Origin of the sequence: Bradyrhizobium genosp. SA-3 (assembly GCF_004212635.1) — a bacterium.
In the GTDB taxonomy this organism is placed as follows: Bacteria; Pseudomonadota; Alphaproteobacteria; order Rhizobiales; family Xanthobacteraceae; genus Bradyrhizobium.
In genome coordinates, this window is sequence record NZ_PSRT01000021.1 from 1 (window position 1) to 57,538 (window position 57,538).

At 64.6% G+C, this 57,538-nt stretch carries 47 protein-coding genes and 2 pseudogenes (1 of these 49 cut by a window edge); 22 read left to right on the forward strand and 27 right to left on the reverse strand.

Going from position 1 to position 57,538, the window contains the following annotated elements; translation table 11 throughout:
- Positions 1 to 115 precede the first annotated feature (115 nt).
- From CWO91_RS09365 to CWO91_RS09380, 3 genes are all read right to left on the reverse strand, one after another.
- On the reverse strand, positions 116 to 1,339 hold the full coding sequence (locus CWO91_RS09365; protein ID WP_130213212.1) for an ABC transporter substrate-binding protein: 1,224 nt from the start codon (positions 1,337 to 1,339) through the stop codon (positions 116 to 118).
- Between the two features lie 403 nt (positions 1,340 to 1,742).
- Positions 1,743 to 2,672: an alpha/beta hydrolase gene (locus CWO91_RS09375; protein WP_130213268.1), complete on the reverse strand. Its 930-nt coding sequence runs from the start codon at positions 2,670 to 2,672 to the stop codon at positions 1,743 to 1,745.
- 313 nt (positions 2,673 to 2,985) lie between these two features.
- Positions 2,986 to 3,555, reverse strand: a complete 570-nt coding sequence (locus tag CWO91_RS09380; RefSeq protein ID WP_130213213.1) for an alpha-ketoglutarate-dependent dioxygenase AlkB — start codon at positions 3,553 to 3,555, stop codon at positions 2,986 to 2,988.
- An 80-nt stretch (positions 3,556 to 3,635) separates the two neighbouring features.
- Between CWO91_RS09380 and CWO91_RS42820 the strand changes: the two genes are divergently transcribed.
- A complete protein-coding gene (locus CWO91_RS42820) occupies positions 3,636 to 3,776 on the forward strand; it encodes a hypothetical protein (protein WP_164934688.1) in 141 nt (46 codons plus the stop codon).
- Here the strand turns inward: CWO91_RS42820 and CWO91_RS09385 are convergent.
- From CWO91_RS09385 to CWO91_RS09395, 3 genes are read right to left on the reverse strand one after another with little or no spacing between them, the layout of a single operon-like run.
- Positions 3,773 to 5,359: an ATP-binding protein gene (locus CWO91_RS09385; RefSeq protein ID WP_130213214.1), complete on the reverse strand. Its 1,587-nt coding sequence runs from the start codon at positions 5,357 to 5,359 to the stop codon at positions 3,773 to 3,775. The genes CWO91_RS42820 and CWO91_RS09385 overlap by 4 nt on opposite strands.
- Positions 5,356 to 6,060, reverse strand: a complete 705-nt coding sequence (locus CWO91_RS09390) for a response regulator (protein WP_130213215.1) — start codon at positions 6,058 to 6,060, stop codon at positions 5,356 to 5,358. Before CWO91_RS09390 ends, CWO91_RS09385 begins: the two co-directional genes overlap by 4 nt.
- Before the next feature lie 12 nt (positions 6,061 to 6,072).
- A complete protein-coding gene (locus CWO91_RS09395; RefSeq protein ID WP_165405331.1) occupies positions 6,073 to 7,578 on the reverse strand; it encodes a DUF4153 domain-containing protein in 1,506 nt (501 codons plus the stop codon).
- Between the two features lie 188 nt (positions 7,579 to 7,766).
- On the opposite strand from CWO91_RS09395, the gene CWO91_RS09400 reads away from it, so the two are divergent.
- A complete protein-coding gene (locus CWO91_RS09400) occupies positions 7,767 to 9,137 on the forward strand; it encodes a glycoside hydrolase family 3 N-terminal domain-containing protein (RefSeq protein WP_130213217.1) in 1,371 nt (456 codons plus the stop codon).
- A gap of 46 nt (positions 9,138 to 9,183) precedes the next feature.
- Here the strand turns inward: CWO91_RS09400 and hydA are convergent, their stop codons facing one another.
- Together hydA and CWO91_RS09410 are read right to left on the reverse strand one after the other, a co-directional pair.
- Positions 9,184 to 10,638, reverse strand: a complete 1,455-nt coding sequence (hydA, locus tag CWO91_RS09405; RefSeq protein ID WP_130213218.1) for a dihydropyrimidinase — start codon at positions 10,636 to 10,638, stop codon at positions 9,184 to 9,186.
- 114 nt (positions 10,639 to 10,752) lie between these two features.
- On the reverse strand, positions 10,753 to 11,361 hold the full coding sequence (locus tag CWO91_RS09410; RefSeq protein WP_130213219.1) for a TetR/AcrR family transcriptional regulator: 609 nt from the start codon (positions 11,359 to 11,361) through the stop codon (positions 10,753 to 10,755).
- A 101-nt stretch (positions 11,362 to 11,462) separates the two neighbouring features.
- On the opposite strand from CWO91_RS09410, the gene CWO91_RS09415 reads away from it, so the two are divergent.
- The 3 genes from CWO91_RS09415 to CWO91_RS09425 all read left to right on the forward strand — a co-directional run bounded on the left by CWO91_RS09415 (position 11,463) and on the right by CWO91_RS09425 (position 12,970).
- Complete coding sequence (locus CWO91_RS09415) at positions 11,463 to 12,158, forward strand: PspA/IM30 family protein (RefSeq protein WP_130213220.1); 696 nt, start codon at positions 11,463 to 11,465, stop codon at positions 12,156 to 12,158.
- Between the two features lie 54 nt (positions 12,159 to 12,212).
- Complete coding sequence (locus tag CWO91_RS09420) at positions 12,213 to 12,488, forward strand: YiaA/YiaB family inner membrane protein (protein WP_061846546.1); 276 nt, start codon at positions 12,213 to 12,215, stop codon at positions 12,486 to 12,488.
- A 275-nt stretch (positions 12,489 to 12,763) separates the two neighbouring features.
- A complete protein-coding gene (locus CWO91_RS09425) occupies positions 12,764 to 12,970 on the forward strand; it encodes a hypothetical protein (protein WP_025033895.1) in 207 nt (68 codons plus the stop codon).
- 161 nt (positions 12,971 to 13,131) lie between these two features.
- Here CWO91_RS09425 and CWO91_RS09430 read toward each other — a convergent pair whose 3' ends face one another.
- Positions 13,132 to 13,977, reverse strand: coding sequence for an SDR family NAD(P)-dependent oxidoreductase (locus CWO91_RS09430; RefSeq protein WP_130213221.1), 846 nt, complete (start codon positions 13,975 to 13,977; stop codon positions 13,132 to 13,134).
- A 190-nt stretch (positions 13,978 to 14,167) separates the two neighbouring features.
- On the opposite strand from CWO91_RS09430, the gene CWO91_RS09435 reads away from it, so the two are divergent.
- The 4 genes from CWO91_RS09435 to CWO91_RS09450 all read left to right on the forward strand — a co-directional run bounded on the left by CWO91_RS09435 (position 14,168) and on the right by CWO91_RS09450 (position 19,523).
- A complete protein-coding gene (locus tag CWO91_RS09435) occupies positions 14,168 to 15,664 on the forward strand; it encodes an aldehyde dehydrogenase family protein (RefSeq protein ID WP_130213222.1) in 1,497 nt (498 codons plus the stop codon).
- Between the two features lie 117 nt (positions 15,665 to 15,781).
- The gene (locus tag CWO91_RS09440) at positions 15,782 to 16,909 is read left to right on the forward strand and encodes an alkene reductase (RefSeq protein WP_130213223.1); all 1,128 of its coding nucleotides are present in this window, start codon (positions 15,782 to 15,784) and stop codon (positions 16,907 to 16,909) included.
- 185 nt (positions 16,910 to 17,094) lie between these two features.
- On the forward strand, positions 17,095 to 17,598 hold the full coding sequence (locus tag CWO91_RS09445; RefSeq protein ID WP_130213224.1) for a GFA family protein: 504 nt from the start codon (positions 17,095 to 17,097) through the stop codon (positions 17,596 to 17,598).
- A 263-nt stretch (positions 17,599 to 17,861) separates the two neighbouring features.
- Complete coding sequence (locus tag CWO91_RS09450) at positions 17,862 to 19,523, forward strand: thiamine pyrophosphate-binding protein (RefSeq protein WP_130213225.1); 1,662 nt, start codon at positions 17,862 to 17,864, stop codon at positions 19,521 to 19,523.
- A gap of 184 nt (positions 19,524 to 19,707) precedes the next feature.
- Here CWO91_RS09450 and CWO91_RS09455 read toward each other — a convergent pair whose 3' ends face one another.
- The gene (locus CWO91_RS09455; RefSeq protein WP_130213226.1) at positions 19,708 to 21,087 is read right to left on the reverse strand and encodes an LLM class flavin-dependent oxidoreductase; all 1,380 of its coding nucleotides are present in this window, start codon (positions 21,085 to 21,087) and stop codon (positions 19,708 to 19,710) included.
- Between the two features lie 264 nt (positions 21,088 to 21,351).
- Here CWO91_RS09455 and CWO91_RS09460 point away from each other — a divergent pair, with 264 nt between their 5' ends.
- From CWO91_RS09460 to CWO91_RS09485, 6 genes are all read left to right on the forward strand, one after another.
- Positions 21,352 to 22,737: a M20 family metallopeptidase gene (locus CWO91_RS09460; RefSeq protein WP_130213227.1), complete on the forward strand. Its 1,386-nt coding sequence runs from the start codon at positions 21,352 to 21,354 to the stop codon at positions 22,735 to 22,737.
- A gap of 86 nt (positions 22,738 to 22,823) precedes the next feature.
- Positions 22,824 to 23,735: an amino acid ABC transporter substrate-binding protein gene (locus tag CWO91_RS09465; protein WP_130213228.1), complete on the forward strand. Its 912-nt coding sequence runs from the start codon at positions 22,824 to 22,826 to the stop codon at positions 23,733 to 23,735.
- Positions 23,736 to 23,863: 128 nt separating this feature from the next.
- Positions 23,864 to 24,595, forward strand: coding sequence for an amino acid ABC transporter permease (locus tag CWO91_RS09470; RefSeq protein ID WP_130213229.1), 732 nt, complete (start codon positions 23,864 to 23,866; stop codon positions 24,593 to 24,595).
- 3 nt (positions 24,596 to 24,598) lie between these two features.
- On the forward strand, positions 24,599 to 25,291 hold the full coding sequence (locus tag CWO91_RS09475) for an amino acid ABC transporter permease (RefSeq protein ID WP_130213230.1): 693 nt from the start codon (positions 24,599 to 24,601) through the stop codon (positions 25,289 to 25,291).
- Positions 25,292 to 25,303: 12 nt separating this feature from the next.
- Complete coding sequence (locus CWO91_RS09480; RefSeq protein WP_130213231.1) at positions 25,304 to 26,035, forward strand: amino acid ABC transporter ATP-binding protein; 732 nt, start codon at positions 25,304 to 25,306, stop codon at positions 26,033 to 26,035.
- A 208-nt stretch (positions 26,036 to 26,243) separates the two neighbouring features.
- A complete protein-coding gene (locus CWO91_RS09485) occupies positions 26,244 to 27,104 on the forward strand; it encodes a D-amino-acid transaminase (RefSeq protein ID WP_130213232.1) in 861 nt (286 codons plus the stop codon).
- A 132-nt stretch (positions 27,105 to 27,236) separates the two neighbouring features.
- Here the strand turns inward: CWO91_RS09485 and CWO91_RS09490 are convergent, their stop codons facing one another.
- The 3 genes from CWO91_RS09490 to CWO91_RS09500 are packed head-to-tail and all read right to left on the reverse strand — an operon-like array spanning position 27,237 to position 30,530.
- The gene (locus CWO91_RS09490) at positions 27,237 to 27,698 is read right to left on the reverse strand and encodes a carboxymuconolactone decarboxylase family protein (RefSeq protein WP_130213233.1); all 462 of its coding nucleotides are present in this window, start codon (positions 27,696 to 27,698) and stop codon (positions 27,237 to 27,239) included.
- 26 nt (positions 27,699 to 27,724) lie between these two features.
- A complete protein-coding gene (locus tag CWO91_RS09495) occupies positions 27,725 to 29,335 on the reverse strand; it encodes a DHA2 family efflux MFS transporter permease subunit (protein WP_130213234.1) in 1,611 nt (536 codons plus the stop codon).
- Positions 29,336 to 29,351: 16 nt separating this feature from the next.
- On the reverse strand, positions 29,352 to 30,530 hold the full coding sequence (locus CWO91_RS09500) for an HlyD family secretion protein (protein WP_130213235.1): 1,179 nt from the start codon (positions 30,528 to 30,530) through the stop codon (positions 29,352 to 29,354).
- A 299-nt stretch (positions 30,531 to 30,829) separates the two neighbouring features.
- On the opposite strand from CWO91_RS09500, the gene CWO91_RS09505 reads away from it, so the two are divergent.
- Positions 30,830 to 31,741: a LysR family transcriptional regulator gene (locus CWO91_RS09505; RefSeq protein WP_091887033.1), complete on the forward strand. Its 912-nt coding sequence runs from the start codon at positions 30,830 to 30,832 to the stop codon at positions 31,739 to 31,741.
- 12 nt (positions 31,742 to 31,753) lie between these two features.
- Here CWO91_RS09505 and CWO91_RS09510 read toward each other — a convergent pair.
- Positions 31,754 to 35,183: pseudogene (locus tag CWO91_RS09510) on the reverse strand (indolepyruvate ferredoxin oxidoreductase family protein).
- 155 nt (positions 35,184 to 35,338) lie between these two features.
- On the opposite strand from CWO91_RS09510, the gene CWO91_RS09515 reads away from it, so the two are divergent.
- The gene (locus tag CWO91_RS09515; RefSeq protein WP_091887029.1) at positions 35,339 to 35,794 is read left to right on the forward strand and encodes an Lrp/AsnC family transcriptional regulator; all 456 of its coding nucleotides are present in this window, start codon (positions 35,339 to 35,341) and stop codon (positions 35,792 to 35,794) included.
- Between the two features lie 25 nt (positions 35,795 to 35,819).
- Here CWO91_RS09515 and CWO91_RS44135 read toward each other — a convergent pair whose 3' ends face one another.
- The 4 genes from CWO91_RS44135 to CWO91_RS09530 all read right to left on the reverse strand — a co-directional run bounded on the left by CWO91_RS44135 (position 35,820) and on the right by CWO91_RS09530 (position 37,742).
- Complete coding sequence (locus CWO91_RS44135; protein ID WP_245471184.1) at positions 35,820 to 36,113, reverse strand: hypothetical protein; 294 nt, start codon at positions 36,111 to 36,113, stop codon at positions 35,820 to 35,822.
- A complete protein-coding gene (locus CWO91_RS09520; RefSeq protein WP_245471185.1) occupies positions 36,107 to 36,652 on the reverse strand; it encodes a hypothetical protein in 546 nt (181 codons plus the stop codon). The genes CWO91_RS44135 and CWO91_RS09520 overlap by 7 nt, the downstream gene beginning before the upstream one ends.
- A complete protein-coding gene (locus tag CWO91_RS09525; protein ID WP_245471186.1) occupies positions 36,649 to 37,242 on the reverse strand; it encodes a hypothetical protein in 594 nt (197 codons plus the stop codon). Before CWO91_RS09525 ends, CWO91_RS09520 begins: the two co-directional genes overlap by 4 nt.
- 74 nt (positions 37,243 to 37,316) lie before the next feature.
- Complete coding sequence (locus CWO91_RS09530) at positions 37,317 to 37,742, reverse strand: hypothetical protein (protein ID WP_130213236.1); 426 nt, start codon at positions 37,740 to 37,742, stop codon at positions 37,317 to 37,319.
- Between the two features lie 107 nt (positions 37,743 to 37,849).
- Here CWO91_RS09530 and CWO91_RS09535 point away from each other — a divergent pair, with 107 nt between their 5' ends.
- Positions 37,850 to 38,770, forward strand: coding sequence for a LysR substrate-binding domain-containing protein (locus CWO91_RS09535; protein ID WP_130213237.1), 921 nt, complete (start codon positions 37,850 to 37,852; stop codon positions 38,768 to 38,770).
- 1 nt (position 38,771) lies between these two features.
- Here the strand turns inward: CWO91_RS09535 and CWO91_RS09540 are convergent, their stop codons facing one another.
- From CWO91_RS09540 to CWO91_RS45220, 3 genes and pseudogenes are all read right to left on the reverse strand, one after another.
- Positions 38,772 to 39,557: a fumarylacetoacetate hydrolase family protein gene (locus CWO91_RS09540; protein WP_130213238.1), complete on the reverse strand. Its 786-nt coding sequence runs from the start codon at positions 39,555 to 39,557 to the stop codon at positions 38,772 to 38,774.
- 15 nt (positions 39,558 to 39,572) lie between these two features.
- Complete coding sequence (locus CWO91_RS09545; RefSeq protein WP_130213239.1) at positions 39,573 to 40,940, reverse strand: LLM class flavin-dependent oxidoreductase; 1,368 nt, start codon at positions 40,938 to 40,940, stop codon at positions 39,573 to 39,575.
- 21 nt (positions 40,941 to 40,961) lie between these two features.
- Positions 40,962 to 42,006 (reverse strand): annotated as a pseudogene (locus CWO91_RS45220) (Ldh family oxidoreductase).
- Between the two features lie 296 nt (positions 42,007 to 42,302).
- Here CWO91_RS45220 and CWO91_RS09555 point away from each other — a divergent pair.
- The gene (locus tag CWO91_RS09555; protein WP_130213240.1) at positions 42,303 to 46,418 is read left to right on the forward strand and encodes a bifunctional diguanylate cyclase/phosphodiesterase; all 4,116 of its coding nucleotides are present in this window, start codon (positions 42,303 to 42,305) and stop codon (positions 46,416 to 46,418) included.
- Here CWO91_RS09555 and CWO91_RS09560 read toward each other — a convergent pair.
- From CWO91_RS09560 to CWO91_RS09580, 5 genes are all read right to left on the reverse strand, one after another.
- Positions 46,392 to 46,733: a hypothetical protein gene (locus CWO91_RS09560; RefSeq protein WP_130213241.1), complete on the reverse strand. Its 342-nt coding sequence runs from the start codon at positions 46,731 to 46,733 to the stop codon at positions 46,392 to 46,394. The two genes, CWO91_RS09555 and CWO91_RS09560, sit on opposite strands and share 27 nt — an antisense overlap.
- A 227-nt stretch (positions 46,734 to 46,960) precedes the next feature.
- Positions 46,961 to 47,953 carry a UDP-glucose 4-epimerase GalE gene (gene galE / locus CWO91_RS09565; protein ID WP_130213242.1) on the reverse strand — a complete coding sequence of 331 codons (993 nt, stop codon included), beginning with the start codon at positions 47,951 to 47,953 and terminating at the stop codon, positions 46,961 to 46,963.
- A gap of 19 nt (positions 47,954 to 47,972) precedes the next feature.
- The gene (locus tag CWO91_RS09570) at positions 47,973 to 48,776 is read right to left on the reverse strand and encodes a WecB/TagA/CpsF family glycosyltransferase (RefSeq protein ID WP_130213243.1); all 804 of its coding nucleotides are present in this window, start codon (positions 48,774 to 48,776) and stop codon (positions 47,973 to 47,975) included.
- Positions 48,769 to 51,144, reverse strand: coding sequence for an exopolysaccharide transport family protein (locus tag CWO91_RS09575; protein ID WP_130213244.1), 2,376 nt, complete (start codon positions 51,142 to 51,144; stop codon positions 48,769 to 48,771). Before CWO91_RS09575 ends, CWO91_RS09570 begins: the two co-directional genes overlap by 8 nt.
- A gap of 279 nt (positions 51,145 to 51,423) precedes the next feature.
- Complete coding sequence (locus CWO91_RS09580; protein ID WP_130213245.1) at positions 51,424 to 52,224, reverse strand: class I SAM-dependent methyltransferase; 801 nt, start codon at positions 52,222 to 52,224, stop codon at positions 51,424 to 51,426.
- A 396-nt stretch (positions 52,225 to 52,620) separates the two neighbouring features.
- Here CWO91_RS09580 and CWO91_RS09585 point away from each other — a divergent pair, with 396 nt between their 5' ends.
- On the forward strand, positions 52,621 to 53,649 hold the full coding sequence (locus tag CWO91_RS09585) for a glycosyltransferase family 2 protein (RefSeq protein ID WP_130213246.1): 1,029 nt from the start codon (positions 52,621 to 52,623) through the stop codon (positions 53,647 to 53,649).
- Between the two features lie 15 nt (positions 53,650 to 53,664).
- Here CWO91_RS09585 and CWO91_RS09590 read toward each other — a convergent pair whose 3' ends face one another.
- Positions 53,665 to 54,651: a glycosyltransferase gene (locus CWO91_RS09590; protein WP_165405328.1), complete on the reverse strand. Its 987-nt coding sequence runs from the start codon at positions 54,649 to 54,651 to the stop codon at positions 53,665 to 53,667.
- 344 nt (positions 54,652 to 54,995) lie between these two features.
- On the opposite strand from CWO91_RS09590, the gene CWO91_RS09595 reads away from it, so the two are divergent.
- Positions 54,996 to 56,348: an O-antigen ligase family protein gene (locus CWO91_RS09595; RefSeq protein WP_130213247.1), complete on the forward strand. Its 1,353-nt coding sequence runs from the start codon at positions 54,996 to 54,998 to the stop codon at positions 56,346 to 56,348.
- Positions 56,349 to 56,465: 117 nt separating this feature from the next.
- Positions 56,466 to 57,538, forward strand: partial view of a GNAT family N-acetyltransferase gene (locus tag CWO91_RS42825; RefSeq protein WP_165405329.1) — the 5' portion only. Its footprint extends 61 nt past the window's final position; 1,073 of the gene's 1,134 nt are visible here — the first part of the coding sequence; the start codon lies at positions 56,466 to 56,468; its stop codon lies off the right edge, out of view.

Below are 57,538 nucleotides of genomic sequence, written 5' to 3' on the forward strand. Positions count from 1 at the left end.
GTGTCTCCTCAACGGGACGATCCCCAAGCGGAAAGAGCCCTCACCCGGCGCTTCGCGCCGACCTCTCCCGCAAGCGGGAGAGGTGACCCCGCGGCTCACACCCGCCCGAGGCAGCTCACCGCGCCGCGCCTTCGGTGAATGCCGTCTCAATCACCTCACCGAAAGGTTGCCAGGAACGGCCGTCGAACTGGACGAGCCGCATCTGCTTGATCGGCAGATAGTTGCTCGGCGAGGTATTCATCCTGATGTTGGGCAGCGCGACGGTGGGGTGATGGTCCCTGAGCGATGCCGCCTGCCGCATGATGTTGTCGCGCGAGAAGTCGTCGCCGCATTGCTTCAGCACCTGCGTCAGCGCTTCGGCCGCAGCGTAGCCGTAGAGCGCGGCGCTGCTGTTGGTGCTTTCGACCTGATGGTATTTGTCCATGAAGGCGAACCAGTCCTTCATGGCGGAATCGTCCTTCCATGCGGGATCGCTCGGATCCTTCAGAAACGCCGCCGAGATCACGCCGGCGGAGTTCTCGAGGCCCGCGGGCGCCATCGCATTGGCGATCGAGGCCGAGGCGTCGTTCACGATGAAGACCGGATGCCAATTGAGGGACGCCGCCAGCTTGATCACCTTGGATGCCGTCGACGGCACGCCGAGAAAGACGAAGATGTCGGCGCCCGCGCGCTTGAGGATCGAGACGTGCCCGTCGAGATGTTCGTCGGCAATGTCGAAGGCGATATCGACGAGGACATGACGGTTGAGGTCGCCAAGGCCTTCCTGGATGCCCTTGTAGAGCATGCGGCCGAACTGGTCGTTCTGCCAGAGCACCACTATCTTCTTTCGGGGATAATAGGCCTGGATGTAGTTGGCGTAGATGCGCCCCTCCGACCGGAACGACGGCTGCCAGCCCATGGTCCAGGGAAACGCGCTTGGCTGGCTCAGCTCCTCGTCGCCGGAGGCGACGAACAGCTGCGGGATCCTCTTCTCGTTCAGATACCAGCGCGTGGCGAGATTGCCGGGCGTGCCGAACGATCCGAACATCAGGTGCACGTCATCGGTCTCGACCAGATTGCGCGTCAGCTCCAGCGCAGTCGCCGGATCGGAATTGTCGTCGCGCGTGATGAAGCGGATCTTGCGGCCGTTGATGCCGCCACGCGCGTTGATCATGGCGAAATAGGCGGCCTCTGCCTGGCCGATGGCGCCGAACTCCGAGAGCGGTCCCGAATACGGCATGACATTGCCGATGCGGATTTCCTTGTCGGTCGCGGGTTGCTCCGCGTGTTGCAGGGACATCGCCCCAAGCGAAGCCAAAGCAACGATCAAAACGAACAGCAGCCTGCCGGTGACGCGCATGCTCGACACCTTGATGTTGGCCCCCGAAAGGTCGGCTCGATCCCCACCAAGGCTGGTTGATATAGGTCAGGCGTTTGGCGATCGTATGGCTTGATGGCCGGTTTTGATGTTGCAGAGCATTGAGCCAAAACGGCAGGTGTGTTGACGCGCCGCGAGTCCTTTTCGCTGCTGGAAAGCGCGCTGGCATCGCTCAAGCCGGCGTGAGGCCGATCAGGCTTGCCGGATTGAGCCCCCGTTGTGACCGCGAGGAAGGTCTGCCCCCTCTCCTTGCGGGAGAGGGCTGGGGAGAGGGTGTCTTCCACAGAGAGACTCCCAACGAGGAGGAAGCCCTCACCCGCGCCTTCGGCGCGACCTCTCCCGCAAGCCAAGCGGGAGAGGTGAGGAGACCCCGGCTCTATAGCCGCTACGGCAGCCCCCGCGCCTCGAGCTGATGCACCAGCAGCAGCGTCGGCTCGGCGAGGCTGTCGCCGGAGCCGTCGAGGCCGAAGGCGCTCGCGATGCCGTCGCGGCTGCGCAGCAGCGTGCTGCGCGGACAATGGCCGGCGCCGCAGAGCGTCTTCTTCAGGGTCTCGCCTTGCGCGACGACGCCGACGGAATCGTCCGCGGCCCAAGCCAGCAGGATCGGCACGTCGACATTGAGGATGCCGGGGAAGACCGAGCGCGTGTTGTACTGGCTGACGTCGCTGCCGAGATAGGCCTTCTCGCTATCGCTGGCGTCCTTGCCCGCGCGGTAGATGCCGGACACCAGCACCACGGCGGCGACATCGGCGCGGTCGGTCTGCAGCTCGGGATGCGCCAGCAGGGACGCGACATGGAAGGCGCCGGCGCCGTAGCCGACCGCGACGATCTCGCGGGCATCGCCGTTGAACAGGTCGATATTGCCGTGGACCCAGGACAGCGCCGCCGCCACGTCGCTCGCGCCGGCGGGCCAGGGCGCCGAAGGTGCCAGGCGATAGTTCACGCGCACCCCGATCATGTCGTTGCGCGCGGCAAAGCACATCGCCTGGTCCTGGATCTGCCGGGCCAGCTCCGGCGCCGCGCGGTCGCCGGTGAAGGTGTCGCCGGCCACGAACAGCAGCACCGGCCGCGGCGTATCCGCCTTGGTCGCGCTGGTCGCGACGTCGAGCACATTGGCTTCGCTCTCGCCATAGCGCAGGCCGCGCGAGAAGGTGACCTGCTCGCACAGCCGCGCGGTGCCGCCGGCGGTCGTGTCGGAATCGGTGAGGCCCACTTGCACGAGATTGAACGGCGGCGTCAGCCGGGCCGGCAAAGGTCCGTGCGCGGAGGCCGTGGTCATGGTCAAAGTTAAGAAAAATGCCAGATAGTTCTTCATGGTGATGCCGGCCTTGCGGGCCTCATATTGGCTCGCCGGTTTGGCCTGTCTTTTCAATTCGCCTCATTAGTCAGCTGGCCTTGAGGCGAATTCACGGCATCTTTGATCGGCACGCGACCAGCGCCGAACGGGCTCGCAGCCTGACATGCAACCGCCTTTGGAACGCAAATTCGCAGGCCCCCGGGCGATTGCGCAGCGCGGCTTTTTTATCTCGATCCGTCAAGGCGTTGCCCGGCGCCGCCCAGCCTCGCGCCGGAAACGGCTTTCTACTGTGCATGGGGTTGTTTTCGCAGTTTTTGTTTTGGGTGACCGGTCATGCCCGCTTCATGGTCCGGAAGGTGATGGAATAGCGGCGCGCCTCGACCGGCGGGATGCTGTGCTCCCATTGCGACCGCGCTTCCCCGTCCATCATGTAGAGCGAGCGCGGCAGGGCTTCGAGCGTGTGGCGCTCCCATCTGTCGCCGCTGCGGCGGCGGAAGCGGAATTTGCAGGACGCGCCAAGCGACAGGCCAAGGACCTTGTCGAAATGCGGCTTGTCGCGGTGCCAGCCGATGCCGACGCCGACCTCATATTCGGTGCACAGCACCTGCCGGACGCTAGCCTCCGGCAGCCCCGCCCATGCCTCGACCTGGCGCGCGATGGGCAGCACCCAGTCCGGGATCGGCTCCGCCTCGGCCAGCCGCTGCAGCGAATAGTCGTAGCGATAGCCGAACCACGCCACCCGGCGATTGCCCTCGAAGGCGCCGAACTGGAAGCGCTGGAGCGACAATGCTGCGATGCGGCCGATCAAGTCCTGCTCGACGGCGGCATCGATAAAATTGTCCGTGTAGCGAAGCCCAGCGGGCCCTACTAGCGGTTCTGCGAACAAGCCAAGCTGAGTCATTTCCTCGCACGTCCGTGATGGAACCTAATGGCGACTGGTGCGACTTACATATGACGCGGGAAGTAACGTGCGAGGCTGTCATGGCAGAGAAGCATACCGCCGATCCGGCAGAGATCATGCGGGCGACCGGTCATCCTGAGCTGGAATATGCCGCCGGCTGGACCATCGCCGGTCTCGTCACCATCGCCGCCATCGTCGCCGCCTGGGTGTTCGCCATTTAGGCAGCTGGAAACTGGAGCTCGAAGGCCGCGCCCTCGTCGGTCGGCTTGAGCCTGATTGAGCCGCCATGGCTCGCCATCACCGCGCGTGCGATCGCCAGCCCCATCCCGGTGCCGCCCTGGTCGCGGCGGGTCGTGAAGAAGGCGTCAAAAATCCTGTCGCGGTTGGGCGCCGAGATCGGCTCGCCGTCATTGCTCACCGTCAGCAGCAGGGTCGTGCGCTCGAAGGTCGCCTCCAGCCTGATCGTCCTCGCCCTGTGCCGCACCGCGTTGTCGGCGAGATGCGACAGCACGATCAGCGCCTTCTCGCCGGACATGCCGATCGCGCGGTCGAGGTTGCCACTGGCCGAGATCGCACTTTCCGGAAACCGGCTTTTGAGATCGGCAATCACGGGCGCGAGCTCGGTGCGCTCGTTCTGCGGCAGGCTTTCGGCGCGGGCGAGCTCGCGCAGCCGCTGCGCCATTGCCTCCAGCCGCTGGGTGTCGGACAGGATGTTGGTGATGAATGTCGTCTGCTCGGCCGGCGTCAGGCTACCCGATTTGCCCTGAAGTGAATCCTGTAGCAGTTCGGCCGCGCCCTTGATGGATGTCAGCGGCGATTTCAGCTCGTGGGTGAGGTGGGCCGAGAACGTCGCGATATAATCCGAGCGCCGCGCCAGCTGCTCGGCCATGCCGAGGAAGCTGTGCGAGAGCTGGGCGAACTCGCGCGTGCCGTAATGCTGGAGCGGCCGGAACGCCTCGCGATCGCCGCGGCCAATTCTGGTGGCGCGGTCGATCAGCTCGCGCATCGGCAGCGTGATGGTGCGCGAGAAGACGAGGCCGATCGCAATGGTGCCGAGGACCACGGCGAGCCCCGCCAGCACGAACTTCGCCCGCTCCTGGTAGAGATGGTCAAAAATGTTGCTCGGCGTCCGCGTGGTGTAGATCACCCCGGCGACGCGGTTGTTGACGATGACGGGCATCGCCGAGAACACATGCACGCCGAGACCGCGGCTGAAGGAATAGATCGGCGGCGGCGGCTTGTCCGGCACGCGGTTGCGCAAGGTGGCGCGGTATTGCCCGTGCAGCGCGTCCGCGACCTCCTCGATATGGGCGAGCGACTGCCCGACCTCCTGCCGGCCGGCGATCACCACGCCCTGCGGATCAAGGATGCGAAAGCCCGCCAGCGTCACCTTCTGGGTCTCGCGGATGATCGGCGTCAGTTTTGTGCCGATCTCGACATAGGCCTGCTCCGCCGGCCGGGCCGCGACCTGGGCATCCGGCCGCCGCCGCAACAAATCATTGGCGGTGAGGTCGAGCGCGGGGCGGATCGGCGTGACCTGGTCGCCGGGATCGGGCAGCACGCCCGGCGGCACCTCGGTGCCGAGCGTCAGGCCGCTATCGAGCTTGGCCGTGACCTCCTGAGCATAGATCGTCGCAAGCACGCGGCTCTGCGCGATCAGCTCGGCCTGGGTCTGGCGGATGAGCTGGTTGTCGTAGAGGCGGAAGAAGAACAGGCCGACCAGCGGCAGCACGGCGACGGTCGTCAGCACCGTGAAGATGACGAGCCCAAGCGACGGCCGCCATTTGTCGGGCGCCGCGCTCATGCCTCTTTCTCGCAGCGGCCGAGCTTGAAGCCGACGCCGTGGATGGTCTCGATGACGTTCTCGCAGTTCAGCGCCGCCAGCTTGGCGCGGATGTTGCGGATGTGGCTGTCGATGGTGCGGTCGGAGACCTGGATGTTGAGCTGGTAGGCCGCCCGCATCAGCTGCTCGCGGCTGAACACCGAGGTCGGGCGGGTCAGGAAGGCGCGCAGAATGCCGAACTCGATCGCCGTCAGCTTCAGCGGCGTGCCGGCGAAGGTCGCGACATGCTGCTCGGGATCGATCAGCAGCCCGCCTTGCGACAGCGCGGCCGGACTTGCCTTGGCCTCGCCGTTGCGCGGGCCGAGGCGGCGCAGGATGACGTTGACCCGCGCGACCAGCTCGCGTGGGCTGAACGGCTTGGTCACGTAGTCGTCGCCGCCGATCTCGAGGCCAAGAATGCGGTCGATCTCCTCGTCGCGCGCCGACAGGAACAGGATCGGCACGTCGGACGTCTTGCGGATCTCGCGGCAGACGTCGAGGCCGTCGAACTCGGGCATGCCGATGTCGAGCACGATCAGATCGGGCTTGTCGGCGGCAAAGCGGGCGAGCGCCTCCTTGCCGTCGCGCGCCTCGATCACGTCCATGCCGGCCTTCTTCAGGGCGACGCGGATGACCTCGCGGATGTGGCCCTCGTCGTCGACGATGAGAATGCGATGCGCCAAGAAATTCTCCGCTCACCCTGCCGGCCGGTTGTCGGACTGATCTTTCGCCAGAGCGTCCAGCCTGCGCTGGAGCCGCCAGTTGCGAAGGCCCCAGCTTCGCCAGGCCAGATCCTGACGCTGCTGTTCTACAAGGCGGTCGCGGCGCGACACAAGGCAGCTCTCGGGGGTGCCAGACCGCAGCAAGATGGCCTTGTCGATGGCGGGCAGCGCCTGCGGCCCCAGCGTCAGGAGATAGTTGATGTCGATCTGCACGCCTTGACCTGATGCTTCTCGGCTGTGGGCGACATTGTAGTCGGCAATGAAGGCATCGAAGTTCACGAGCGAGCAACCATAGAGCACGATCGCGAGCGCGATCAGATTGACGCCGACGAGCCATTGGTTGGACCGGTTGAGCGCGATGCGGGCCACGATCAGGACCAGTCCGAGCGCGACCAGCCCCATCCAGATGAAGGCCGCGATCCGCCAGTAGGTCAGCGTGTAGACGTCCACGTAGAGCTCGAGGCGCAGGATGGAGGAGGCGACGAGCAGCACGTTCTGGCCCACCCAGAGATAGACCAGCGGCCGGATCACCTTCGATTTCTCGGCCGGCCCGCCCGGCCGCATCGCGACCAGCACGAAGGCGGCGGCGAGCAGCGCGGTTACGATCAGCGGATATGCGCCGCGATGGGCGTACCACGCATAGGTTAAATTGTCGGGCAGCGCCACGTGGCCCCAGAGATAGATGCCGTCGAGAATGGACTGTGCCGCGAACAGCAGATTGAACAGGATCAGCGAGCGCAGGATGGTGGAGGGACCAAGAAACTCCACCGAGACTTGGGACGGGAGCGGCGGCACGGGACCATCGGCAACGGTCGTGGTGACAATCATCTTGCGCCGCCAGCGCACATGAATGAACGGCCAGACCAGCGCCAGCATCAAGGCCCAGAACAGCACGCGCGGGATGCTGACATATTCGAGGATGAGTTTTGGATTGAGCGGGGACACCCACTGCTCGATCACCGGATTGGCCGCGGCGAACAGTGCGACGAAGACGGTGCCGAGCGCCGCAGGCATCAGCCAGAGCGCGATGCCACGGGTGAACGCCGACATGTTGAACACCTGGGGCGCATCGAGGAAGAACCTGAAGGGACCGAGCAGGACGAAGTTGCGTAGTGCGCGGGTCCGCTCGGCGAACTCTGTCGTTTCCGGATTGGTCGCGAGCAGCAGGGCCATGAGCAGCGCCGTGACGAGGATCAGGAACGACAGCGTGTTGAGCTCCTCGATGGCCGGCACGAGGCCGGCGACGAGAATGGCGGCGGCGATCAAGGCGCGCCGCGGATCCAGCGCGGCATGATTGAAGAGCACCGACACGCAGGCCGTCGCGATCGCAAAGAGCGCCAGCGACAGCCCGATCCGCTCGCCGTAGAACAGCCAGTCCGCCAGCCCAGCCAGTGCCAGCGTACAGCCAAGCTTGGCCGGAATGGCGGAATGCCTGATCGGCTGGATATCCGCTGCGATCGTCGAAGCCTGGCTCGTCATGTCCAAGAGACCTTTCATGATATGTGGCATCACGAAGTCTGAACGGTGCTTGTGCAGAAGCCGCGATCATCGTCTGCACGGTTTCAGGAGTCTTCTGCAGTTTTCGTGCAGGCGCGCGTTTGCCTCTCGCGCAGTGCAAGTCGCCTTGATAGGTGCGGAGCATTCACTGCAATCGCGTGTAATGCATCATGCAAATGTTCCGCCGCATCGGTCTCATCCTGCTCTGGCTTGCGGCGCCTGTCGCCGCGTTCGCGGCAGCGAACAAGAACGATCCTTATCTGGTGCCACTGCGCGGCGCCGGAAACATCGCGCTTGTCGTCGCAAGCATCATGATCGTCATCGTCCTGCTCCGCCGCGGGCGCTGGCGCAGCATCGCGGGCAAGCTGCTCGTCATGCTCTGGTGCCTGCCACCGCTGTTGATGTCTGCTGCGCACCTCAAGTTCGAGCTGCGCAAGCACGATGTCCTCGCTGCCAGCCTCGCTGAGGCGCGACAGCTCGGGCCTCACTTCATGGTCGGCTATTCGTCGTTTCCAGAAGTTGCACGCCTCGCCGAGCAGGGATTGATCGGCGGCGTCTACGTTACGCGTCACAACATCCGGGGACGGACGGTCGAGGCGCTGCGTGCCGAGATCGCGGCGCTCCAGGATATCAGGCGCGCCGCCGGCCTGCCGCCGCTCGTCGTCGCCGCGGACCAGGAGGGCGGCATCGTGGGGCATCTTGCGCCGCCGCTGACGAAGGTGCCTGCGCTGGCGACGCTCGCCTGGCTCGCGCCCGACGATCAGCAGGCCAAAGCCGAAGAGTTCGGCCGGATCCACGGACGCGAGCTCGCGGGGCTTGGCGTCAATCTCAATCTCGCGCCGGTGCTCGACCTGAAGCCGCCGGCGAGACGCAACCGCCTCGATTTCCACACGCTGATCGGGCAGCGCGCGATCGCGACCGATCCCGCTGTCGTCAGCACGATCGCGAGCGCCTATGTGCGCGGGCTGGAAGAGTCAGGCGTCGGCGCCACGCTGAAGCATTTTCCCGGCATCGCCCGCGTGCGCACCGACACCCATCACTTCAGCGCCAACCTCGATACGCCGGTGAAGGAGCTCGAAGCAACGGACTGGCTTCCATTTCGCGAGGTGCTGTCGCATTCGCGCAGCGCGCTCATGGTCGGTCATGTCACGCTCACCGCCGTCGATCCCGATCGCGCCGCCTCGCATTCGAAACGCGTCGTCGAAGGGATCATTCGCGACACGTGGAACTACCAGGGCGTGGTGATGACCGACGATCTCGTCATGGGCGCGATCTACCAGCACGACGTCTGCAAGGCCGTGGTCGAGGCGATCAATGCCGGCGTCGATCTGCTGCTGGTCGCCTATGACGGTGCGCAGCTCTACCGCGTCTTCGCCTGCGCGCTGGACGGATTGCGACAGGGCAAGCTCGACGCGGCGATGCTGCGCGCGAGCGCGGCGCGGCTGGAAAGAGGCTTCCCGACCGAGCAGGCGCGAGCCGTCTCACTCACTGGAAGTACACTTGAGACAGCGCGTGCCGCCTTTCGCGCGAGGGGCGGTTGAACGCGGCGCGCTCGAGACGGCTGAGCTCTTCGCGCAGCGGGGAGTGTTACGGCGTCACCGCGCCGCGTTCGACTGCGTGCGGGGCCGTCAGCTTTTTCCAGGTCGAATTGGCCAGATGTATCGGCGAGAATGGCGGCCGCTCGACATAATGCCCGTCGCCGGCCTCGGCGCGCAAGCTTCCATCCTGCCACGCAATGCGGCCGCGCGATAGCGTCACCGTCGGCCCGCCGATACAGGAAAAGCCCTCGAACACGTTGTAATCGATCCGGCTCATCTGCCGCTTGGCACTGATGGTCCTGGTCGCCTTGGGATCCCACACCACGATGTCGGCATCCGAACCGACGGTGACAGCACCTTTCCGCGGATAGATGTTGAGGATGCGGGCGATGTTCGCCGAGGTCACCGCGACGAATTCCTCCTTGGTCAGCCGCCCGGTGGCGACGCCCGCGGTCCATAGCAGCGCGAGGCGGTCTTCGAGGCCGCCGGTGCCGTTCGGGATCTTCCTGAAGTCGCCGAGGCCGAACCGTTTCTGCGCGGTGGTGAAGGCGCAATGGTCGGTCGCGACCACCTGGAGCGAGCCGGCCTGCAGGCCGGCCCACAGGCTGTCCTGATGCGATCTGTCGCGGAACGGCGGTGACATCACGCGCTGCGCGGAATGATCCCAGTCCTTGTTCTGATATTCATCCGCGTCGAGCAACAGGTGCTGGATCAGTGGTTCGCCATAGACGCGCTTTCCGGCCGCGCGTGCCCGCGCGATCGCCTCATGCGCCTCGCGGCAGCTGGCGTGCACGATGTAGACCGGGGTGCCCGTCATGTCCGCGATCATGATGGCGCGGTTGGTGGCTTCGCCCTCGACCTCCGGCGGCCGGGAATAGGCGTGGCCTTCAGGGCCGGTGACGCCCCGCGCGATCAGCGCGTCCTGCATCAGGGCGACGACGTCACCATTCTCGGCATGGACCACGGGCATGGCGCCGAGATGAGCGCAGCGGGCGAACGAGTTGTAGAGCTCGTCGTCGTTCACCATCAGCGCGCCCTTGTAGGCCATGAAATGCTTGAAGGTGTTGATGCCGTAGGTTTTGACCACGGTCTCCATTTCGTCATGGATCTGCTTCGACCACGACGTCACGGCCATGTGGAAACCGTAGTCGGAGGCCGCCTTCTCGGATTTGCGGCGCCAGTCCTGATAGGCGGCAAGCATCGACTGGCCGGGATCGGGCAGGCAGAAATCCACCACCATGGTGGTACCGCCGGCGAGCGCAGCCTTGGTTCCCGATTCGAAATCGTCGGCGGTGACGGTGCCCATGAACGGCATTTCGAGATGGGTATGCGGGTCGATGCCACCTGGGATGACGTAGGCACCGCCGGCATCGATCACTTCAGTGCCCGTGGGCGCATCGAGCGAGGCCCCGATCGCGACGATGGTCTCCCCGTCGATCAGCACGTCCGCGCGGCGCGAATGATCGTGATTGACGACGGTGCCGCCGCGGACGAGGAGGGGCATGGAGGGCTCCGGGAGAGGTGAGGGGACGTCTCGCTGCGAAGGCTAGGCGCGGCGACAGCGATGCGACAGGCGAAATTTTAGTCAGGCTCCGCCGATGGTTTCGCCGCGCTGTCTCTACTTTGCGCGGGCGACCAAGCCATCCAGCATTGCGCGCACGAGGCCTGCGATTTCCTTGCGCAGCGCCGGCAGCGGCACGGCGACCAATTTCTGTTCCAACCCCAGCGCCACCATGCCATGGACCGCTGAGAACAGGCTGCGCGCAGTGATGCTCAGCTCCTCCGGGCTGCGCCTGGGAAGTAGCGCGGCCAGCGGCTGGTAGATGTGGCGGAACAGCTGCATCTGGTCCTCGATCGACCAGTCGGGGACGATCTTGTCGGCCTGCATGCGATGCTCGAACAATGCGCGCCAGAGCTGGAGATTTTCGGCGGCGAAATCGCAATAGGCGATGGCGATGCGAACTAGCGCCTCCTGCGGCGAGGGCTCGCCAGCGCTCTCCGCCGCGCTGAGCGCCTCGTCGAGCCGAAGCAAAGTGCGCGAGCCGACGCGCAGGATCAATTCGTCGACGTCGGCGACGAGATTATAGACCGCGCCATTGGCGCAGCCGATCTCGCGGGCAAGATCGCGGGTCTTCAGACCGGCCAATCCTCGTTCAGCGATCATTCGTTCCGCCGCCAGGATTAGGTCAGCCCGCAACTTCTCTCGACGTTCCAAGGTCTTAGACATTTGCCTGCCAAATTCGTGAGCATTGTTCAAAAACCTCTTGAGCAATGCTCAAGATGTGCTACAAAGCAATCGTGAGCAATGCTCATAGCAGGGAGCAACAAATGTTCAAGACCGTAGTGACGCTTTTCCGCGGCAGCGTGGCCGCTGCGGGCGAGGAGCTGGAAGACCGGACCGCTCTTCTGATCCTCGATCAGCAGATGCGTGATGCGGCCGCGGCCGTCGAGCGCAGCAAGCGCACGCTGGCGCTGGCGATCGCGCAGGACCAGCAGGAGGGCCGCAAGCTCGAAGCGACGAATGCCCGCATCGCCGATCTCGAGACCCGTGCCGTTGCGGCGCTCGACGGCGGCCGCGAAGACCTCGCCAAGGATGCCGCTGAAGCCATCGCGGGCTTAGAGGCTGATCGCGATGCGGCAATGACGGCGCGCGCGCTGTTCGCGACCGAGATCGCGCGGCTGAAGCGCCACGTCGCCAGCGCGCAGGCCCGCATCACCGAGCTCGACCGCGGCCGCCGTATTGCCCGTGCCTCGGAAGCGGTGCGCTCGCTTCGTCGCGGCGGCATCGAGGCTGCACGTCCCTACGAATCCACGCTGCCGGAGGCGGAGGGCACGTTGAGGCGTCTGCGCGAGCGGCAGATGGAAGCCCAGGCCGCCGACGATGCCCTGGTCGAGCTCGACGCGGCCACCGGTCCGCTCGCCACTGCCGAGAGGCTAGCCGAACAGGGCTTTGGCCCCCGGCTCAAGACGACCGCGGACGACGTGCTGGCGCGGTTGAAGTCCAAGCGCATGCCGACTGCCTGATCTCACATCCAATCTCTCGAACCCAATCATCATTCGAACCGACAGGAGACCATCATGAACCAGAACGGCCAGCCCCACAGCAGCGCCTGGGTGAGCTTCACTTACGCGTCCTTCGCAGCCTCCGCCTTCCTCGTCGCTATCGGCATCTTCTTCCTGCCGATCGACCTCTGGATGAAGGGCTATCTCACCATGGGCATCGTCATGCTGATCCAGACCTGCATCACGCTGACCAAGACCGTGCGCGACAATCACGAGAGCAGCCGCCTCGTGAACCGCATCGAGGATGCCAAGGCCGAGCGGCTGCTGATGGAGGTATCCAAGGCGGCTTGAGGAGAGCGGCGCGGAAAGGAGCGCTCTGCGCAAGGCGGCTGATGCCGAGCATCCGCCGCCCGCCGCATTTCCGGTCATTTGCCACAATCGCGGCGTCGTCTGCGAAATGCAGTCGAGCCATCATGGCAGGGCGTTGCGCCCATATGTTGCCGAGAGCCTTCTCGTGCATACCGAGGACTGGCACGTGATTGTCGAGGTCAGAGCAGGCTTTGCCGATTGTGATTTGAACGCAGGTGCGATATGGCTCTCGCGCTTTCCAGAGGCGGAGACGAGCTTTGTCGAAACAATCCCTGCGTGAGGAGGCCGAGCGCCTGATCCGCGAATCGATGGAAAAGAAGACCATCGTCGTCAAGCAGGGCACCACCCGCATCGAGGCCGTCTGCGGCAAGTGCGGCGCGCCGAACCGGGTGCAGGCGGAAAAGGGTCAGACCCGCGTCAAGTTCGCCTGCAAGAATTGCGGGCATAAGCAAGAGACGCTGTAGGGTCGTTCGCCCGAACTTGCCGTGCGCGAAGACTCTAACCCCTCATCCTTAGGAGCCCGCTGAGCGGGCGTCTCGAAGGATAGAGGCCGAGCTGCTCCAGCGGGGCCTGCATGGTTCGAGACGCGCGCAAGGGCGCGCTCCTCACCATGAGGGTCTGCTAGTTATTCTCCCTCCACAAACGTCTTGAATGCATCCGCATAGTCCGAGTGCCAGCGCGAGAGCGGCGGGCGGTTCTCGATGATATCGCCGGCGGCCCACAGCATGCGCTTCTCGTCGAGTGAGCGGGGCATGTCATTGTCCGGGCACAGGATGTAGAAGTCGCCGGCCTCGAGCCGCCTCAGCATGAAATCCACGGTCTGCTCCGGCGTCCAGGCGCCTGCGGGCTTCTCGGTGCGGCCCTTGGCGGTGAGGCCGGTGAAGACGAAGCCTGGTATGAGCAGATGCGCAGTGACGCGGCAGTCCCTGGTATTGCGCAGCTCGTGCTGGAGGGCTTCCGTAAAAGCCTTCACGCCGGCCTTGGAGACATTGTAGGCGGGATCGCCGGGCGGGGTGGTGATGCCTTGCTTCGAGCCGGTGTTGATGATGAGACCGGGTTTGCCGCGCGCGATCATGCCGGGCGCGAAGATGCGCGAGCCGTTGATGATGCCCCACATGTTGACGCCGATGATGCGCTGCCAATTGTCGGGCCCGGCGAACAATGTGCTGCCGGGCTGGATGCCGGCATTGTTCATCAGGATATCGGTTCCGCCGAAGCGTTCGCGCACGGCGCGTTCCAGTTCCGTCACGCTCTCGGCCTTGCTGACATCTACGGCAAACGTCATCACGTTCCCGGCACCTGCGACGGACGACAGCTTTGTTGCGGCCTCGGCCAGCCGCGGCTGATCGACATCGGCGATGCAGACCGTCATGCCGGTGCGCGCAAACGCCGCGGCGGCGGCAAATCCGATGCCGGACGCGCCTCCCGTGATCACGGCAACGTTGTCTTTGACGATGGCGGGATGTGACATGGCGGGGTCTCCAGCGAAGCTGCATTGCGCTCCATCGCGTTATAGCACGTGCTCGTGCGACCCTGCACAAGTCGGCATGGGAGGTCTTCGCTCCGCGCCGCCTTTACGCCTCTCCGGCCCGGCTGTATTTTATCCGACGAACGATCCCGCGCAGATCGAACCAATCAATCACCTGACAGGGAGTGCAGCCATGGCTGTGTCGCAGGCTATTCCGATCACGCGCCATCCATTCGCGAACGGGTCCTACAAGCAGATGCTGATCGACGGGAAGTGGGTCGATGCTGCCTCAGGCAAGCGCTTCGAAACCCGCAATCCCGCCACCGGCGAGCTGCTCGCAACCGTTGCCGAAGGCGACAAGGAAGACATCGACCGTGCGGTCGCCGCCGCACGTCGTGCGTTCGAGGGCCCCTGGAGCAAGGTCAAGCCGTTCGAGCGGCAAAACCTGCTCTTGAAGCTCGCCGATCTCGTCGAGAAGAATTTCGATGAATTGTCGCAACTCGACACGCTCGACATGGGTGCTCCCGTCAGCCGCACCCGCGCCTATCGCCTGCGCGCGATCGGCATGCTGCGTTACTACGCCGGCCAGACCACCGCGATCCATGGAGAGACCATCGAGAACTCGCTGCCCGGCGAGATCTTCTCCTACACGCTGAAGGAGCCGGTCGGTGTCGTCGGCGCCATCATCCCCTGGAACGGGCCGCTGACGGCGACGATCTGGAAGATCGGCCCGGCGCTCGCGACTGGCTGCACCGTGGTGCTCAAGCCCGCCGAGGAGGCGCCGCTGACCTCGCTGCGCATCGCCGAGCTCGCGATGGAAGCGGGCGTGCCGCCCGGCGTCATCAACGTCGTTCCCGGCTATGGCGAGACCGCAGGCGCGGCGCTCGCCTCGCATCACGACGTCGACAAGGTCGCCTTCACCGGCTCGCATGTCACGGGCCAGTCGATCATCCGTGCGTCGGCCGGCAACCTCAAGCGCGTCTCGCTCGAGCTCGGCGGCAAGTCGCCGGACATCGTGTTTGCGGACGCCGATCTCGATGCCGCGGTGCCGGGCGCTGCAATGGCGGTGTTCGCCAATTCGGGGCAGATCTGCAGCGCCGGCACGCGTCTGTTCGTCGAGCAGTCGATCTACGAGGAGTTCGTCGGCCGTGTCGCCGAGTTCGGCAAGAACCTGCAAGTCGGCAACGGTCTCGATCCCAACGTGCAGATCGGTCCACTGGTGTCCGAGCAGCAATTGGAGCGCGTCACCGGCTATCTCGACATCGGCCAGAAGGAAGGCGCCAAGGCGCTTGCCGGCGGCGCCCGTGTCACCGAAGGCGCGCTGTCGAAGGGCTTCTTCGTCTCGCCGACGGTGTTTGCGGGCGTCCAGGACAATATGCGCATCGCGCAAGAGGAGATTTTCGGGCCCGTCATCTCCGCGATCGCCTTCAAGGACATGGACGAGCTGGTCAAGCGCGCCAACGCCACCACGTTCGGCCTCGGCTCCGGCCTGTGGACTCGCGATGTCAGCAAGGCGCATGCAGTGGCGAAGAGCCTGCGCGCCGGCTCGGTGTGGGTGAATTGCTACCAGACGATGGACCCGGCCGTGCCGTTCGGCGGCTACAAGATGAGCGGCTACGGCCGCGAGTCCGGCAAGCAGCACGTCGAGGAATATCTCAACGTGAAGGCCGTCTGGATCAAGACGGCATAAGACCTGCTCTCTTCCGCGTTCCGTAAGAGGGAATATTTGATTTCGTGGGGCGGCGCTTTTCCGGTGGCCGCCCCTCGCTATATGATCCGCATCCTTCCATAAACATTCGGGGCCAGCATGAAATTTCCGGCGTTGTTCAAACCGTTGCAGGTCGGTCCATACAGGCTTGCGCATCGCGTCGCGATGGCGCCGCTGACGCGGATGCGGGCCGAGCGCGAGAGCTTTTCGCCGCGGCCGCTCAACGCGGAATATTACGGCCAGCGCGCGACGCCGGGCGGCCTGATCATCGCAGAAGCGTCCCCTGTGCTCTCGCACGGCCGTGGCAATCCGGCGACCCCCGGCATCTATTCGGAGACGCAGATCGCGGGCTGGCGCAAGGTGGTCGACGCCGTGCACGCCAAGGGCGGCATCATCTTCCTCCAGCTCTGGCATGTCGGCCGCGTCTCGCATTCCTCTTTCCATGGCGGCGCGCTGCCGGTGTCGGCTTCGGCGGTCCCGATCAAGGCCGAGGGCATGAAGGCGATGACCGCCGACGGCAAGATCGCCGATTACGAGACGCCGCGCGCACTGGAGACCGAGGAGGTCAAGGACGTCGTCGAGGCGTTCCGTCAAGGTGCCAAGAACGCGCTGGCCGCCGGCTTCGACGGCGTCGAGATCCACGGCGCCAATGGCTATCTGCTCGAGCAGTTCCTGCAATCGCGCAGCAACCAGCGCACAGATCAGTATGGCGGCGGAATCGAGAACCGCGCGCGGCTGCTGCTCGAGGTGACCCAAGCCGCGATCGACGTCTGGGGTGCGAACCGCGTCGCCGTGCGGCTGTCGCCACACGGTATCGCCAATGATTCCGGCGAGGGCGATCCGATGCCGCTCTATACCCATGTCGTGAAGGCGCTCGACAAGCTTGGTCTTGCCTATCTGCACTTCATCGAGCCGCGCTCCAGTGGCGCCGGGCGTGCGGACGTCAACTGGCAGAACGTGCCGTCCGCGATGGTGCTGTTCCGCCCGCTCTACAGCGGCGTGTTGATGACCGCCGGCGGCTTCACCGGCGAGACCGCGAATGCGGGGATCGCCGACGGCCACGCCGACATCATCGCCTTCGGCCGCATCTTCATCTCCAACCCCGATCTGCCGCGCCGGCTGGAGCACGATTACCCGATCACGCCGTACAACCGCGCGACGTTCTACAGCGGCGAAGAAAAGGGCTATACGGATTATCCGGTGTATGACGAGCTGACGCTGGCGTAAGCCTCTGCCGTCATTCCGGGGCGACGCGACGAGACCGCGCGAAGCGCGGCCCGGGAGCGTCGAGCCCGGAATCCATTTCACGACCTTGGCTTGCCGCTCGATGGATTCCGGGTTCGCGACTTTGTCGCGCCCCGGAATGACGGTCGTGTATTGTCGCACGCGCAATGACGACGGAGAGAATCCCCATGGCCAAAGCCGCAGCCGCCGCAGGAATCGCCACCGGCCAATGCCTGTGCGGCAAGGTCAGCTTCGAGATCGACGTGCCCGCGCGGTGGGCCTGGCACGATCATTCCGCCGCCAGCCGCCGCGCCCATGGCGCAGCCTACGCGACTTATGTCGGGAGCTGGAAGAAGCGCTTTCGCATCACCGCTGGCAAGGCTGCGCTGACGCGTTACGAGGACAAGACCACTAAGACCACCCGCAGCTTCTGCTCGCATTGCGGCACGCCGATCGCCTATGAGCGCCCGCGCAGTCCGCACATGGTCAACATCCCCCGCGCGCTGTTCAACGAGCGCACCGGCCGCCAGCCGCTCTATCACATCGCGATCAGAGAACTGCAGGAATGGGCCTATACCGGCGAGCCGCTGGTGCCGCTGAAGGGGTTTCCGGGTGTGGTCTGGCAACGCTCGAAAAAGAAGAAGCGGGCGGGTGGCGAGGACCCGTTCGAGCTTGGGCGCGAGGAGATGTAGCGCGCACCGCGCACTCCGCTTGCGTGCCCCGGACGCAGTGCGGCGCGAAGTGCCGCGCTGCTGAGCCGGGGCCCACGCATCGACGAGCTCGGCGCGAATTCTGGGTCCCGGCTCTGCGTCGCAACGTTACACGTTGCGCCGCGTCCGGGACACGGAGAGGGCGCTCGCGCAACGCAGCCATGACCGCGCTTCCTTGCGCGCCTCCTCCGACTTCGGCCATCATGCTTTCAGTCCTTGCGGCAACGTCCGCTCCTGGAGGAAACATGAAGAACAAGATCACCGGCCGCTCCGCCTTTCTCGCGCTGCTCAAGGACGAGGGCATCACGCATCTGTTCGGCAATCCCGGCACCACCGAGTTGCCGATCATGCACGCACTGAAGGACCACCCTGATCTCACCTATGTGATGGCGATGCAGGAGAGCCTGGTGGTGGCGATTGCCGATGGTTACAGCCGCGCCTCGGGAAAACTCGTCGCCTGCAATGTCCATGTCGCGCCAGGCCTCGGCAACGCGATGGGCTCGCTCTACAACGCTCAATTCACGGGCACGCCGATGATCCTCACCGCCGGCCAGCAGGAGCAGGGCCACGGCCTGATGGAGCCGGTGCTGTACGGTCCCTTGGTGCGCATGGCCGAGCCGCTGGTGAAATGGGCGGTCGAGGTGACTCGGTTGGAAGACCTGCCGCGCATCGTGCGCCGCGCGGCCAAGGTTGCGACCACGTCGCCGACCGGCCCCGTGTTCATCTCGCTGCCTGGCGACATCCTCAATAGCGAGGCCGGCATCGATCTCGGCCGTTCCACCCGCATCGACGCGCGTACCAAACCATCCGATGACGCGCTCAGGGCCTTTGCTGCGCGGCTGCTGAAAGCCGAGCGTCCTGTGATCGTCACCATGGACGAAGTGGTCAAGAGTGACGCGCTGAAGGAGGCGGCTGAATTGGCCGAATTGCTCGGCGCTGCCGCTTATCAGTCCTCGACGCCTTATGGTTCGCACTTCCTCTCGGAGAGCCCGAGCTTCGTCGGCACGCTGGCGCGGGTTCAGAAGGCGGCGCGCGATACGCTCGCGCCCTACGATCTCCTGATTGCGCTTGGCGGCGATCCCCTGCGGATGTCGGTCCATAGCGAGGTCGATGCGCTGCCGGATGGTCTCGGCATCGTGCAGGTCGGTCTCGCCGATTGGGAGATCGCCAAGAACTACGGCGCCGAGATCGCGCTGAAGGCGGATTTGAAGGAAACGCTGCGCGCGTTGATCCCCGCGCTGAAGGAGTTGGGCGGCACAACACTTGTGAGCCGCGCCAGGCAACGTCTTGCCGAGCTTGCGCCGAAGAACTGGACCGCGCGCCGTACCGCGCTGGTTGAGCAGATCGGTAAGAGCGCCGGCCGCACGCCGATCGATCCGGATTTTCTGGTGCTGCAAATGGTCGAGGCCATGCCCGACCATGCCATCCTCGTCGACGAAGGGCTCACCTCCAGCCGCCAGATCACGAACCTGCGTCCGCATCGCGATCGCTACGGCTATCACGGCCTCGCCTCCGGCGGCATCGGCTGGGGCCTGCCGGCTTCGGTCGGCGCCAGCATCGCCAATCCGGATCGCCCCGTCGTGTGTTTCTCCGGCGATGGCAGCGCGATGTATTCGATCCAGGCGCTGTGGACGGCGGCGCATCACAAGCTGCCGCTCAACGTCGTCATCGCCAACAATGGCGGCTACCGCATCATCAAGCAGCGCCTGCTCGCCTTCCATGGCGATGACAATTACGTCGGCATGGATTTCGTCGATCCGCCGGTGGATTTCGCCGGCATCGCCAAGGCGCTGGGCTGCGAGGCGATCAAGGTCAGCGATCCCCGGGAACTGAAGGCAACGCTGTCGTCGGCGTTTGGCCGGCCCGGGACGAAGCTGATCGAGGTGATGGTGGACGGGAAAGTGTAGGCACTCTGATAATGGCGGGCGCGATCCCTCCCCATCGTCGTCCCGGCGAAAGCCGGGACCCATAGCCACAGGGAGGGGTTTGGCGAAGACTCGTCGTCCGGGACTGCGACCAATCACAATCGAGGGATCACGCGGTATGGGTCCCGGCCTTCGCCGGGACGACGCCTGATGGTGTGGCGCAGAACTACCCCCTCTTCCCCACGCGATATCCCGCCGCCGGGTGCGGCGCATCGAGCCTTGCGCGGCCCTCGCCGAACAGCTTCTCCCGCAGCGTACCCTTGGCATAGTCCGCCTTGTACCGTCCGCGCCGCGTCAGCTCCGGCACCAGCATGTCGGCGATGTCCTCGAAATCACCGGGCGAGATAGCAAAGGCGACGTTGAGGCCGTCGACGTCGGTCGCCTCGAACCATTGCTCGATCTTGTCGGCAACCATCTCCGGCGTGCCGACCACGACCGGGCCGGCGCCGCCGATGCCGACATGCTCGATGACGTCGCGCACGGTCCAGACGCGATCGGGATCGGCACGAGTGACGTTGTCCATGGCGCTGCGGCCGGCGTCGTTCTGGACGTGCCGGACCTGCTGGTCGAGGTCGTAGCCGGAGAAATCGACGCCGGTCCACCCCGACATCAGCGCCAGCGCGCCTTCCGGGCTGATGTGGCGGCGATAGTCGGCGTATTTCTCTTTCGCCTCGGCTTCCGTCCGTCCCAGGATGATCGTCATCATCGAGAACATCAGGATCTCGGCCGGGTTGCGGCCGAGCGCGGCGGCCTCCTGCCGGATTGCTGACACGCGCGGCGCGATCACCTTGGCCGACGGTCCCGACATGAACACGCATTCGGCATGCTTTGCCGCGAACTGCCGGCCGCGCGGCGAGGTGCCGGCCTGGTACAGCACCGGCGTGCGCTGCGGCGAGGGCTCGCTGAGATGGATGGTGTTGTTGATGCGGTAGTTCGCGCCGTCATGATTGACGCGATGCACTTTCGTGGGATCGGTGAAGATGCCGCGCGTCCGATCCCGCAGCACGGCGTCGTCCTCCCAGCTTCCTTCCCAGAGCTTGTAGACGACCTCCATATATTCGTCCGCGATGTCGTAGCGGTCGTCATGCCCCGTCTGCTTGTCCTTGCCGGCGCCGCGCGCGGCGCTATCGAGATACCCGGTGACCACGTTCCAGCCGATCCGCCCCTCGGTGAGGTGATCGAGTGTCGACATCCGCCGCGCGAACGGATAGGGCGGCTCGAAGGACAGATTGCTGGTGACGCCGAACCCGAGATTTTGCGTCACCGCCGCCATCGCCGAGAGCAGCAGCAGCGGCTCGTTCGACGGCGTCTGCGCCGCATTGCGCAAGGCTGCGTCAGGGCTGTTGCCGTAGACGTCATAGACCCCGAGCACGTCGGCCAGGAACAGCCCGTCGAAACGGCCGCGCTCCAGCGTTTTGGCGAGATCAATCCAGTAGGGCAGGCGGTTATAGTCGGCAGTGCGGTCGCGCGGATGGGTCCACAGGCCCGGTGACTGGTGCGCGACGCAATTCATCGCAAAGGCGTTGAGCCTGATTTGCTTGGCCATGATGTCCCTCGGCACTCTGTACTGAGCGCTCTTCGAATGGTAGACGTGCGCCCGAACTTGGCGAAGTTCTTGCATATCCTAGACTTGGATGTCTCGGCCTTGGCAAGGCCAAAATCCGTAGCGCTGCCGCGCTTGGCAAGCCAATCTCAAGAGAGCAAGAGCGAAATCCCAAGCGAACTCCAAGAACTTCGACGTCCCCGCCACTTTCGAAGTCCCGCCCGTCTCGGGTAATGTCCTTCGTCTCAAAACCTCGAAAAGCAAGTCATGACCAGAGCCGACGCCATCGCCCGCGCCCGTGAGGATTTCAAGTCCGGTGCGTTCCTCACCGAGCTCGACCGCCGCGTCGCTTATCGGACCGAGAGCCAGAATCCGTCGCGCGGCGCTGAGCTGCGCGCCTATCTGGAACAGGAAATGCAGCCGGCCTTTGCTGCGCTTGATTTCACCAGCCGCATCGTCGAATCCCCGAGCGGCAAGGCGCCGTTCCTGTTCGCCGAGCACCACGAAAACGATTCAGCGCCGACCGTGCTGATCTACGGCCATGGCGACGTCGTCGACGGCATGGAGGGGGAGTGGCGCGACGGCCGCGATCCCTGGCGCACGTCGGTTGCGGGCACGCGCCTCTATGGCCGCGGCACCGCCGACAACAAGGGCCAGCACAGCATCAACATGGCGGCGCTCCGCGCGGTGCGCGATGCCCGCGGCGGCAAGCTCGGCTTCAACGCCAAATTCATCGTCGAGATGGGCGAGGAGATCGGCTCGCCCGATCTCGGCAAGGTCTGCGACCTCAATCGCGGCGCGCTCAAGGCCGATCTGTTCATGGCCTCCGACGGGCCGCGCCTGTCCGCCGACCGTCCGACGCTGTTTCTGGGCTGCCGCGGCGGCATCCGCATCCATCTCGACGTGAACCTGCGTGATGGCGGCCACCATTCCGGCAATTGGGGCGGCGTGCTCGCCAACCCCGCGACCATCCTGGTCAACGCGATTTCCACGCTGGTCGACGGCCACGGCCGCCTCCAGCTCGACGCACTGAAGCCGCCGCGGCTCACCAACCAGATCCGCAGCTATCTCGCCGACGTGCAGGTGGTGCCGACCGCGGACGAGCCGGCGCTGGCTGAGAATTGGGGTGAGGATGGACTATCGGCGGCCGAACGGCTCTACGCCTGGAACACGCTGGAAGTGCTGGCGATGTCCTCGGGCAATATCGAGAAGCCGGCGAACGCCATTCCCGGCCATGCCAATGCCGTGCTGCAACTGCGTTTCGTGGTCGGGACCAAGATCGAGGGCCTGATCGAGGCCATCCGCGCGCATCTGGTCGCGAAGGGTTTTCCGATGGTCGAGGTGCGGGCGGCTCAGAGTTTTGCTGCATCGCGCACCGATTTCGACAGCCCCTGGATCAAATGGGCGGCGGATTCGGTGCAAGAGACCACCGGCAAGGCGCCGGCCGTGCTGCCGAATTTCGGCGGCTCGCTTCCTAATGACGTGTTCTCCGAAATCCTGGGCCTGCCGACGATCTGGGTGCCGCACTCCTATCCCGGCTGCTCCCAGCATGCGCCCAATGAGCACATCCTGCTGCCATTGACCGAAGAGGCCTTGACGGTGATGGCCGGGCTGTTCTGGGATCTCGGCGAATTGCCGGCGCCGTTAACCTGAGCCTTTGATCCAGCCGAAAGTTACATTCTAATCCGGCTCGATTTGTGCTTGCATCCGGGCCGCATCATCCGAAAGGGGAAGAAAAAGTGAAACATTTCCGTCACATCGGGCTCGCGCTGGCCGCGACCTTCGTCGTCAGCCAGGCTGGGGCCCAGGGGCTGACCGGCACGCTGAAGAACATCAAGGACACCGGCGCGATCACGCTGGGCTTCCGCGATTCCTCGATCCCGTTCTCCTATCTCGACGACAATCAGAAGCCCGTCGGCTTCGCGATGGACATCTGCTACAAGATCGTCGACGCCGTGAAGAAGGAGCTCAAGCTCGACAAGCTCGAGGTCAAGCTCAACCCGGTGACGTCGGCAACCCGCATCCCGTTGATGGCGAACGGCACGATCGATCTCGAATGCGGCTCGACCACCAACAACGCCGAGCGCCAGAAGCAGGTCGCCTTCACCAACACCCACTTCCTGACCGCGAGCCGCTACGTGTTCAAGAAGTCGAGCGGCCTGAAGTCGATCGACGATCTCAAGGGCAAGGCGGTGGTCTCGACCGCCGGCACCACCAACATCAAGCAGCTCACCGAAGCCAACGTCGCGAAGGGCCTCGGCGCCAACATCATTCCGGCCAAGGACCACGCCGAAGCCTTCCTGATGGTCGAGACCGACCGCGCGGTCGCCTTCGTGATGGACGACATCCTGCTGGCGAGCCTCGTTGCCGGCTCGAAGTCGCCGGGCGACTATGCCATCTCCAAGGATGCGTTCTCCAAGCCCGAGCCCTATGGCATCATGCTGCGCAAGGACGATGCCCCCTTCAAGAAGGTGGTCGATGCGGCGACGGCGGCGCTCTATACGTCCGGCGAAGCCCAGAAGATCTACGACAAGTGGTTCACCCAGAAGATCCCGCCGAAGGGACTGAACCTCAACACGCCGATCTCGGCCGAGCTGAAGAACGAGTTCGCCAAGCCGACGGACTCGCCGAACCCGGACGATTACAAGTAAGATGAGCTATTCGCCTCTCCCCCCTTGTGGGGAGAGGCGGTATAGTTCGGCCATTCTGGAGGGAGAATGGCCGGACATTTGCATAGGCGCCGGGACATCCATGACTGGCGCGTTCGCGCGGGGGACACGTGAACTATAACTGGAACTGGGGAATCTTTTTCCAGCCGAACCCGATGGGGACCGGCACCTATCTCGACATGCTGCTGTCGGGACTGGTGCTGACCCTCAAGACCGCGGCGCTGGCCTGGGTCATCGCGCTGATCACCGGCTCGATTGTCGGCGTGATGCGCACGCTGCCGTCGAAGGGGGCGAACTGGTTCGGCTTTGCCTATGTCGAATTCTTCCGCAACATGCCGCTGCTCGTGCAGCTCTTCCTGTGGTTCTTCGTGCTGCCGGAACTGCTGCCAAGAGGCGCCGGCACTTGGCTGAAGCAGATGCCGAACGCGCCGTTCTGGACGGCGGCGATCGGCGTCGGGTTCTTCATGTCCGCGCGCGTGGCCGTGCAGCTGCAGGCCGGCATTGGATCGCTGCCGCGCGGGCAGAGGATGGCGGCAACCGCGCTGGGTCTGACCACCGTGCAGGGCTATCGCTACGTGCTGCTGCCGATGGCGTTCCGCATCATCCTGCCCCCGCTGACGTCCGAGTTTCTCAACACCATCAAGAACACGGCGGTCGCGATCACCATCGGTCTGCTCGAGTTGACCGGACAGGCGCGCTCCATGCAGGAATTCTCGTTCCAGGTATTCGAGGCCTTCACCGCCGCGACCATTCTCTACCTCCTCGTCAACGCCGTCGTCGTGACCGCGATGCGCTTCCTCGAGCGCTGGGTTGCGATTCCCGGCTACATCACGGGGAAATAAGCGATGTTCGGCAATCTCGATTTCGACGTCATCCGCCGCGCGCTGCCCTACCTGTTCTACGAGGGCATGACCTTCACGCTGACGCTGACGGGGCTCGCAGCACTCGGGGGCCTGGTCTTCGGCACGGCGCTCGCCCTGATGCGCCTGTCCGGCTTCAAGTTGCTCGGCCGGATCGCCGGCGTCTATGTCGACTTCATGCGCTCACTGCCGCTGGTGCTGGTCATCTTCTGGTTCTACTTCCTGGTGCCTTATATCGGGCAGTGGCTGACCGGCGCCTCGCGCCCGATCAGCGTCGGCGCGTTCGCATCCTCGCTCATCACCTTCATCATGTTCGAGGCGGCGTATTTCTCCGAGATCATGCGCGCCGGCATCCAGTCGATCTCGCGCGGGCAGCCCGCCGCGGCCAGCGCGCTGGGGCTGACTTACGCCCAGACCATGCGCTACGTCGTGCTGCCGCAGGCCTTCCGCAACATGCTGCCGGTCCTGATTACGCAGACCATCGTGCTGTTCCAGGACACCTCGCTGGTCTACGTGCTGTCGATCACCGACTTCCTCGGCGCGGCCAGCAAGGTGGCGCAACGCGACGGGCGCTTGGTCGAAATGTATCTGTTTGCAGCTGTCGTCTACTTCACCATTTCCTGTGTCGCGTCCTTCGGCGTCCGCCGGCTCCAGGCGCGCATCGCCATCATTCGCTAGAGCGTGTCGGTCATGATCGAAATCAGCCACGTCAACAAATGGTACACTCCGAGTTTCCAGGTGCTGACCGATTGCACCACCAGCGTCACCAAGGGTGAGGTCGTCGTGGTCTGCGGTCCGTCGGGCTCGGGCAAGTCGACGCTGATCAAATGCGTCAATGCGCTGGAGCCGTTCCAGAGCGGCGACATCCTGGTCGACGGCACCAAGGTCAACGATCCCAAGACCGATCTGCCGAAGCTGCGCTCGCGCGTCGGCATGGTGTTCCAGCACTTCGAGCTGTTTCCGCACCTCAAGATCATCGACAATCTCTGCCTCGCGCAGCAGAAGGTGCTGGGGCGGTCGCATGACAAGGCGCAGACCAAGGGCATGCAGCTTCTGGAGCGCGTCGGGTTGAAGGAGCAGGCGCAGAAGTTTCCGGCGCAGCTCTCCGGCGGCCAGCAGCAGCGCGTCGCCATCGCCCGCGCGCTGGCAATGGATCCGATTGCCATGCTGTTCGACGAGCCGACCTCGGCGCTCGATCCCGAAATGATCAGCGAGGTGCTCGACGTCATGGTCGACCTCGCCCGCGAAGGCATGACCATGATGGTTGTGACCCACGAGATGGGTTTTGCCCGCAAGGTCGCCAACCGCGTCATCTTCATGGACCGCGGCGAGATCGTCGAGGACGCCGCGAAGGACGATTTCTTCGGTAAGCCCCGCAGCGACCGCGCGCAGAAGTTCTTGTCGAAGATTCTGTCCCATTAACTCCTGTCGTCATTCCGGGACGCGCCTCTTGGCGCGGGCCCGGAATCCATCGAGCGGCAGTACGCGAGGTGAGATGGATTCTCAGATGCGCAATTGTGCATCGTAGCCCATTCGCTTTGCGAATGCCCCGGAATGACGAATAGATGGGTGCTCGCTCCCCCCATTTCGCGTATAAGCGCGTTAACCCTTTTTCGCCAGGAGACCTGCCTTGGACTCGATCGCCTACGTCAACGGCTCATTCGTCCCGCTCTCGGACGCGAAAGTCTCGATCCTCGATCGCGGCTTCCTGTTCGCCGATGGCATCTACGAGGTCTCGGCCGTGCTCGACGGCAAGCTGGTCGACAACGCCTCGCACCTGGCGCGGCTGGAGCGCTCGGTCGGCGAGATCAAGCTGAAGTTGCCCGAGACGGTCGAGCGCATCACCGAGCTTCAGAAGGAGCTGATCGCGCGCAACAAGGTCGAGAACGGCCTCGTCTACCTCCAGGTGACGCGTGGCGCCGACAAGGGCCGCGACTTCGCGTTTCCCAAGGGCGACGTCAAGTCGAGCCTGGTGATGTTCACCTCCGAGAAGGACATCATCAACGCGGCGTCGGCGAAGACCGGCATCAACGTGATCACCGTGCCCGACATCCGCTGGGAGCGGCGCGACATCAAGAGCGTGGCGCTGCTGGCGCAGGTGCTGGCGAAGCAGGTCGCGGCGGAAGCCGGCGCCGGCGAAGCCTGGATGCTGCAAGACGGCTATGTCACCGAAGGCGGCTCGTCCTCGGCATTCATCCTGACACAGGACGACGTCATCGTGACCCGCAAGAACTCCAACGCGATCCTGCCGGGCTGCACCCGCAAGGCCGTGGTGGCGCTCGCCGAAGAGCGCCAGCTCCGCGTCGAGGAGCGTTCTTTCACGGTGGCCGAGGCGCTCGCCGCCAAGGAGGCTTTTGCGACGTCGGCCTCACTGTTCGTCCAGCCGGTGGTCGCGATCGACGGCAAGAAGATCGGCGACGGCAAACCCGGCCCGATGGCAACGCGGCTGCGCGAGATCTACGTGGAGTTCGCCAAGGCGACGGCGATTTAGGCGGCGCTCTGGTAGGGTGGGCAAAGGCGCGCTTGCGCCGTGCCCACATCTTTTCTCGCATTCGCTGAAAAGCGGTGGGCACGCTTCGCTTTGCCCACCCTACGAGGCTTGCCCGCGAGGTGCACGCTGCGGCTACGCCACCGACGCTTTCACCTTCACCGGGTGAACCGCGCGGAACGAGATCGCAATCCTGTTCCAGGCGTTGATGGCGCCGATCAGCATGGTCAGGTTCACGGTCTCCTCCTCGGAGAAATGCGCCCGGACCTGCTCATAGACGTCATCAGGCGCATGCGTCTGCGAGATCAGCGTCACCGCTTCCGTCCAGGCCAGCGCGGCGCGCTCGCGGTCGGAATAGAGCGGGGATTCGCGCCAGGCGTCGAGCAGATAGATGCGCTGCTCGGTCTCGCCGCGCTTGCGCGCATCCTCGGTGTGCATGTTGATGCAATAGGCACAGCCATTGATCTGCGAGGCCCTGATCTTGACGAGCTCGATCAGTGATTTCTCCAGGCCCGTCGATTGGATCTGCGTCTCCAGCGCCATCAGTGCTTTGATCGTGTCGGGCGCGGCCTGGTAGTAGTTCATGCGGGGCTTCATGGTCGTTCTCCTTTCGTGGGGTGAGGTCAGTGGGCTCCGCCGGCGGAAGTCTGGCCCGGCTTCTTCAGGAAGAGAGCGGCGATCAGGGCCACGATCAGCGCCGCGCCGAGCAGATAGAAGGTGTCGCTGAAGGCGAGGATATAGGCCTGCTTCTGCACGATACGGCCGATCGCGACATAGGCACGATGGGACGCATCCGCATGGTCGAGGATGCCGTGATTGATGAAATATTGCGTGAGTTGCTCCAGCCGTGTGCGCGTCGCCTGCTCGAACACCGAGACCGACTGCATCAGCACGTTGGAGTGATACTGCTCGCGCTTGGTCAGCACGGTCTGGAGCAGCGCGATGCCGACGGCGCCGCCGAGATTGCGCGTCATGTTGAACAGGCCGGACGCCGAGCCCGCATTCTCCGGCTCGATGCCTGATGTCGCGACGGCCGACAGCGGTGCCATCACCAGCGCCTGGCCGATCGCCCGAACCACATTGGGCCAGAGCAACTGATCGGCGGCATAGTTGCTGGTCATGGTGATGTTCATGAAGTTGGAGGCCGCGAACAGGACGAAACCGACACCGATGATGATCCGCGCGTCGAACTTCTGCATCAGCCGCGGCACCAGCGGAATCAGCATGAGTTGCGGCAGCCCGGTCCATGCCAGCACCAAGCCGATCTGCTCGGCGTTGTAGCCCTGGATGCGAGCCAGATATTGCGGCAGGATGAAGACCGAGCCGTAGAGCGCGACGCCGAGCAGGAAGTTTGCGAGCATGCCGAAGCCGAAATTGCGGCGCACGAGCAGGCGAAGGTTCAGGAGCGGCTTCTTGACCGTGAGCTCGATGATCAGGAACGCAGTCAGCGCAACGACGGCGATCACCGACAGTTTCACGATGAAGGGCGAGCCGAACCAGTCGTCCTTGTTGCCTTCCTCCAGCACGGTCTGGAGCGCGGACAGGCCGATTGCCATGGTGATGATGCCGACCCAGTCGCCCTCGCGCAGGAGCGAAAGCTTCATCGGCCTTGCGTCGAGCGCGTACCAGAGCATGCCGACCATGATCGCGCCGGGCACGAGGTTGACGTAGAAGATGTATTGCCAGCCGAAATTCTCGGTGAGATAGCCGCCGATGGTCGGGCCGATCGCGGGTGCGAAGGTCGCCGACAGCGCGAACAGGGCAAGGCCCACCGGCTGTTTTCCGCGCGGCAGCAACGTGATGATCAGCGTGAAGGCCATCGGAATCAGCACGCCGCCGGTGAAGCCTTGCACCGCGCGCAGCACGATCATCTGCGACAGATCCTGCGCCAACGCGCAGGCCGCGGACAGCGCCAAAAACAGGATCGCGTTGGTAAGGAGATAAATCCGGATCGAGAACACCTGCGCGAGCCAGCCGGAGAGCGGGATCACCACGATCTCGGCGATCAGATAGGAGGTCGAGATCCAGCCGCCGTCGTCGATGCCGGCGCCGATCGCACCTTGGATGTCGGCCAGCGAGGCGTTGACGATCTGGATGTTCAGCACCGCCATGAAGGCGCCCAGCGTCGCGCCGATCACCGCGATCCATATTCTTGCGGAAACCGCCGGCGTGGCGGGCGCAGCAGGAGCGGCGAGGCCGGCTGCGGCGTTGAGGGTGGGTTGGAGCGTGCTCATGGAAGCCTCGTCAGCTTCAGCCGCCGTTCGGACGGGATGTGTTGTCGGCGAGATGCCTGGTCGTCTCGCGTTCGGCCAGCACCGCCTGCTTGGTGTCGACGGTCGGCACCGCGGACATGCCGGGGCGCAGCAGACCGGTGAGGTTATGATCGTCGAGCACGATCTTCACCGGCACGCGCTGCACGATCTTGGTGAAGTTGCCGGTGGCGTTGTCCGGCGGCAGCAGGGCGAATTCGAGCCCGCTCGCCGGCGACAGGCTGTCGATATGGCCGCGCAGGGTCTGACCGCGGAAGCTGTCGACGCGCAGCTCGACCGGCTGGCCGGGACGCATATGCGTGAGCTGAGTCTCCTTGAAGTTTGCAACGACATAGACCGCATCGAGCGGCACCACGGCCATCAGCTGTGTGCCGGCCTGCACGTACTGGCCGACGCGCAGCGAACGTGCGCCAACCGTGCCGTCGACCGGCGCTGTGATCTCAGTGTAGGACAGGTTCAGCGCCGCCTGCTGCGCCACCGCGCGAGCGCGTTCGAGCTGGGCCGCCGCCTGGGCGCGCTGGGTGGTGAGTACGTCGACCTTGCGCTGCGCCGCCAAGAGGCCGGATTTGGCGTGCTGCAGTTGCGCGGCGCTGGCGCGCAGCGCCGCATCGGTCTGCTGCGCGCGCTGGATCGTGCCGGAGCCCGTCTTCATCAGATCGTCGTAGCGGGCGCGTTCCTCCTGGGCGAATTTCAGATTGGCGTCCGCAGCGGTGACGTCGGCGGTGCTCTGCGCGATGATCGGCTGCTGCAATTCGAGCTGGGCATCGATGTTGCGCACCGAGGCTTCGCCGGCGGCGACATCGGCGCGGGCCTGGTCGAGCGCTGCCTTGAAGTCACGATCGTCGATCTTGGCCAGCGCCTGGCCCGCTTTGACCTTCTCGTTGTCGCCAACCAGCACCTTCGCGATGTAGCCGGAGACCTTTGGCGCGATGATCGTGGAATCGGCCTTCACGTAGGCGTCGTCGGTGGATTCGAGGTAGCGGCCGGTGGTCCAATAGTCATGTCCGAAATAGGCAACCGTTGCCGTGCCTGCGAGGAGCGCGAGCACCAACGCGGCGCGCCGGACCAACGTCCGGGCCGGCAGGCGCGGCGTCTTGGAGTAAACATTAATGATTTCAGTTGCTTGCTGGAAGTTTTCGGTGCGCGGCATTTCGGACATGGCGGTCTCCTATCGGCGTGCTGAGACTATCTGTCTTTCTTACTCCGGTGATAATTAGCGAAATATCGGAAGGATTATCCATTAAGGGTGGATAGTCCGGGGGATATCGCTTTGATGTCTGAGGTCTACCGAACCGGATGTGCCACTGCCCCAGAGCGATTGCCGCATCTGTCGCGCAATTGCTGCTAACGAGGGCCCATGTCGCGCGAAGCTAGGCGGGCGAGACCGCCTGGGTGATCTGTTAGATAATCCCGGCGAATTCCTTGCGATTATCGATCAAGAGCGGATAATCAGGCGGCATGGACCGATTGACCAGCCTCGAAGTCTTCAGCCGGGTGGTCGAGACCGGCGGCTTTTCCGCAGCAGCCCGCAAGCTCAACATGTCGACCAGCATGGTGAGCAACCACGTCCAGGCGCTGGAGGACCGGCTCGGCGTGCGGCTGCTCAATCGCACCACGCGCAAGGTCAGCCTCACCGAGATCGGCAAGGCCTATTACGACCGCGCCACGCAGATCCTCGCCGATCTCGAGCAGGCCGACGACATCGCGAGCGAATTGCAGTCGGTGCCCCGCGGTACGCTGCGCATCCACGTCGCCACGCACATGGTGCCGTTCGTCGCGCCGGTGGTGGCGCAGCTCCTGTCGACTTATCCGGAGCTCAAGATCGACCTGCGCATGGGCGAGGCCGACGTCGACCTCATCGAGGAAGGCTATGACGTCGCCCTGCGTATGACCGCGCCGCCGGATTCGAGCCTGATCGTGCGCAGTCTCGCCACCTGGCGGCACGTGCTGTGCTGTTCGCACGATTATCTCGAGAGGCATGGTCGTGTTCAGAAGCTCGACGAACTCGCCGCGCACCATTGTGCGCGTCACTTGAACTATCCTTTCGGCGACGAGTGGCGCTTCTTCGATCGCAAGGGTGCCCCGGCCTCGGTACGCATCTCCGGCCGCTTCGTCACTAATAGCGGGGAAGCGCTGCGGAAAGTCGCACTGGAGGGCGCTGCCGTCTGCCTGATGGCCGGGTTTCTGGTTCAGGACGATCTTGAAGCAGGCCACCTCGTTCGGCTCCTGCCCGAATATCGCCCGGTCGAGATGTCGATGAACGCGGTCTATCCGCACCGCCACCATCTGTCGGCGAAGGTGAGGACCTTCATCGACATGCTCGTGCATCACAGCGCCGAGCAGCAGAAGCTGATCAATCCCTATTCATGAGTGGCGCGGCGGTCAGGCCGCTCGCGCCGTTACCGGCTGCGCCAGCAGGGATTCGACCTCGGTCTTGACCGAGGCGATGGCAGCCTCTTTCACGGGCCCATAGCCGCGGATGTTCATGGGGGCCTTGGCCACAACGATGAGATCTGCCAGGCGTGCCGCGTCGAGTTCGCCGAGCATCCGGTCGATCAGGCCCTCGTACCAGGCGATCAGCTCCCGCTCGGCGCGCCGTTCGGCAGTGTAGCCGAATGGATCGAACGGTGTTCCGCGCAGCCCCTTCAATCGCGCCAGCATGGCGAGCGGCATCTGGATCCACTGCCCGAAGGCGCGCTTGCGCGGACGTCCACGTGCGTCGCGTCTTGACGGCAGAAATGGCGGCGCAAGGTGATAGTGGATGCTGAAGCCATCCTCGAACTCGCGCTTCAATTCGTCGATGAAGCCGCTCTGCATGTGCAGCCGCGCCACCTCGTACTCGTCCTTGTAGGCCATCAGCTTGAACAGGGCGCGGGCCACCGCATCGGTCAGGGCCTCGCTGCTCAGAGCGGACTCGGCGGCGCGGACTCTGGCGACCATTCTCCGGTAATGCGTCGCATAGGCTTCGTCCTGATAGGCGGTGAGGAAATCGGCGCGGCGTTCAACGAGCTGGTCGAGTGTCTCGACCGCGGGCATATCGTCCATCTTCGGCAGAAATTCCGGATCGGCAGCGGCGATGCGGCCCCAGGCGAACGCCTGCTTGTTGCGATCGACGGCGACGCCGTTGAGCTCGATCGCCCGCAGCAGCGCTTGCAGCGAGACCGGCACCAGTCCGTGCTGCCAGGCAAAGCCCAGCATGATGATGTTGGCATAGACGGCATCGCCGAGCAGCCGTTCGGCCAACGCATTCGCGTTGAGCGTGTCGAGATTGCTGTCGCCGATCACGCGGCCGATCGCGCGCAGGCGGGCAGGCGAGGCGAGGTCGGCGTCGCGGAAGCGGACGACGTCGCCGGTCGGCATCTCCGCGGTATTGAGCGCGGCGCGCGTGCCACGGCGGTAGGTGCCGGAGGCCTTCGGCGAGGAGCTCACGACGAGGTCGCAGCCGATCAGCGCATCGGCCGCGCCCTGGTCGATGCGCACCTGGTGCAGCGCCTCGGGGGAAGCGGCAAGCCGGATGTAGCTCAGCACGGGCCCGAATTTTGCGCAAACCGGTGAAATCCAGCACCGAGACGCCGCTTCGCTCGAGATGCGCGGCCATGCCGATCAGCGCACCGACCGTGATCACGCCGGTGCCGCCGACGCCGGTCACCAGCAGGTCGTAGGGCCGGTCGAGCGTCGCGAAGGCGGGCAGGGGAAGCGTCGCGGCGCGGCCGATCGCGTCGATCTGGCTCGCGGCCTTCTTCCGGCGCGTCGCGCCCTCGACGGTAACAAAGCTGGGACAGAAGCCGTTGAGGCAGGAAAAGTCCTTGTTGCAGGCCGAGAGATTGATCTGGCGCTTGCGGCCGAACGGCGTTTCCTTCGGCTCGACGCTGAGACAGTTGGATTCGACCGAGCAATCGCCGCAGCCTTCGCAGACGAGATCATTGATGTAGGCAAAGCGCTTTGGGTCGTCCATCTGGCCGCGCTTGCGCCGCCGGCGCTTCTCGGTGGCGCAAGTCTGCTGGTAGATCAGCACGGAGACGCCGGGCACGTCGCGCAGTTCGCGCTGCACGGCGTCCATCTCCTCGCGTGGATGGATTGTGACGCCGGTTGGCAGGTCGGGCGGAGAAAATTGCGCGGGATGGTCCGACACCAGCGCGATGCGCTCAACACCTTCGGCGCGGACGCTGTGAGCGATGGCATGCACGCTGATGGGCCCGTCGACCGGCTGGCCGCCGGTCATTGCGACGGCGTCGTTGAACAGGATCTTGTAGGTGATGTTGGCCTTGGCGGCGATCGCCTGCCGGATCGCCATCGAGCCCGAGTGATAATAGGTGCCTTCACCGAGATTCTGGAACACGTGCTTGTGGCCGGTGAATTTCGATGAAGCCGCCCAGTTCACGCCCTCGCCGCCCATCTGGATCAACGAGGAGGTCTCGCGGTCCATCCAGCTCGCCATGAAATGGCAGCCGATGCCGGCGAGTGCCTTGGAGCCCTCCGGCACTTTCGTCGACGTATTGTGCGGACATCCCGAGCAGAAATACGGTGTGCGCGTTGCTCCTGGGACGTTGATCGTGCGTGCCGCCTCCGGCATCAAGGCAGCTGCCCGCGCGGCGAGATTGAGTCCCGGAAACATCGGGTCGAGCCGGCGCGCCAGCACGGCAGTCAGCGCGCGCGGCGACAGTTCGCCGATCCAGGAGATCAGCCGCGCTCCTTGCTCGTCGTGCTTGCCGACCATGCGCTCGGGCTTCTCGCCCGGATAGTCGTAGAAATATTCCTTGAACTGGCTCTCGATGATGCCGCGCTTCTCCTCGACCACGAGAATCTCGCGCTTGCCCTTCACGAATTCCATCGCGTCATGCAGCGCCAGCGGCCAGACCATGCCGACCTTGTAAACGTCGATGCCGATGCTGCGGCAGGCCGCTTCATCGAGGCCCAACAGCCGCAGCGCTTCCATCAGGTCGAGATGCGCCTTGCCCGTGGTGACGATGCCGTAGGTCGCGTTCGGAATGTCGTAGATGTGCCTGTCGATCGGATTGGCCTTCGCAAAGGCGTAGACGGCGTGCTTCTTCGCTTCCAGCCGCTCCTCGATCTGCGGTCCGGGCAGGTCGGGCCAGCGATAGTGCAGGCCGCCCGGTGGCGGCGTGAAGTCGGGCGTGCGGAAGTCGCGGGGCGGGCTTAGCGCCACGGAGGCGCCCGACTCCACGATCTCCGAAATCGCCTTGAAGCCGACCCACATGCCGGAGAAGCGGCTCAGCGCGTAGCCATATTCGCCGAATGCTAGGTATTCGCTGACGCTTGCGGGGTGCAGCGTCGGCATGAACCAGCTCATGAAGGCGACGTCGGACTGGTGCGGCATCGAGGACGAAACGCAGCCATGGTCGTCGCCTGCAACCACCAGCACGCCGCCATGCGGCGAGGAGCCATAGGCGTTGCCGTGCTTGAGCGCATCGCCGGAGCGGTCGACGCCGGGGCCCTTGCCATACCAGAGCCCGAACACGCCATCGACCTCGCGGTCGGCTTGCGTCTCGACCTGCTGTGAGCCGAGCACGGCGGTCGCCGCAAGGTCTTCGTTCACGGCGGGGAGGAATTCAATGCGGTCACGCTTGAGCCGTTCCGGGATGCGCCAGAGCTCGAGATCGATGCCGCCGAGCGGCGAGCCGCGATAGCCGGAGATGAAGCCGGCGGTGTTGAGGCCGCGCGCGCGATCGCGCCTGACTTGGTCGAGTGCGACCCGGACGATCGCCTGTGTACCCGTGAGGAAGACACGGCCTTCCTCGCGGTCATAGCGGTCGGAGAGTTCGTAGGTGTCGAGGGACGGAATGGCGTCCATGTGGACCTCCCGCGGCATTCCCTGCCGGATCAGCAGAGGTTAGGCCCGGGCGGCTGGTAGGTCTTACCTATCTTTCCCGATAGACGCGGTAGTTCTGGTAGATATGTCCGATTTGGCCTACTATTCGGTGGAATTATCCAGTTGCGCGGGATTTCATGATCGAAGAGCAGGACACGCGGATTCTTGCGCACCTCCAGAAGGATGGCCGCGCCACCAACCAGCAGCTTGCCGACGAGGTCGGCATGTCCACCTCGGCCTGCTGGCGGCGGGTGCGCGCGCTGGAGGAAAGCCGCGTCATCCGCGGCTACGCCGCGCTGATCGATCGCGAGCGGGCGGGCTTCGCGATGTCCGCCATCCTCCACGTCTCGCTGGAGCGGCATGACGCGAAGTTCGTCGACGAGTTTGTGTCTCGGGTCACCAAGCGCCGCGAGGTGCTGGAGTGCTTTGCGACCACGGGAGATGCCGATTATCACTTGCGCGTCGTCGTGCAGGACATGGCCGCCTACAACAGATTCTTGGACGAGTTCATGTTCCGCATTCCCGGCATCCGCTACGTCCGCAGCAACGTGGTGCTGAAGGAGATCAAGACGGGCGTGGCGTTGCCGTTTTGAAGCAATGTCGCCAGGGATCCGTGGCTCACACCGTCTCCGACCGTCGGCGCAGTTGGCGCAACGAGAGGAGATGCAACAGGATCGAGCATGGCACGACGAAGGCAGGGGTCAGCACGTTCGGAAAACGATCCAGGGCCATGCTCGGGCCGTCCGGAATGATCAGCTGGAGCGGGCCCGGCGACATGATCATCCCCAAGGTGATCGCGACAGCCAAGTCCGCCAGGCCGAAGACGTTCCAGAAGATGCCTGCCTTCCGTCCGTCAGCTGTCCCGGTTGCCAAAGCCATGGCCGCCGGCACGGCAAGCAGGCCAGTCAGCACATCGCCGGTTCCTGCCGGTAGCCCCACAATCCCGGCAGCAGCCCGCGCAGCCAGTAAGCCAGCCATTGGCTGCCGAAGATGCGGTAGAGTTGAAGGGCGACGAGCCAGGTCGTCGGCATTGCATCGAGCAATTGTCCGATCCGCTGCGACAACAGCAACACCGGCGCACCGACGATTACCGGCAGCAGGATCGCCGCCGGAAGCAGCGGCAAGGGCGAAGCGCCGGTGCCGAATGCGCCGTTGATGGCTGCGGTCCAGGTGACGGCTGCCCAGAGCGTGAAGGGGACCATCAAGGCCAACCAGGTTGCCCGGCGCTGTGCCGGCGCCAATTCCGTGTTTTCGAGGCAGAGCCACAAGCCGAGCGCAATGAGTCCATGGGTCATCAACCGAACGCCAAGGGCGGGAAAGCCGCTCTCCGGAAGTGCGGGTAGGGCGATGATCAGCCAAGTCCACAGCAGCGCGAACGGCACGGTCCAGGTCAGGCTGAGCCAGAGCGGACGCTGGGCAGTCATGGTGGCGGAAACAACATTGGTGCTCATGTGCTCACTCCATTTGGAGCGCCGTGGTTGCGGGCGCGTGCAAGGGCAGCATCGCGGCCGGCACCCGACGGATCGCGATCCTGTCCGAGGTCACGGACTTTTTTCTCTGTTCCGGCCCTGAGCAGAATCATGAAGGCAAGGGCGTGGCCGACGAGCAGCAGTGGTACGTAAAGTGTGGGGATATAAATGCCGGCGCCGAACAGGCCGGGATCCGGGATCTTTGTCGCGCCCATGTAGTACGCGTTCAGGAGATCAAGCATCCCCCAGACGTTGAAGATCCAGACCACCGGGATGGCGATCGACCATCGCCACGAGAGAGCTGCCATCGACAGAAGCGCGAGGACAGCAGCGATAAGATCACCCCATCCCACCTCGGCGGCAAAGCGCGAACTCAACTCCGCAGAGACGAACCCGGTCACCATGAAGTTCATTCCCAAGAACCTGAACGCATGGAAAGCTGCGATGAGTCTCAGGGCGTCATAGCGCGGCATCACGCGGATCGCCGGCCAAACATAGATGGCAGCGACCACCGAGCTGGTCAGGAAAGCGCCGGCGACGCTGAGAACGAATGGAAGATTGAAGTTCGGCACGTTGGGATTCCCTATGGTTGACCATGCTGTCGAGCCGGGACGATGCCTATCGATCCGGCTCGACGTGGCGACGCTCAGGGTTTGGCCATGAGCAGGCGGAGCGGCATGAGCGGACCGACCGCGATGTACTCGTGGTCGATGAGATTCTGCTTCGCCAGCGGCAGGCCCTCCATGATGGCGTGCCCTTCGGCGACATCCTTGACGTTCAGCAGGAAGACGGCTCCGCGCCCATCGGACCGCGAATACCATTCGCGAACCATCCCGTTGAGATAGAGCTGGGTGGTTTGCCTGATTTCATCGGGCATCACGGCCACGACCTGTTCGCGTGTGATGCCGGGCCTGACAGTCAGAATGACCATCACGCCGGTTGTCGGTGACGTGGTTTGTGCTTGGGCAAGGGATGGCTCTGCCATGGAGGTAACACCTGTCAGTGTGAGGGTGAGCGCCAGGACGATGTTGCGGATTGCCTTCATCGGATTCATCTCTCTGATCACGGCCATTGCCGCGATGTCGCAAATGTCAGGCGCACCCAGCGGCGCGGCGCATTTGCGATCCTGATGTAAGCCGTCTTTGCGAGGGCGACTATTCGCGATAATATTGATAGGCCATGAAGCAGAACTTCACAGTCCGGCAAGGTGCGCTCGACGGTGTGGAGGCGTTCCTGAGCGTCGCCCAGCACCGCAGTTTCCGCCGGGCGGCTGCTGAGCTCGGGGTCACGCCGTCGGCGATCAGCCAGGCGGTGCGCGCACTCGAAGCACGCGTCGGCGCCGTGCTGTTCCTGCGCACGACTCGCAGCGTCAGTCTGACCGAGGCCGGCGAACGGTTCTTTGCGCGCGCAAGGCCTGCCTTCGAGGAGCTCGTCGCGGCAAGCGGGGCCGCGCGCGACCTCGGACAGCGGCCGGCCGGGCTCTTGCGTCTCACGGTGCCGCGCTCGGTCGTGCCGATTCTGCTGGAGCCTCTGGTCGCCTCGTTCTGTCAGGCCTTTCCGGAGATCGAGGTGGAGCTTGCTGCAAGCGAAGAGCTGGTCGACCTCGCCGCTGGAGGTTTCGATGCCGGCATCAGGATGGGGCAGTTCATCTCCCCGGACATGGTTGCGGTCCGCCTGACGAAGCCGTTGCCTTTCCTGATCGTCGGCAGCCCGGCCTACCTCGAACGTCGCGGCCGGCCCCGGCGGCCGGACGATCTGCGCGAGCACGCATGCCTGAGATTGCGGCGATCAAACGGTGCGCTCGCACCGTGGTCGCTCAACGACGGCGGTCGTTCGATCGAGATTGCCGTTGCGGGACCCTTCATCGCCAACGACTTCCCGACGATGTTAGGTGCCGCCGTCGAAGGCGTCGGCCTTGCGCAAGTGCCAGGGCCGCTGGCGACCGACGCCGTCAGAATGGGAAAACTCGTCGCCGTGCTGGAGAAATTCGCGCCGATGACGCCGGGGGTGTTTCTCTACTATCCCAGCCATCGACAAATCATGCCGAAGCTTCGAGCCTTCATCGATCATGTGAAGGGCCGATCCCGGGCCGCGCGCTGAGCTATTGCCCCTCCCGCACAAACCTGTTCCGCAACGTGCCGATGCCGGTGATCTCGATCTCCACGACATCGCCGTGCTTGATATCTGGCGAGGCGCCGTCCGTGCCCATCCAGATCACGTCGCCGGGCCATAGCGTGAAATACCTCGTCAGCTCGACCAGGAACGGCACCACGCCGAAGATCATGTCGTTGGTATGGAAGCGATTGGTCTCCTTGCCGTTGACCCGGACGATGGTCTCCATCTTTTCGAGATCGGCCTCGGTCTCGATCCACGGGCCCATCGGCTTGAACGTGTCGGCGTTCTTGGAGCGCCACAGGCTGCGATCGGCCTTCTGCCAAGTCCGCTCGCTGACGTCGTTGCCGATGGTGTAGCCGAACACGCAATCCATCGCGTTCGCTTCGGTGAGATGCTTCACCTTCTTGCCGATGACGACGACGAGCTCGCCTTCATAGTGGATCTTGTCCGTCGCAAGGGACGGGATCACGACATCCTGGTCATGTGCGATCAGCGCGTTCTGCGCGCGATAGCCGATTTCGGGACGGTCGGGCACCGCCGGCACCTCACCGCGTTTGTCGGCGGCCTCCTTCAAGTGCTTCAGATAGTTCAGGCCGACGCAATAGAAGGTGCGCGGGATCAGTGGCAGCTCGATCTTGACCTGTGCCAGCGAATGCGTGCGCGAGGTGCGCTGCCATTCACTGAAGGGATCGCCGTCGACCGCGATCACCTTGTCACCCTCGAGGATCCCCCAGGATGTCTTGTCCGACGCGGTGAATTTCAGCCAGCGCATGTCCGATCCTCGTCATTATTCCGCGGCATCGCGAGGCTGTGTCTTCCAGGCGCCTGCGGCCGGCCGCTTCAGCCCGAGATTGTCCCGCAACGTCTTGCCGCGATACTCCTTCTGGAACAGCCCGCGCCGCTGCAATTCCGGTACGACGTGTTGCACGAAGTCCGCGTAGGAGCCGGGCACGTAAGTCGCGGCAATGACAAAACCGTCGCAGCCGCGCTCGACGAACATCTCCTCCAGCTTGTCCACGATCTCCTTGGGCCCACCCACCATTGCGTCCTGGACCTGGCCGCGGCCGGAGAAGGTGACGAAGTCACGCGCGCTCGGGTTGCTCTTGCCCGAATTCTTCAGCACGCCGTCGCGAATGCCCAAGATGCCCTGCATGCTCTTCAGTTCTTCCGTCGTCAGCGGCTCGTCGAGATCATTGGAGGCGAAGTCATAGTTGAGCGCTTCGGCCAGCAGCGACAGCGCGTCGATCTCGAGCGGCAGCTTGTTGATCAGCGCCATCTTGTCTTCGGCCTCCGCCCTGGTCGCCGCGCAGACCGGCGTCGTCAGGTTGCAGAGGAACATCTGGTCGGGATCGCGGCCAGCCTTGGCAGCTTCGTTGCGCACAGAAGCATAGCCTTCCTTGGCGGCGGCAAGGTTGCGCGCGGCGGTGAAGATCACCTCGCCCCATCGCCCCGCGAAACGCTGGCCGCGGCCGGACGCGCCGGCCTGGATGATCACGGGATGGCCCTGGTCGGAGCGCGGCACGGTGAAAGGTCCGCGCGACTTGAAGGCCGGCCCCTTGTGATCGAGCCGCTTCACCTTGGCCGGATCGGCAAAGCGGCCGCTTTGCTTGTCCATGATGAGCGCGCCGTCCTCCCAGGTGTCCCAATGGCCGAGCACGACCTCCATGAACTCGTCGGCGCGGTCGTAGCGGGAATCATGTTCCGGGTGGGAGTCGCGCCCCATATTGAGCGCCTCGCCGTCGTTGAGCGAGGTGACGACGTTCCAGCCCGCGCGCCCGCCGGACATCAGGTCGAGCGTTGCGAAGCGGCGCGCGACGTCGAACGGCTCGTAGTAAGTGGTGGAGCAGGTCGCGCCAAGGCCGAGCTTCTCGGTGACCATGCCCATCGTGGTCAGCACGATCAGCGGGTCCATCTTCACGCAGCGGATGCCGTATTCGACGGTGTGGGCATGGTCGTTGCCGTAGCGGTCCGGCATCGCCAGGCGATCGTCGAAGAACGCCATGTGGAATTTGCCCGCCTCGAGGATTTTCGCGATCTCCTGATAGTAATCCGCCGACATGGAATCGTTGCGCGAGTCCGGATGCCGCCAGGAACTCGGCAAGTTCGTGCAGTTCTGCGCCTGGAGGAAGCCGACCAGTACCATCTGCCGCGTCATGCTGCTGTTCTCCTGATGCCGTCAGGCCAGATCGAGGACGGTGTCGAGCCTGTACTCGCGCGCCAGCGCGCGCAGCTTCTCCCAGGTGGCATCCTCGATCTCAATGCCGTCGCGCAGGCGTTGCTGCTCGCGCAGGCCCTCGATCTCGCCGGGATAGAACACGCCCCTGCTGCCCTCGGACTTAGGCGTTGATTTGAGGTAGCGTGCAAACTCGGCGACTTCACGCTTGAACTCCTGCAGCGGACGGAAGGCCGCGACGTTGAACACCGCCATGAAGCATCCGTCATTGTGTCGCCCCGTCGGCTCGACGCCGAATCCGAGACCGGTGAGCAGGCCGCATAGCACCTCGACCATGGCAGCAAGACCGCTGCCCTTGTAGCCCTCGGTGCCGCCGAGCGGCAGCAGCGCGCCGCCCTTGCGGTATTGGGTCGGATCGGTGGTGTGCCGCCCCTCGGCATCGATGATCCATCCCGTCGGAATCTCCTCGCTGCGGGCGACGGCGAGCTGGACCTTGCCGGCCGCCACCGCCGAGGTCGCCATGTCCAGATAGAACGGCGCGTCGAGGTCGGACGGCACCGCGATCGAGATCGGGTTGGTGCCGAGCCGCGCTTCCAAACGGGGCGACGTGCTTCGGCGAGCGCCCGGAATCCGCGGTCGCAATCCCGATCATGCCTTCGCGCATCGCCATCAACGGATAGGCGGCAAGGCGGCCGACATGGCTTTGCCGGAACACGGTGCAGGCGGCGACGTTCGCCGTCCTCGCCTTCTCGATGGTCAGTGCCATCGCCTTTGCATTGACGTGGAAGCCGAATCCCCAATGGCCGTCGATCACGGTCGTGGTCGGCGATTCCTGGACAATGGTCCATTTGGCGCCGGGCACGATGTGTCCGGCCTCGATGCGGTCGATGTAGGTGGGAACGGCGATCACGCCGTGCGAGTCATGGCCGGCGAGATTGGCGCTGACGCAGCCGGTGGCGACTGCGTCGGCCTCTTCCTCGGACGCTCCGGCGGCACGGAGCAGCGCGGCGCTGATGCGCGTGAGGCGATCGGCCCTGACGATCGGCATGGCATTCCCTCGGCTTGGTGCCCTTAGCAGGCTGCTTGTTGGGTGCCATCGTCTCAAAGCGCCGCTGCGATATCAATCTCCCGTAAACCAATACAGGGCTGCAAATTCGTAAAGAGAGCGTGCCTTTGGTCGAAGATTCATCCCGTGCGGCGGTATTTTTGATAGTTTGGCGCCGGTCGTTCGCAGCTCATTCACTTTGATCGACGGTTTGCAGCGCGCAATAACGACCACTTAGGCGATCGGCATTCATAAAGTCACCCGGGAGAAATGGGCAGAAATGCCTGGGAGCTGAGATCGTGCCGACGACACTCGCGCGCACCTTTGCGGCGTTGAGCGCCATCAACGAAGCGATCCTCTACGCGAAATCGCCGGACGAGCTGTACCAGAAGGTCTGCGACGCCGGGTTTTCGAGCGGGGACTTTTTGGCCGTCGCCGTATTCCTGGTCGGACCAGATTGCCGGCGGCTGCATTTTGCGGCCGGTTGCGGCGACGACGTTGCGCGGCTGCGCTCGATCATGATCACGACGGAAGCAGGCACGCCCGAAGGATCCGGCGTCGGTGGCGAGGCATTTCGCGATCAGAAGCTGTGCATCAGCAACGACTATCTGAACGACCCGCGTTCGCTGGCGTGGCGCGAGGGGGCGGCCAAAGCCCATATCGGCGCTGCCGCGGCGCTGCCGCTACTCTGCAACGGCAACAGCGTCGGCGTCCTCTTCGTGACCCGCCGCGAAGCCGGCTCGCTGAACGAGCAGATGGTGTCGCTGTTCGAGCGCATGTCGGCCAATATCTCCTATGCGATCGAGAATTTCGAGCGAGAAGGGGCACGCCGGGACAGCGAGGCGGCGACGCGGCGGCTCAATCGCATGTTTGGGGCGCTGAGCGCGACGAACGAAGCAATCCTCAAAGCCGGCACCGAATTGGACTTGTATCAGCGGGTCTGCGACGCAGCAGTGCATGGCGGCAAATCGCTGGCGACTTTCGTGCTGCTGCGCGAGCAAAATTCGCACTGGCTGACGCCGGTGGCCGCAACCGGCCAAAATCTCGACCTGATCAGGCAGGCGCGCTACTCGGTCGATCCCGACAATCCTCACGGTCGGGGCATCTCCGGCAAAGTCTTCCGGACGCAGAAGGCGACGGTCGAAGACGATCTCGTCGGTCGCACCAAGGGAACGACCTGGGAGCGAGCCAACATCAATGCCGGCGCGGTCGCCTGCGTCGCCGCGCCACTGATCAAGCGCGGAACCAGCGTCGGCGTGATGTTCTTCTTCGTCAGCAAGTCCTGGGCGAAGGACGAGGGCATCGTCGCGCTGTTGCTGCGCATGACCGAGAACGTGTGCTTTGCGCTCGAGAACTTCGATCGCGACGAGGAGAAGGCGCAGATCGCGCGCGAGGAGGAGCGGCTTGCGCGCATGTACGCTGCGCTGAGCGCCACCAATGAAGCGATCATTCGGGCCGCATCGCGCGCCGAGCTGTTCGATCTCGTATGCGACGCTTCGGTACAGGGCGGCAAGTTCGGCTCGGCGACGATCGCGCTCGCCGATCCTGCCTCCGAGCTGCTGCGGGTCGTCGCCTCTGCAGGGCCGAACTCCGATGAAGTACGCAGACTCAAATTCGCCACGACCGACAAGTTGCCGGAGGGAAGAGGCCTGACCGGCACGTGCTTCCGCACCGGGCAGCCGTGCCTCACCAACGACCTGTTCGCCGACGGGCGCCTCAAGCCCTGGCACGACAGTGCCCGCCGCACCGGCGTCAAGTCCTCCGCTGCGCTGCCGTTGCTCAATGGCGAACGCGCCGAGGGTGTGTTCCTGTTCAATTCCCTCGAGATCGGCACGTTCACGCCGGAATTGGTCGAACTGCTGGAACGGCTCGCCCGCAATGTGTCATTTGCGATCGCAAATCTCGACCGCGCCGAGGAGAAGGCGAAGGCCGACAAGCAGCGAGACCGGCTGAGCGGCATGTTCGCGGCGTTGAGCGCCACCAACGAAGCCATCATGCGCGCCGAGACCCGCGAGGAGCTGTTCGACGTCGCATGTCAGGCGGCCGTGCTGGGCGGAATGTTCGCCTCGGCGACGATTGGAATCATCGACGAGACACGTGAGCTGGTCCAGGTCGTCGCCGTGAAGGGGCGGCTTCAGGAGCGAATGGTCGGGCGCACCTGCGCGATTTCCCAAGATCATCCCGAGGGCCAGGGGATCATCGGAACCTCGCTGCGGACGTGCCGGCCCAGTGTCATCAACGACTATATGAACGACCCGCGCTCGGCACATTGGCACTCCAAGGCAGTCGAGGACGGGACCCGCGCTGCTGCCAGTTTCCCGCTTCTGCGCGCCGGCCAGGAGCCGATCGGCATCCTGCTGTTCCTTGCGCCAGAGGAGGACACATTCACGCCCGATCTGGTCGAGCTGCTGGCTCGCCTTGCCGAAAACGTCTCCTTCGCGCTCGACAATTTCGATCGCGCCGAGGAAAAGGCGCGCACCGAGGCGCAGAAGGAGCGTCTGACCCGCATGTTCGCGGCGCTGAGCGCGACCAACGAGGCGATCATGCGGGCGAAATCGCGCGCCGAATTGTTCGACCTCGTGTGCCTCGCCGCATCGAACGGCGCCAAGTTCACCTCGACGACCATTGCGCTCGCCAGCGCCGACAGCGACCAGCTCAAGATCGTCGCCAGCGCCGGACCGTCGTCCGACACCACGCGCAATGTCCGCCTCTCGGTCGATCCCGAGCGCCCCGAAGGCCGGGGCATGGCCGGCACAGCGTTCCGAACCCGGCAGCCCTGCATCAGTAACGACTATCTCAACGACCAGCGCGTGAGCGCCTTCCACGCCATCGTTCGTGGCGACGGAGCGCGCTCGGGCGCGGCGATCCCGCTCATCGTTCACGACCTGGCCGTCGGTGTCATGATCTACATGTCGACCGAAAAGGACACGTTCACGGCCGAGTTCGTCGAGCTGTTGCAGCGCCTCGCCGACAACGTCGCTTTCGCGATGGAGAATTTCGATCGCGCCGACGAAAAGAACAAGGCCGACGAGCGGATCGAATACCTCGCCTCGCATGACAGCCTGACGGACCTGCCGAACCGCGAGACATTCAACGGACTGCTGCGCAACGCGATCGACGCGGCGCAGCGTCACGATCACCGTTTTGCGGTGCTGTTCATCGATCTCGACCGCTTCAAGGTCATCAACGACTCGCTGGGTCACGAGGCCGGCGACCTGCTCCTGCTCGAAGTGGCGAATCGCTTGCGCGGCGCGCTGCGGGCAAGCGACGTGGTGGCGCGGCTCGGCGGCGACGAGTTCGTGGTGATCCTCGACCAGTGCGGCGAGATCGACGACGTCCAGCGCATCGCCAGCGGACTGCTCGCCGCGCTTGCCGAGCCCACGGAGCTGGCCGGCCACGAGTGCCATACCACGGCCTCGATCGGCATCGCGATGTATCCGGCCAACGGCTCCGACGCGCAGACGCTGACCAAGAACGCCGACATGGCGATGTATCTCGCCAAGGAAGACGGCAAGAACGGCTATCGCTTCTTCTCCAAGGAAGTGAAGACGCAGTCGATCGAACGCCTGTCGCTGGAGAGCGCGCTGCGCCGCGCGCTGGAGCGCGAGCAATTTTCGCTCAACTACCAGCCCAAGGTGGATATGGAGACCGGCCAGATCACCGGCGTGGAAGCGCTGCTGCGCTGGACGCATCCCGATCTCGGCAATGTCTCGCCGGCGCAATTCATTCCACTTGCGGAGGAGACCGGGCTGATCGTGCCGATCGGCCGCTGGGTGCTGAATGAAGCCTGCGCGCAAGCCATGGCCTGGCAGCGCCGCGGCCTGCTGCCGCTGTCGATGGCGGTCAACCTGTCGCCGCGCCAGTTCGCCGACGAGCATCTGTTGCAGGACGTCGACGAGGCGCTCGCTGCCAGCGGCATGTCGCCGGTGCTGCTCCAGCTGGAGGTCACCGAGAGCATGATGATGCGCAATGTCGGGCGTGCGCTCAAGGTGCTCGATGCCATCCAGAGCCGCGGCATTCGCCTCGCCATCGACGATTTCGGTACCGGCTATTCGTCGATGTCGCTGATGAAGCACTTCCCGATCGACACCATCAAGATCGACCGCTCCTTCGTGCGCGACCTGCCGCTGGATTCGGAAGATCAGGCGATCGCCCAGGCGATCATCAGCATGGGCAAGGCGCTCGGCATGACTGTCGTCGCCGAAGGCGTCGAGAATGCCGAGCAGGAGGCGTTCCTGCGCACCCATGGCTGCGACGAGATGCAGGGCTATCTGATCGCCAAGCCGCTGCCGGCGCGACAGATGGCCGAACTGCTGCGGCCGATGGTTCTGCCCGTGGCGCCACCGCTCCAGCCTGAGCGGGATCCGGCCGCCGAGGAGGCCGCAGCGTTACGGCTGAAACGCGCTGTCGTCTGACGGCTGCGGGTGCAGCTCGCGGACGGCGTGTTCTCCGCCCTCGGCCTTGTTCGGAAACTCCTGCGGTCCAGTCAGCGACGTCTGCTCGACGAACAGGGCGAGAATGCTGCGCGCGCCCTCGGCGAAGCTCGACCCCTCGTTCAAGCCGAGCTCGGCGCACCATGCGCAACCCATCGGCTCATTGTCGTCGAACACCGCCATCGCAGGCCCCCACCACCAGGCCGGCGCGGGCGAACGCTCGCCCTCGGGCACGACCTGCCAGCGGGCGAACTCTTCCATCACGCGCTCGAACTCCAGGCGTGCAGCCTGATGCATGCGGTCGATACTCCCTCAATCCACGCCCGATGACAGTTGGGCAGGCGGATTTGATCGTGGCCTTCGTTCGGAAAAATCAGCTCGCGCAAATGGGCCGAGCCATGCAAGCCGACATCATCGTCGGCAATGCGAAAATATGCGGCGTCAGCGATGCGCCAACGGCGGCAGCGAATATCTATTCTAGCCGTTTCGAGGCACGGCAGGCAAGCTACGGGTGCCGCGATTGCCTAACGCGACCTGAACGGATGCGCCTTCTGGTGCCAGGCCCAGGCGGTGCGGATGATCGTCGGCAGGTCGGAGTGCCGCGGCACGAAGTTGAGCACCTTCTTCGCAGCAGAGGGATCCGCGACCAGATAGGTGGGATCGCCGGGGCGGCGCGGCTTGATGGTGTGCGGTACCTCGCGTCCGGTCTCCTGCCTGATGGCGTTGAGGATCTCGCGCACGGAGAAGCCGGAGCCGGTGCCGAGATTGAAGCTGCTGCCGGCATGCCCCTGCTCCAGAAGCTTCAGTGCCGCGACATGCGCCGCGGCGAGATCGGTGACATGGATGTAGTCGCGGATCGCAGTGCCGTCGGGCGTGTCATAGTCGTCGCCGAATACGGCGAACTCGACATGGCCCTGAAGTGCCATCATCGCGCGCGGAATGAGATGGGTTTCGTTGTCGCGCAATTCGCCGATGCCGCCGGCCGGGTCGGCGCCGCTAGCGTTGAAATAGCGCAGGCAGAACGCGCCGAAGCCATAGGCCGTGCGGTAATCGGCGAGCATGCGCTCGATCATCCACTTCGAGGCGCCGTAGGGATTGATCGGTGCGCAGGGAAAGTCTTCCGGCAGTTCCTTGGAATCGGCGTTGCCGTAGACGGCGCCGGTCGAGGAGAACACGATGCGATGGCAGTTCGCGTTGCGCATGGCCTGCAACAGCGACAGCGTGCCCTGCACGTTGTTGATGTAATATTTCTGCGGGTCGGTCATCGACTCCCCGACCAGGCTCGCCGCCGCAAAATGCATCACCGCCGTAATGTTGTAATCGGCGAAGGCGCGCGCCAGCGCCGTGCCGTCGAGCAGATCGCCCGTCACCAGTGGGCCGGTAACGAAGCTGCGATGACCTGTCGAGAGATTGTCATAAACGACGGGCTGATAGCCGGCGGCGGTCAGTGCGCGGCAGGCATGCGAGCCAATATAGCCTGCGCCCCCGGTGACGAGGACGGTCGGTCGGTCGGTCATGTCGTCTTCTGCTCTTCTCTTAGCGGAGGGATCGGTGGCGGCTGAAGAGAAGATAGAGCGCGCGGGGGTTGGTGGTCAAATAGCGCCAGAGCAGGCGGCGCGGCTCGAGCCAGGTGCGCCAGGCCCATTCGAGTCCGATCTTCTGCATCCATTGCGGCGCGCGGGAACGACTGCCCGACAAAAAGTTGAACAGGCCGCCGGATGTCTTGATAACGCCAACATTGGTGAGATGCGGAGTGAATTCCTCCACGAATGCCTGCTCGTTGGGCACGCCGAGCGCGATCCACAGATAATCCGGTGCAAGCGCGTTGATTTCCGCGACCTTCGCGCGCAGCGCCTCGCCGCGCAGATAGCCGTGGCTGCGCCCGACGATCTTGAGATTCGGATACATCTTCTGGACGTTCTCGACCGCCGCGATGTTTTCCGCCTCGCTGGCGCCGAACATGTAGAAGGTGCGGCCAACCGCTTCCGCCTTGCGCGCGACGACGTGGAACAGGTCCGTGGTCGCAACGCGCTCCGGCAGCGGAAACCAGGATTGCAGCTTCGAAGCCGCGACCAGCGGCTGGCCGTCGGCGTTGATCAGGTCGGCGGCGCGGAACAGGCGTTCGGTCTGCGGTTCCGTCGAGCAGCGCGCCAGCACCTCGCCATTGGCCGAGGTCAGGAACAGCGGACGGCCGATGCGATTATCAGGATCGGTCGCCTCGATCATGAAATCGGCGGTTTCTTCCAGGTCGATCGCGGCCATGCGAAGGCCGCCGACGGTGATCCGCGGCACCTCGGCCGTTGCCGCCCGTCCATCGAGGTTGACGCGGCGCTCAAGCATATTGTCTGCCTCGCTGGCGCGTTTGGGCTGCGGGAGTGAGCTCGTCGAGAACGACGCCGACGAGCTTGCGCTCGGCGCGACCGAGCGCGGTCAAGATCTCTTCCAGGCTGTCGTTGATGTCGAGGCTGGTCGGCAGCACCGCCACCAGCGCGTCGGTTTCGTCCAGCAGCTTGCGGCCGCCGGCCGAGAGCGGCACCGCGGGGCCGTCGAGGATCACGAGATCATAGCCGCCCGCGGCGCGCGCCTGTGCAATCGCTTTGCGGATGGCCTGAGTCGCCTTGCCGGCATCGCCCTCTGCGGCCGGCAGCACCGAGATGCCGTTGACCGTCTTGATCTCGCGGGCGTCCTTGCTGCCGATCGAGAGCCAGCCGAGCCGGCTCGGTTCGCTCTTGCCGCGACGGTTGAGTTTGTTCGAGAGCGAGCGTGCCTGATGATCGGCATCGATCATCAGCACGCGGGCGCCATCGCGCGCGGCCGCCAGCGCGAAATTCAGCGCGGTCACGCTGCGCCCGGTGGTCTCGCCGGTACCGACGAGCGCGATGACCGGCATCGCCTTGCCGTCGGCCCGCCGGGCTACAGCAGTGCGCATGTCGCGCCAGGCATTGAGCAGCGTGGTCAGGGGAAAGCCGGGGCGCAGGGTCGGCCAGCCCAGCCGGGTGAGATCGACGCCGCCGCCCGTGGCGAGAATGGCGCCGAGCGTGTGAATGATGTCGGCCTCCTGGAGGCGTGCGATCAGCGGCTTTTCGATCAGGGGCTTCTCGACCATCGAAGGCTGTAACGGAGGTGCCGCAAGTTCCGGCGGAGCTTGCGCAACTTCCGGAGCCCGCGAAGCCTGCTGGGGCGGCGAGGCCTCCGAGGCCTCTGCAGCCCGCGCGCGCTGCGGAGCTCGCGGTGCATCCGGCGTCGGCGTGCGCTGTGGACGGGCAGGCGTCGGCGCCGCCGCACCGGCGAACAGGAGCTCGGCCGCAACGAACCAGCTTGACGCCGCGACCGCGCCGAAGATCAGGCCGATCATGGCGAACAGGCTCATCGCCGGCGGGAACGAGCGCCGCTGCGGCACCGTCGCTTCACCGATGACGCGGGCTGCGGAGGTATTCAGGCTCTCCTGCTCCTCGGTCTCGCGCGAACGCTTGAGGAAGGATTGATAGACGTCGCGGCTGGCGTCGGCCTCGCGTTCGAGCTCGCGCAGGCGGACTGCGGCCTGGCTGAGCAGGACGCTCTGCCGCTTCTGCGCTTCCAGCGCCCGGTTGAGCGAGGCTTCGAAGTCGCGGGCACGCGTCAGGTCGTTCTTGGCGGACTGGGCGAAGCGGTCGATTTCCTCGTTGATGGTGCGCTTGAGATCCTCGACCTGCTTCTCGGTCTGGCGCAGCGCCGGGTGGCGCGGGCCGAGCTCGCCGGCCTGCTCCGCATATTTCTTGCGGGCGTCGGCATATTGCGCGCGCAGGTTCGCAATGGTCGGCGATTGCAGCGCCTCGGGGATCGCGCCCGCATCCGCGGTCGTGCGCCGGCTCGCTTCAATCTGGTCGAGCCGCGCCTGCGCATCCATCGTCGCCGCGCGGGCCGCGGCCAACCGCTGGTTGCTGGCGGAGAGCTGCTGGTCGCTGATCAGCGCGTCCTGGGTGCCGACGAAATTGTTCTGGGCCTTGTAGGTGGCAAGCGCGGTCTCGGCGTTGCGCAGCCGCTCGCGCAGCTCCTTCAGTCGGCTGGAGAGATCACTGGTGGCGCGCCGTGCGGCCGAGGCTTGCGAGTTGCGGGATTCCGCGAGGTAGGCGTTCGTTAGCGTGTTGGCGAGCATCGCTGCTTTCGCTGGATCTATCGACCAGACCTCGATGTCGACGATGAAGCTCTTCTCGGTCTTGCGGATCGTGATGTGCTTGTTCAGCGCGTCGAGCGCTGCGAGCTGGACTTCCTTCTTTTCCGCGGCCGAGGGCGCGCGGGGCTGAAGGCCGATCAGGCCAAGCAGCGACGACATCAGGCTCGTGCCCTCGCCGCCGCCGAATTCCGGATCCTTGTCGAGACCAGCTTGCTGAATGACCTGGAGCAGCACGCTATTGGAGGTGATCAGGCGCGCCTGGCTCTCCACAACCATGGACATGCCGGAGACGTCCTGGGCGCGCGGCGTGAGCTCGCGATCGACGAGCTGAAGCTCGCGTGGGTCGACATAGAGCTGGGCGGTGGCGGTGTAGCGGGGCGTCAGGCTCTTGCCGATGGTGACCGCAAGCGTCGCGCCGAGCAGGGCGGCCGCGGCTATCGCGACCTTTCGCCGCCAGAGCAGATTGGCGAGCTCCAGCACGCTGAAGCCGGCCTGAGGCTTCCGTTGCGGGGCCTCCGGTCTGGCCCGATCAATCGGCTGGTTATAGTCAAGCATGATCCCCAGCTTTCATTCCAACTGCCGCGGGCTGAGGGGTTACTCTTCGCTTTACGCCACGCACCCGGGATATAGGGGGCCAATCAGCGCAACAGGGAAAATTAACCATACTCATTGAGGGACTATTCACCGAAATGGCAAACAAAGCGTTTAAGCGCATGCCGCTCTTCGGCGCGTCGCCGCGACGCGGAGGTCCCCCAGAGATTAACGGTTCGTTACCGCGCGCAGCGTGGCCGCGAAGCTTCGCTTGTTGTGCGATCCGCTGCGCGCGCATGGCGGTCAGCTCTTCCGCAGGATGACGTGATAGTCGCCGCGACGGACGTCGGTGCCGCGCGGCAGCACCGCGTTCAGCACCGCGGCGCCGGCGTCGACCACGGCCGCAAACAGCGGCTTGCGCCGCCGCATCTCGGGATAGCGCGGGCTCTCGACTTCACGACGATAGATCATCTCGAGACCGTTGGCGGCCGCGAATGCTTCGAGCCTCGGCAGTGTCACCAGCGGATGGAAGAACGTCGGGAACGGCGGCTCGCCGGGCAGGCCGGCATCCTTGATGCCGCGGATGTTCCGGTAGAACCAGACGTGAAACCAGTGCGGCGAATATTTGGTAACTACGCCCGATAGCGAGCGGGGATTGGGCGCGCCAATCAGGATCATTCCGCCGCGCTTGAGCGCATCGCGGAAATTCAACAGTGCGGATTCGACGTCGGGAAGGTGTTCGATCACGTTGTAGCAGATCACGAGATCGAAGCTCTCTCGCCCGAAACGGTAAGTCTGAACGTCACCGAGGATCGCCTCGTCCGCGTAGGTATTGTTGCGGACCTGATCCTCGTCGATGTCGACGACGGTGATGTGGCTGCGGCCAGGCAATTCCGGCGGTAGAACGCTGCACGAGCCGCCGCCTGCTTCATAGATGGCGAGCCCGCCCTGCGGCAGCTCGCGGCGGAGCACGTCATGAACTGCGAGCAGGCTGTCGCGGGCCTCGCCGGGGATCAGATCGTGCAGTGCCTGAGTGGGTGGAGTGGCCGCGGAGACATTGATTGCCGTGGCTGTCGCGAAATCGATCGTCGCTGGCTTGTTCATGATTTTCTGACCGCGCTTGTTCTATTCAAATTTACAGGAAAAAACTCGCTCGCCCGAAGAGCAAATCTGATGCCGCGCCGCCTCACTGGTCGCAGTGCTTACGGTCGGGTTAATGCGTATGGGCGTTAACTACGGCATTGTTCATGTTGAGGCGTTGTCGGCGCGGTGGACCGCGAATTGCACTATCACGCGTGCGACGTTTCGCAGCAGAAACACGCGAAGGCGGTCAAGTGCATGGTGTTGTGCCGAGATGATTGGAGGTCGCCGGCATTCGTCCTGCGCCCGTCGTTCATTTTGGGACGCATCTGTGCCGCGGCGATGTGCCGTCGCGGGACGGGGGCGATCCGCGCGATCGAAGCAGGGCTTTTTCAATATATCTCGGACATCTAAGACGTCATGACATTGATCCCGACAGACCTGTCCGCCACGCACATCGCGGACGTCGTGTGCGATCCCAACCGGGAAATCGTGGCGAGCTCCCGCGTCATCGACCTGTCGGTCGGCATCGTCGTCTGCATTCCCTGCTTCCGCCGTCCGCAGCATCTGCGGCTGACGCTGGACTCGCTGGCGAGCCAGCGTACCCCCCGCTCCTTTGCGGTCGTCATGGTCGAGAACGATGCTGCGCGGCGCGAGAGCGCGCCGGTCGCCGCGGAGTATCTCGCTGGCGGCAGGCTCCAGGGCATCTGCCTCGTCGAGAAGCGGCAGGGCAATTGCCACGCGATCAACGCCGCGTTCGAGACGGCGCAGGCGCTGTTTCCCGCCGCGACCCGCTTCCTGATGATCGACGACGACGAGATCGCCTCGCCCGATTGGCTCGAACTGATGGTTCGCACCGCGGAGGCGACCGGCGCCGACGTGGTCGGCGGGCCGGTGGTGCCGGTCTTCGACGACGACAGCCAGCCCTGGCTGTCGCGTCATCCCGCCTTCTGTCCTGCCTATGATTACAGCGGCGCGGTGCCGCTGATCTATGGCTGCGGCAATTGTCTGATCACGCGCGCGGTGTTCGAGCGGTTCGAGCGACCGGCCTTCGATCTGCGTTTCAATTTCCTCGGCGGCGGCGACTGCGATTTCTTCGTGCGGTGCCGCGATGCCGGCATGACATTCCACTGGACCGCGGAAGCGGTCATCGCCGAGACCGTGCCGCAGAGCCGCACCAGTCTCGGTTGGATCGCGAAACGAGGCCTGCGCATCGGCGCGATCAATTATCGCGTGCAGTCCAAGGCCGCGCGGAGCGCGGCGGCGCGGATGCTGGTGTTTGCGCAGATGGTCGGACGGTTGCCGCTGTCGCTGGTGCGTGCGGCCAGTCTGCTGACGTCGTCGAGGACCGTCGTCGCGATGCATCCTGTGATGGTCGCGCTCGGCTCCGTGCTCGCGGCGTTCGGCATCGAGCCGAAGCCCTATGAAGCCTCGAAGATCATGTCCTGACGCAATGGTAGCGGGCTAGATGCCGAAACGGGCGAGGGCGACCCGGAGCGCGGAGCGCGGCAGCGATTTGAGCGACCGCCGGCCGACCATCCCAAGATAGGCGAAGGCTTCGCAATATCTGCCGAAGCGGACCGCCTGCATCGCCGAATAGGTGACGAGATGAATCTCGGCGGCCCGCCGCAGCGCGCCAGCCGTGCCTTCGGGCAGCCTCGCCAGGATCAGCCCGTCGTCGAAGACGCGCGCGACCGCCGGGAAGAAATCCTGCGGTGTCCGCACCGCCGCGTTCATCGTGTTGGCCGTGTGCAGGCGATAGTCGAGCAGGAGCTTTGGTGCGAACTCGAACTCGCCGATCGCGGCAAGACGGCACCAGCAATGCCAATCCTCGCAATATTTGAGGGAGACGTCGAAGCCTCCGATGGCGCGGAAGGCCTCCGCACGGGTGAGCACGATGCCGCCATTGACGATGAAGTTGCCGGCCGCGAGCCGCGTCAGCACATCGCCGGACGGCTTGCGGCGTGCCTTCAGCAGATCGCGCCGGCCGATCTGACGTCCCTCGCTATCGATCGTGTTGTAGTCGCCATAGACGAGAACCGCGCGCGGAGCGCCGCGCGCTGCCGCCAGCAGTGCCGCCACTGCATCGGGACGCAGGCGGTCGTCGGCATCGAGGAAGAGCAGCCAATCCCCGATCGCCTGCCGTGCGCCGAGATTGCGCGCCGCCGACACCCCCGCGGAGTCGTTGTGTATCAGACGCAGCCGTGGATCACGCATGGCGCGAACGATCGCCACGGTGCCGTCGGTCGAGCCGTCGTCCACGACGATTACTTCGGTGACATCGCCTTGCGCGAGCGCGCTCGCGATGGTTTCACGGATATAGGCCGCGGCATTCTTGGCGGGAATCACGAGGGAGACCGACGCGCCCGGGTGCACCGGCAGCGGCGGGCGCGCCGCCGGCATCACGCGTGAGGCAGCCGGCAATTCGAGAACGTCGTCGGCGGTGATCAAGCTGCGGCTCGTCTTTAATGATCCGTTAACCAGGCGCATCCGCTGAGCTGGCAACGCCAACGATCGCAACCTCGGCCGCTGCGGATGATACTCGTATTACGGTCAAATCATTGCGCGGAAGGCCTGGGTGGTGCCGGTTTCGTGGATTAGCGTTAAGCCGCCGGCATTAAGCTTGTGGCAATTCGCAAGGAGTGCGACAGGGCTGCTCGGTTGCAGAAGATGCCATCGCCCGCATGCTGGTTGACGGGCGGTTAACGGGGATTGGTTAAGGTCTTCAGCTTCCCTTGAATGTCGCTTTGACCTTCCATCGGCTTCGTCACCTGCCTTGAGCCATGAATCGCAGCTTGGATCGCAGCGCCGCTGACATGACTGACGTCGAGAGCCGATCGTTCGGCCGCGTCCTGCGCGATGGGCTCGCGGGGCTGAACGCCGTGCAGGCGGCGCGCTGTCTCGTCGCCGTCACGGCGCTGCTGCTGGTGCTGGTCACGCTGGATCCCTTCCCGGATCTGCGCAGCCCCGATGCCGCCACCGCCGTCGGCGGACGAATGGCGCTGACCTACGTCTCCTTCGGCCTCTTGGCTGCGGTCGCGATGCTGCTCGCCGCCGCCACCGACGGTCTCTCGCTGAAGACCCTGGTGACCCCGCTGCATCTCTGTCTCGTCGGTTGGCTGTTGATCAACATCGCCTTCTCCGAGAGCCGCGGCGTTTCGCTCCAGCGCTTCGTGCTCGCGGTGAGCGTGACGTCGCTCGCCGTGCTCCTGCCGCTATTGCCGCCGACGCAGCGCAGCTTCAACCTGTGCCTCGGCGGTGCCGCGCTCGCGCTGCTCATGCTGGGCTATCTCGGCGTCTTCCTCGCGCCGCAATATTCGATCCACACCGCGTTCGACATCACCGAGCCGCAGCTTGCCGGCGACTGGCGCGGCAGCTTTGGTCACAAGAATGTCGCCTCGCCCGTGATGACCATCCTGGTCTATGTCGGCATCTACCTTTGCGCCGTCGGCTCGTTCGTGATGGGCCCGGCGATCGCCGCGCTGGCGGGCATCTTCCTGATCTTCACCGGCGGCAAGACATCCTCGGTGCTGTGCCTCGCAATCTACGCGCTGGCGTCGCTGGTCTACGTCACGCGCAGCCTGTGGCTGAAGCGGATCATCTGCTTCGTGCCGCTGATCGTGATGAACCTGCTGACGGTCGGCAGCGTCTTGAGTCCGGCGCTCGGCGCCATGACGCGGCTGCTTCCGCTCGATCCGACCTTCACCGGCCGCTCCGCCATCTGGGAATTCGCGCTCGCAGCCGTCGCCGAGAAGCCGATCATCGGCCACGGCTATGCGGCCTTCTGGGACGACGTGAGCGAGCGGCAGACCGCCCAAGGTGCCGAATGGGCGACGACTGCGGCACACAGCCACAACAGCTATCTCGATCTCGCGGTCACCATCGGTCTGTCGGGGCTGCTGCTCGTGATCCTCGTCTTCGTGCTCGCGCCGCTTGGCAATTTCCAGTCGGCCCAGGCGCACAACCGTAGTAGCGCGCTGGCAAAGCTGTTCCTGACCGTGTGGCTGTTCGGCCTGTATTACGGAGCAACCGAGACCTTCCTGCTCGAACGACAGAGCCCGATCTGGTTCATGTTCGTCCTCGCCGTGGCCGGCCTGCACTTCCTGGCCAGGTTCCAGTGTGTCGGGCAGGTGGAACCTGAGCGTTGACACCTTGTCGCAGCGGGCCGCTCGAGTGGCATCGCTTAACGATAAGCAGCGACGTTACTTGTGGTTGCGACAAAACATAATCTATCTGGAAACACGCAGTAATCGTATGTCCCGCGGATGACGTTCCTCAGCGTCGAGCAATCAGAAGGTCGGGTGTCGAGCACGCCGGGAATCGCGGTCGATTTCATGCGTGACTGGCGGCTCGCTGCTCTGCGCCTGAGCGCAGGCCATCGCACCGCGTTCCAGCGCGGCTACTGGCTCGGCGCCTGGTATGAGGCGTTCCACGATCTCGCACCGCTGATCGCCGTGATTACCGATGCTGCGACCGGCAAGGACATCGCACTTGTGCCGATGATCAGCCATGTCAGGCGCGGCATCCGTGTGGTCGAATTTGCCGATCTCGGCGTCTCCGACAACAACGCGCCGATCCTGTCGCTTGACGCGGATGCGACCGATGCCATCGGCAAGGCATTGATCGACGCGCTGCGCGTCTTGCCCGACGGCTTCGATCTGCTGCGCCTGAGGAAGATGCCGGCCCAAATCGGCGGCAAGCCGAATCCGCTGGTGTCGCTCGGCCGGATCGGATCCTCCTCGCTCAACGGCAATCTCGTGCTGATGGGCGAGGACTATGAAGATTACCAGGCCTTGATCAAGCGCATGCAGATGCCGCGCTGCTGGCGCGTGTTCAGCCGTCACGCCGGCGCGCGGTTCGAAATCGCCACGGACGTCGCCCGCGCGCATGAACTGCTGGACGTGATGGATGTGCAGCAGCAGGCGCGCATGCGAAAGCTCGGCTCGCCATTTGTGCTCAACGACGAGACCCATGCGCGATTCTACCGCGAGGTCGCCCGCCAAGGCGTCGCGGAAGGCTACGCCGTCGTCTCGGCGCTGGTCTGCGACGACGGCGTCGTCGCCACTTCGCTCGGCGTCAGGCAAGGCGCGACTTACTACCTGCTTCGCATCAGTCACGCCGGCGAATCATGGTCGAGCTGCTCGCCGGGGCTGCTCGTCACAGAGCGCACCATGGCGGCGCTGCATGCACGGGGCGTGCGCCGTTTCGATCTCAGCATCGGCAACCAGGACTACAAGCGCCGCTTCGGCGCTCAGAAGGTCGCGCTGACCGATGTCAGCGTCGCGCTGTCCTGGCGCGGTTTGCCCTATGCATGGCGTGACCATGCCGCGCAGGGCCT

Bases quoted from the DNA above. Each gene is read 5' to 3' on its own strand.
- CWO91_RS09365 (WP_130213212.1), bottom strand. From the start codon at position 1,339: ATGCGCGTCACCGGCAGGCTGCTGTTCGTTTTGATCGTTGCTTTGGCT.
- CWO91_RS09375 (WP_130213268.1), bottom strand. From the start codon at position 2,672: ATGAAGAACTATCTGGCATTTTTCTTAACTTTGACCATGACCACGGCC.
- CWO91_RS09380 (WP_130213213.1), bottom strand. From the start codon at position 3,555: ATGACTCAGCTTGGCTTGTTCGCAGAACCGCTAGTAGGGCCCGCTGGG.
- CWO91_RS42820 (WP_164934688.1), top strand. From the start codon at position 3,636: ATGGCAGAGAAGCATACCGCCGATCCGGCAGAGATCATGCGGGCGACC.
- CWO91_RS09385 (WP_130213214.1), bottom strand. From the start codon at position 5,359: ATGAGCGCGGCGCCCGACAAATGGCGGCCGTCGCTTGGGCTCGTCATC.
- CWO91_RS09395 (WP_165405331.1), bottom strand. From the start codon at position 7,578: ATGACGAGCCAGGCTTCGACGATCGCAGCGGATATCCAGCCGATCAGG.
- CWO91_RS09400 (WP_130213217.1), top strand. From the start codon at position 7,767: ATGCAAATGTTCCGCCGCATCGGTCTCATCCTGCTCTGGCTTGCGGCG.
- hydA (WP_130213218.1), bottom strand. From the start codon at position 10,638: ATGCCCCTCCTCGTCCGCGGCGGCACCGTCGTCAATCACGATCATTCG.
- CWO91_RS09410 (WP_130213219.1), bottom strand. From the start codon at position 11,361: ATGTCTAAGACCTTGGAACGTCGAGAGAAGTTGCGGGCTGACCTAATC.
- CWO91_RS09415 (WP_130213220.1), top strand. From the start codon at position 11,463: ATGTTCAAGACCGTAGTGACGCTTTTCCGCGGCAGCGTGGCCGCTGCG.
- CWO91_RS09420 (WP_061846546.1), top strand. From the start codon at position 12,213: ATGAACCAGAACGGCCAGCCCCACAGCAGCGCCTGGGTGAGCTTCACT.
- CWO91_RS09430 (WP_130213221.1), bottom strand. From the start codon at position 13,977: ATGTCACATCCCGCCATCGTCAAAGACAACGTTGCCGTGATCACGGGA.
- CWO91_RS09435 (WP_130213222.1), top strand. From the start codon at position 14,168: ATGGCTGTGTCGCAGGCTATTCCGATCACGCGCCATCCATTCGCGAAC.
- CWO91_RS09440 (WP_130213223.1), top strand. From the start codon at position 15,782: ATGAAATTTCCGGCGTTGTTCAAACCGTTGCAGGTCGGTCCATACAGG.
- CWO91_RS09445 (WP_130213224.1), top strand. From the start codon at position 17,095: ATGGCCAAAGCCGCAGCCGCCGCAGGAATCGCCACCGGCCAATGCCTG.
- CWO91_RS09450 (WP_130213225.1), top strand. From the start codon at position 17,862: ATGAAGAACAAGATCACCGGCCGCTCCGCCTTTCTCGCGCTGCTCAAG.
- CWO91_RS09455 (WP_130213226.1), bottom strand. From the start codon at position 21,087: ATGGCCAAGCAAATCAGGCTCAACGCCTTTGCGATGAATTGCGTCGCG.
- CWO91_RS09460 (WP_130213227.1), top strand. From the start codon at position 21,352: ATGACCAGAGCCGACGCCATCGCCCGCGCCCGTGAGGATTTCAAGTCC.
- CWO91_RS09475 (WP_130213230.1), top strand. From the start codon at position 24,599: ATGTTCGGCAATCTCGATTTCGACGTCATCCGCCGCGCGCTGCCCTAC.
- CWO91_RS09480 (WP_130213231.1), top strand. From the start codon at position 25,304: ATGATCGAAATCAGCCACGTCAACAAATGGTACACTCCGAGTTTCCAG.
- CWO91_RS09490 (WP_130213233.1), bottom strand. From the start codon at position 27,698: ATGAAGCCCCGCATGAACTACTACCAGGCCGCGCCCGACACGATCAAA.
- CWO91_RS09495 (WP_130213234.1), bottom strand. From the start codon at position 29,335: ATGAGCACGCTCCAACCCACCCTCAACGCCGCAGCCGGCCTCGCCGCT.
- CWO91_RS09500 (WP_130213235.1), bottom strand. From the start codon at position 30,530: ATGTCCGAAATGCCGCGCACCGAAAACTTCCAGCAAGCAACTGAAATC.
- CWO91_RS09505 (WP_091887033.1), top strand. From the start codon at position 30,830: ATGGACCGATTGACCAGCCTCGAAGTCTTCAGCCGGGTGGTCGAGACC.
- CWO91_RS09515 (WP_091887029.1), top strand. From the start codon at position 35,339: ATGATCGAAGAGCAGGACACGCGGATTCTTGCGCACCTCCAGAAGGAT.
- CWO91_RS09520 (WP_245471185.1), bottom strand. From the start codon at position 36,652: ATGAGCACCAATGTTGTTTCCGCCACCATGACTGCCCAGCGTCCGCTC.
- CWO91_RS09530 (WP_130213236.1), bottom strand. From the start codon at position 37,742: ATGGCCGTGATCAGAGAGATGAATCCGATGAAGGCAATCCGCAACATC.
- CWO91_RS09535 (WP_130213237.1), top strand. From the start codon at position 37,850: ATGAAGCAGAACTTCACAGTCCGGCAAGGTGCGCTCGACGGTGTGGAG.
- CWO91_RS09540 (WP_130213238.1), bottom strand. From the start codon at position 39,557: ATGCGCTGGCTGAAATTCACCGCGTCGGACAAGACATCCTGGGGGATC.
- CWO91_RS09545 (WP_130213239.1), bottom strand. From the start codon at position 40,940: ATGACGCGGCAGATGGTACTGGTCGGCTTCCTCCAGGCGCAGAACTGC.
- CWO91_RS09560 (WP_130213241.1), bottom strand. From the start codon at position 46,733: ATGCATCAGGCTGCACGCCTGGAGTTCGAGCGCGTGATGGAAGAGTTC.
- galE (WP_130213242.1), bottom strand. From the start codon at position 47,953: ATGACCGACCGACCGACCGTCCTCGTCACCGGGGGCGCAGGCTATATT.
- CWO91_RS09570 (WP_130213243.1), bottom strand. From the start codon at position 48,776: ATGCTTGAGCGCCGCGTCAACCTCGATGGACGGGCGGCAACGGCCGAG.
- CWO91_RS09575 (WP_130213244.1), bottom strand. From the start codon at position 51,144: ATGCTTGACTATAACCAGCCGATTGATCGGGCCAGACCGGAGGCCCCG.
- CWO91_RS09580 (WP_130213245.1), bottom strand. From the start codon at position 52,224: ATGAACAAGCCAGCGACGATCGATTTCGCGACAGCCACGGCAATCAAT.
- CWO91_RS09585 (WP_130213246.1), top strand. From the start codon at position 52,621: ATGACATTGATCCCGACAGACCTGTCCGCCACGCACATCGCGGACGTC.